This window comes from Paenibacillus phocaeensis, assembly GCF_900021165.1.
In the GTDB taxonomy this organism is placed as follows: Bacteria; Bacillota; Bacilli; order Paenibacillales; family Paenibacillaceae; genus Fontibacillus; species Fontibacillus phocaensis.
In genome coordinates, this window is the sequence record NZ_FCOQ01000006.1 from 173,015 (window position 1) to 216,146 (window position 43,132).

Annotated in this window: 29 protein-coding genes, 1 pseudogene and 1 riboswitch (1 of these 31 only partly in view); of the genes and pseudogenes, 9 read left to right on the forward strand and 21 right to left on the reverse strand. The window is 58.5% G+C overall.

The window, feature by feature from the left end:
• The 3 genes from BN3795_RS01295 to BN3795_RS01305 all read left to right on the forward strand — a co-directional run.
• Nucleotides 1-97, forward strand: the 3' portion of a protein-coding gene (locus tag BN3795_RS01295; RefSeq protein ID WP_068782936.1) for a LacI family DNA-binding transcriptional regulator. The gene continues 941 nt to the left of window position 1, outside the view; the window shows 97 of its 1,038 coding nt (coding positions 942-1,038); its start codon lies beyond the left edge, outside the window; the stop codon is at nt 95-97.
• Between the two features lie 107 nt (nt 98-204).
• Nucleotides 205-864, forward strand: a complete 660-nt coding sequence (gene pgmB, locus BN3795_RS01300; protein ID WP_068782937.1) for a beta-phosphoglucomutase — start codon at nt 205-207, stop codon at nt 862-864.
• A 136-nt stretch (nt 865-1,000) separates the two neighbouring features.
• Nucleotides 1,001-3,325, forward strand: a complete 2,325-nt coding sequence (locus tag BN3795_RS01305) for a glycoside hydrolase family 65 protein (protein ID WP_068782938.1) — start codon at nt 1,001-1,003, stop codon at nt 3,323-3,325.
• A gap of 1,073 nt (nt 3,326-4,398) precedes the next feature.
• Here the strand turns inward: BN3795_RS01305 and pulA are convergent.
• The 4 genes from pulA to BN3795_RS01325 all read right to left on the reverse strand — a co-directional run bounded on the left by pulA (nt 4,399) and on the right by BN3795_RS01325 (nt 13,986).
• Entirely contained in the window at nt 4,399-6,387 is a 1,989-nt protein-coding gene (gene pulA / locus BN3795_RS01310) for a type I pullulanase (protein WP_456319959.1), read from the reverse strand.
• The gene (locus BN3795_RS01315; RefSeq protein WP_110944925.1) at nt 6,384-8,498 is read right to left on the reverse strand and encodes an amylo-alpha-1,6-glucosidase; all 2,115 of its coding nucleotides are present in this window, start codon (nt 8,496-8,498) and stop codon (nt 6,384-6,386) included. Before BN3795_RS01315 ends, pulA begins: the two co-directional genes overlap by 4 nt.
• Before the next feature lie 287 nt (nt 8,499-8,785).
• Nucleotides 8,786-12,361 carry a DUF6359 domain-containing protein gene (locus BN3795_RS01320; RefSeq protein WP_068782940.1) on the reverse strand — a complete coding sequence of 1,192 codons (3,576 nt, stop codon included), beginning with the start codon at nt 12,359-12,361 and terminating at the stop codon, nt 8,786-8,788.
• 185 nt (nt 12,362-12,546) lie between these two features.
• Nucleotides 12,547-13,986 (reverse strand): NAD(P)/FAD-dependent oxidoreductase, encoded by a 1,440-nt coding sequence (locus tag BN3795_RS01325; protein ID WP_068782941.1) that lies wholly within the window; start codon nt 13,984-13,986, stop codon nt 12,547-12,549.
• 65 nt (nt 13,987-14,051) lie between these two features.
• Nucleotides 14,052-14,151: riboswitch (purine riboswitch) on the reverse strand.
• Between the two features lie 262 nt (nt 14,152-14,413).
• On the opposite strand from BN3795_RS01325, the gene BN3795_RS01330 reads away from it, so the two are divergent.
• Nucleotides 14,414-15,718, forward strand: a complete 1,305-nt coding sequence (locus BN3795_RS01330) for a hemolysin family protein (protein WP_068782942.1) — start codon at nt 14,414-14,416, stop codon at nt 15,716-15,718.
• Between the two features lie 97 nt (nt 15,719-15,815).
• Here the strand turns inward: BN3795_RS01330 and BN3795_RS01335 are convergent, their stop codons facing one another.
• Nucleotides 15,816-17,363, reverse strand: a complete 1,548-nt coding sequence (locus BN3795_RS01335) for a DUF4129 domain-containing protein (RefSeq protein WP_068782943.1) — start codon at nt 17,361-17,363, stop codon at nt 15,816-15,818.
• A 188-nt stretch (nt 17,364-17,551) separates the two neighbouring features.
• A complete protein-coding gene (locus BN3795_RS01340; protein WP_068782944.1) occupies nt 17,552-18,520 on the reverse strand; it encodes an NAD-dependent epimerase/dehydratase family protein in 969 nt (322 codons plus the stop codon).
• Nucleotides 18,521-18,764: 244 nt separating this feature from the next.
• Here BN3795_RS01340 and BN3795_RS01345 point away from each other — a divergent pair, with 244 nt between their 5' ends.
• A complete protein-coding gene (locus tag BN3795_RS01345) occupies nt 18,765-19,847 on the forward strand; it encodes an LCP family protein (protein WP_232729816.1) in 1,083 nt (360 codons plus the stop codon).
• Nucleotides 19,840-21,135: a right-handed parallel beta-helix repeat-containing protein gene (locus tag BN3795_RS01350; protein ID WP_068782945.1), complete on the forward strand. Its 1,296-nt coding sequence runs from the start codon at nt 19,840-19,842 to the stop codon at nt 21,133-21,135. Before BN3795_RS01345 ends, BN3795_RS01350 begins: the two co-directional genes overlap by 8 nt.
• A gap of 587 nt (nt 21,136-21,722) precedes the next feature.
• Here the strand turns inward: BN3795_RS01350 and BN3795_RS01355 are convergent.
• The 14 genes from BN3795_RS01355 to BN3795_RS01420 form a co-directional block, all read right to left on the reverse strand.
• A complete protein-coding gene (locus BN3795_RS01355; RefSeq protein WP_068782946.1) occupies nt 21,723-23,303 on the reverse strand; it encodes a sugar transferase in 1,581 nt (526 codons plus the stop codon).
• Nucleotides 23,281-24,495, reverse strand: a complete 1,215-nt coding sequence (locus BN3795_RS01360; RefSeq protein ID WP_068782947.1) for a glycosyltransferase family 4 protein — start codon at nt 24,493-24,495, stop codon at nt 23,281-23,283. The genes BN3795_RS01355 and BN3795_RS01360 overlap by 23 nt, the downstream gene beginning before the upstream one ends.
• Nucleotides 24,492-25,778, reverse strand: a complete 1,287-nt coding sequence (locus tag BN3795_RS25780) for a glycosyltransferase (protein ID WP_232729817.1) — start codon at nt 25,776-25,778, stop codon at nt 24,492-24,494. The genes BN3795_RS01360 and BN3795_RS25780 overlap by 4 nt, the downstream gene beginning before the upstream one ends.
• Nucleotides 25,747-27,030, reverse strand: a complete 1,284-nt coding sequence (locus tag BN3795_RS01370) for an O-antigen ligase family protein (protein ID WP_068782948.1) — start codon at nt 27,028-27,030, stop codon at nt 25,747-25,749. The genes BN3795_RS25780 and BN3795_RS01370 overlap by 32 nt, the downstream gene beginning before the upstream one ends.
• The gene (locus tag BN3795_RS01375) at nt 27,030-28,301 is read right to left on the reverse strand and encodes a glycosyltransferase (RefSeq protein ID WP_068782949.1); all 1,272 of its coding nucleotides are present in this window, start codon (nt 28,299-28,301) and stop codon (nt 27,030-27,032) included. The genes BN3795_RS01370 and BN3795_RS01375 overlap by 1 nt, the downstream gene beginning before the upstream one ends.
• Nucleotides 28,298-29,767 (reverse strand): polysaccharide deacetylase family protein, encoded by a 1,470-nt coding sequence (locus BN3795_RS01380; protein WP_198524611.1) that lies wholly within the window; start codon nt 29,765-29,767, stop codon nt 28,298-28,300. The genes BN3795_RS01375 and BN3795_RS01380 overlap by 4 nt, the downstream gene beginning before the upstream one ends.
• Nucleotides 29,768-29,771: 4 nt before the next feature.
• Nucleotides 29,772-31,217 (reverse strand): lipopolysaccharide biosynthesis protein, encoded by a 1,446-nt coding sequence (locus tag BN3795_RS01385; RefSeq protein ID WP_068782951.1) that lies wholly within the window; start codon nt 31,215-31,217, stop codon nt 29,772-29,774.
• 31 nt (nt 31,218-31,248) lie between these two features.
• Nucleotides 31,249-32,352 (reverse strand): DegT/DnrJ/EryC1/StrS family aminotransferase, encoded by a 1,104-nt coding sequence (locus BN3795_RS01390; RefSeq protein ID WP_068782977.1) that lies wholly within the window; start codon nt 32,350-32,352, stop codon nt 31,249-31,251.
• Between the two features lie 96 nt (nt 32,353-32,448).
• The gene (locus BN3795_RS01395; protein ID WP_068782952.1) at nt 32,449-33,036 is read right to left on the reverse strand and encodes an N-acetyltransferase; all 588 of its coding nucleotides are present in this window, start codon (nt 33,034-33,036) and stop codon (nt 32,449-32,451) included.
• Nucleotides 33,037-34,328: 1,292 nt separating this feature from the next.
• On the reverse strand, nt 34,329-35,855 hold the full coding sequence (locus BN3795_RS01400; protein WP_232729818.1) for a nucleotide sugar dehydrogenase: 1,527 nt from the start codon (nt 35,853-35,855) through the stop codon (nt 34,329-34,331).
• A gap of 16 nt (nt 35,856-35,871) precedes the next feature.
• Nucleotides 35,872-36,891, reverse strand: a complete 1,020-nt coding sequence (locus tag BN3795_RS01405) for a Gfo/Idh/MocA family protein (RefSeq protein WP_068782953.1) — start codon at nt 36,889-36,891, stop codon at nt 35,872-35,874.
• The gene (locus tag BN3795_RS01410; RefSeq protein ID WP_068782954.1) at nt 36,888-37,580 is read right to left on the reverse strand and encodes a YveK family protein; all 693 of its coding nucleotides are present in this window, start codon (nt 37,578-37,580) and stop codon (nt 36,888-36,890) included. Before BN3795_RS01410 ends, BN3795_RS01405 begins: the two co-directional genes overlap by 4 nt.
• Nucleotides 37,581-37,591: 11 nt before the next feature.
• Nucleotides 37,592-38,668 (reverse strand): polysaccharide deacetylase family protein, encoded by a 1,077-nt coding sequence (locus BN3795_RS01415; protein ID WP_068782955.1) that lies wholly within the window; start codon nt 38,666-38,668, stop codon nt 37,592-37,594.
• A 121-nt stretch (nt 38,669-38,789) separates the two neighbouring features.
• Entirely contained in the window at nt 38,790-40,067 is a 1,278-nt protein-coding gene (locus BN3795_RS01420; protein WP_068782956.1) for a glycosyl hydrolase family 28-related protein, read from the reverse strand.
• Between the two features lie 173 nt (nt 40,068-40,240).
• On the opposite strand from BN3795_RS01420, the gene BN3795_RS01425 reads away from it, so the two are divergent.
• From BN3795_RS01425 to BN3795_RS01435, 3 genes are all read left to right on the forward strand, one after another.
• Nucleotides 40,241-41,164 carry a GNAT family N-acetyltransferase gene (locus tag BN3795_RS01425; protein ID WP_068782957.1) on the forward strand — a complete coding sequence of 308 codons (924 nt, stop codon included), beginning with the start codon at nt 40,241-40,243 and terminating at the stop codon, nt 41,162-41,164.
• Nucleotides 41,165-41,344: 180 nt separating this feature from the next.
• Entirely contained in the window at nt 41,345-42,223 is an 879-nt protein-coding gene (locus BN3795_RS01430) for a hypothetical protein (RefSeq protein WP_198524612.1), read from the forward strand.
• Nucleotides 42,224-42,226: 3 nt separating this feature from the next.
• Complete coding sequence (locus tag BN3795_RS01435; RefSeq protein WP_110944930.1) at nt 42,227-42,907, forward strand: sortase; 681 nt, start codon at nt 42,227-42,229, stop codon at nt 42,905-42,907.
• Nucleotides 42,908-42,933: 26 nt separating this feature from the next.
• On the opposite strand, the pseudogene BN3795_RS01440 reads toward BN3795_RS01435, so the two are convergent.
• A pseudogene (locus BN3795_RS01440) lies at nt 42,934-43,132 on the reverse strand (DUF58 domain-containing protein); the annotation flags it as partial.

Genomic DNA, 43,132 nt, shown 5'->3' on the forward strand with positions numbered 1-43,132 from the left:
AAGCAGCGGGGACAAGGTCTATCCGAAGCGGCAGATTATTCCGCATCGCCTGATCGTCCGCGATTCGTCGATGTATTCCGTCCCTAAGAAATCATAAGGGACGCATAGGCGGGTTAGGAAAATAAACGGAAGCTGAAGCTTCCTTTATTTTTCACCGTTTGTTCAAACGTTTGCGCTAATTTGGGTCATAACAGGAGGTTAATTATGAATCCGATTCAAGCTTGTTTATTCGATCTCGACGGCGTGCTTGTCGATACCGCGAAGTACCATTATCTGGCCTGGAAGCGCTTGGCCGAGGAACTGGGCTTCGCCTTCACCGAACGGGATAATGAGAAGCTGAAAGGCGTAAGCCGCATGGCTTCGCTCGATATTTTGCTCTCTGTAGGCGGTCTTCAGCTGGAAGACAACGTCAAGCTGGAACTGGCTGAACGCAAAAACAATTGGTACGTCGAATACATCTCCCGAATGGATGCATCGGAAATTCTGCCGGGAGCGCTGGAGTTCCTCCAGCAATGCCGCGAGAACGGGCTGAAGACGGCGCTGGGCTCGGCCAGCAAGAACGCGCCGATCATTTTACAGAACACCGGGCTGACGCCCTACTTCGATGCGATCATCGACGGCACCCGCACCTCCAGCGCCAAGCCGGACCCTGAAGTGTTCCTGCTCGGCGCCGCGGAAGTAGGCGTTGCCCCGGAGGCGTGCGTCGTGTTCGAGGACGCGGAAGCCGGGATCGAGGCTGCCCGCCGGGCCGGCATGCGCTGCATCGGCATCGGTTCGCCGGATACCCTTGGCGAAGCCGACCGGGTCGTCTCTTCGCTGGGCGATGTCTCCGTCGCTCTGCTGCAACAACTGGCCGCGGAATAAACGCGGGAAGCCCGGGGCAGCTTCGCATGGCGCGGTTCGCCATTCCTCGAAATTCAGGCGAGCCGACGGCGGCGAATAGCTCTCGTTCTTTTATTGCATAAATAATCTAGTAGAAAAGACTAAAGGAGCGGTTAGCGTGAAACAGTATTTAAAGGTGGATCCTTGGTCCATCCTGGAGGAATCCTTTGATCCGACGAATCATGAAATTTCCGAGAGCATTTTCAGTATCGGCAACGGATATATGGGCCAACGCGCGAATTTCGAGGAACAGTATAGCGGTCCTTCCCTGCAAGGCAGCTATATGGCCGGCGTCTATTACCCGGACAAAACGCGGGTGGGCTGGTGGAAGAACGGCTATCCCGAATACTTCGCCAAAGTATTGAACAGCACCAACTGGATCGGTATTAACGTGTTCGTAGACGGCGTGGCGCTGGATTTGGCCGAGTGCGAGGTGAAGGACTTCATCCGCGAACTGAATATGAAGGAAGGTTACCTCTCCCGCCGTTTTACTGCCGTCATGAAGGACGGCAAGGAGCTGGCGGTGGAAGCGGTACGGTTCGTCAGCATCGTGCGCCATGAGATCGGGGCGATCCGCTATGCGGTAACGCCGCTGAATTTCAGCGGAGAGCTGCGTTTTGCGCCTTACCTCGACAGCGATGTGAAGAACAAGGACTCCAACTATGAGGAGAAATTCTGGCTGGAGGTTGAGAAAGCCGCCGGTGCGGAGATCTCCTACTTGACCGTGAAGACGAAGAAGCTCGACTTCCACGTCACGTCGGTGATGGCCTTTGATGTGGAGCAAGGCGGGAAACGTCTGGAGCTGACGCCTGCGTTCCATGAGCAGGAGAAATTCGTTTCCGCCGAAGTTGCGGTTAACGCGTCTGCGAACGAAACGGTTACGTTGTTCAAATACGTAGCGAATGTGACCTCCCGCGATCACGGGTTAGGCGATCTGGTGAAAGCCGGAACGGAAGCGCTGCGCTCCGCGAAGCAAGCCGGATTCGATGCGCTGCGGCGCGAGCAGGCTGAAGCCTGGGCGAAGAAATGGGAAATGAGCGATATCATCATCGACGGCGACGTGTCGGCGCAGCAGGCGATCCGCTTTAATATTTTCCAATTGAATCAAACCTACAGCGGCGAGGACGACCGTCTGAATATCGGACCTAAGGGCTTCACCGGGGAAAAATACGGCGGCAGCACCTACTGGGATACGGAAGCGTATTGCCTGCCGTTCTATCTGAGCACCGCGGAATCCGATATCGCTCGCAACTTGCTGATCTACCGTTATAAGCATTTGGAGAAAGCGAAGGAGAACGCCCGCAAGCTGGGCTTCACGAAAGGCGCGCTGTATCCGATGGTGACGATGAACGGCGAGGAATGCCATAACGAATGGGAAATCACGTTCGAGGAGATCCATCGGAACGGGGCGATCGCTTACGCGATTTTTAACTATGTAAATTATACAGGCGATAAATCATACCTAGGCGAATACGGCCTCGAGGTCCTCGTGGAAATTTCCCGCTTCTGGGAGCAGCGCGTCAACTTCTCGCAGGCGAAGAACAAATACGTGATGCTGGGCGTCACCGGACCGAACGAATACGAGAACAACGTCAACAACAACTGGTACACCAACCGGATCGCGGTCTGGACGTTGGAGTACACGCTGGAAGTGCTGGGCGAACTCAAAGCGCAGGATGCCGCGCACTATGCGGAACTGGTAGAGAAGCTGGGCCTTGAAGAGACGGAAACGAAGCAATGGCAGCACATCATCGACAACATGTACTACCCGTACGATGAAGAGCGCGGCGTGTTCCTGCAGCAGGACGGCTTCCTCGACAAAGAGCTGATGGCCGTCAAGGACCTGGATCCGAAGCATCTGCCGATCAACCAAAACTGGTCGTGGGACCGCATCCTGCGTTCGTGCTTCATCAAGCAGGCCGATGTGCTGCAAGGTTTGTTCTTCCTCGGCGACCGGTATGACCTGGACACGAAGAAACGCAACTTCGACTTCTACGAGCCGATGACCGTTCACGAGTCCTCCCTCTCCCCTTGCGTGCACGCGATCCTCGCTTGCGAGCTCGGGTATCAGGAGAAGGCGTACGAGATGTACCTGCGCACCGCGCGTCTGGATCTCGACAACTACAACAATGACACCGAGGACGGCTGTCATACGACCAGCATGGCCGGCACGTGGATGGCCATCGTGCAGGGCTTCGGCGGCCTGCGCGTCCGCGAAGGCGAGCTGGTGCTGCGTCCGTTCATCCCGTCCCACTGGACGTCGTTCTCGTTCAAGGTGATGTTCCGCGGCACCCTGCTGCAAGTGAACGCCACCGCGAACAGCATTATCGTGACGAACGAATCCGATACGCCGGCGGCCATCCGCATCTACGACCAAAGCTACACGGTCGGCGCAAAAAGCCAGGTGCAAGCCCAACGCTCGGAGCCTTCCGCGCTGAGCTAAGCGCAAGGGCGGCGCTCGGGGGCGTGAGTGCAAGAGCTGCGCTTGGGCCTTCACGCTGTGCTAAGCGCAAGGGGCACACCGGGCCCGTGGGCCCTGTGCCAAAGGCAAGAGCAGCGTTCGGGGGCGTGGGCCCCTGAACCAGGTGCAAGCCCCAGCGCTCGAAGCCTTCCGCGCTGAGCTAAGCGCAAGGGCGGCGCTCGGGGGCGTGAGTGCAAGAGCTGCGCTTGGGCTTTCGCGCTGTGCTAAGCGCAAGGGGCACACCGGGCCCGTGGGCTCTGTGCCAAAGGCAAGAGCAGCGTTCGGGGGCGTGGGCCCTGTGCCAGGTGCAAGCCCCAGCGCTCGAAGCCTTCCGCGCTGAGCTAAGCGCAAGGGGCACACCGGGCCCGTGGGCCCTGTGCCAAGGGCAAGGGCAGCTCTTGGCCCACGCCCTGAGCCAAGTGTATAAAGGCAGACAACGGCATAAACGCAAGTAGAACCAGCCCTCCCCGCTTAGCGGCGGGGGGCTGGTTTTTTGATGTGCCGCGTTGTGTGCGGTGAGGCGGTAACCGCGGGGCCTGGGCGGCGAGACCTGGCGCGGGGTGGCAGGCGGAGCGCGAGCCGAGGTATTTGTTGGGCGGAGCGCGAGCGTTGGCCTAAGCGTGCCACAGCGGAGGCGGCGAGAAGCGCGCTCTGGATGGGCGGGCCGCGCGGACGGCCCCGCCTCGGGGAAATAGCGGTAAAAAATCACCTTATTTCCGGTGATTTAGCGGTTTTTGAACAAATAGAGGTAAAAAATGGCCTTATTTCAGTCCGGCAGGAGCAAAGTCGCCCCATTTGGGGCTCCTGCGGAAAAATAAGGCCATAAAATACCGCTATTTTGTTCAAAAGGGGCTTTTTCGCGGAAATAAGGGTAAAAAATACCCTTATTTCTGCGAAAAAACCGCGGCCGGGCAGGGAGATGCCCGGAGCGCAAGCGCGCGCGGAGCAGGGGGCAGCCCACGCTGCCCGCAAGCCCGCGCGCTACCGCTCGGCCGGTGCCCCGGCCGGGCGCAAAACCAAGGGCCACGGGGCTCCCGCCCCTGGCCCTTGCGCGGTTACCGCGGGACGGCGAGAACTACGACGCCGACCCCGCGAACCTCCAGCCGTGCTCCGCCGGCTGGAGACGCGCCCGCTGCAGCAGGNTGCTCGCCGCCGAACCGGACCTCCCACGGTCCGAGGGCGGGCAGTTCCAGCGACAACGCGCCGGGCTGCGCGTTGTAGAGCACGTACAGGTGGCGGTCCGGGTCGCCACCGGCGTGGTCGCGCAGCGTGTACGCCACCGCGTGGGGCGGCGCTGCCTCAAAGCGCAAGTGCGCGCGGATCTCGTCCGCCGTCCGCAGGCGGAACGCGGGATGCGCCCGGCGCAACGCGATCAGGCTGCGCAGGTAGGACACATCGTCCTGGTGCGCAGCGCAGCGCTCCCAATCGAGCCAGTTGATCTCGATCGGCGATTTGTAGCTGTTCTCCACGCCGCCCTTCGTGCGCATAAATTCCTGCCCGGCGTGGAGGAACGGAAGGCCTTGGCTCGTCAGCACGATCGCCGAGGCGAGCCGGTGCATAGCCCGGCGCTCTTCCTCCGAGGCGCCCGGCGTGGACAGCTCGATTTTATCCCATAACGTATGGTTATCATGGCATTCCACAAAGTTCACCGACTGGATCGGCTCTACGGAAAATTGCCGGAGCTCCGCCCCATCATAGTCAATCCCCCCGACTACGCCGCGCTTCACGCCGTCCTCAAAGCCGTCGCCGCCGCTGATGAAGCCTTTCTTTTCAAAAATAAAAATATCGCCTTTGACCGCATCCCGCAGCCCGTCATTGAACATGCCGATCCCCGGCAGCTTCCCGGCGTTGTCCTGGTTGGCGCGGCGCTCCTCGGGAAGCACCGTCTCCATCCTCCAGCCTTCGCCAATCATCAGGATCGAAGGGTCAATCTCGTCCAGACGGCGGCGGATTTCATTCATCGTCTCGAGATCGATCAGGCCCATTAAGTCGAAGCGGAACCCGTCAATATGGTATTCCCGCACCCAATGGAGGATCGACTCCACGATATATTTCGTCATCATCGGCCGTTCCGTAGCGCACTCATTCCCGCAGAACGCCCCGTCCGAAAGCGTCCCGTCCGCGGTGTACCGCAAATAATATCCCGGCACCAGCCTGGTGAAATGGATCAGATACCCGTCGTACACATGGTTATATACCACGTCCATAATGACCCGGAGCCCGCGGGCATGCAGCGTCTGGACAAGGCGTTTCAGCTCGGCGATCCGTGCGGCCGGATCATACGGGTTCGTGGCGTAGGAGCCTTCCGGCACGTTATAGTTCTGCGGATCGTATCCCCAATTGTAATGGGGTTCATCCAGGCAGCTTTCATCCACGCTCTCCCGGGAGTAATCAAACACCGGCAGCAGCTGCACATGCGTCACGCCCAGCCCGGCGATATGATCAAGACCCGTCGGAATGCCGTCCGGCCCCCGGGTTCCTTCCTCTGCCAAGCCCAGGAACTTGCTCCTCTCCCGGATGCCGCTGCGAGGGTGAATCGACAGATCGCGGAGATGCAGCTCATAAATGACCGCGTCCACCGGCGATTCGAGCGGCGGCTTCACATCCTGCTCCCAGCCTTGCGGATCGGTGCTTCGTAAATCGAGGATCGCTGCCTTCTCCCCGTTAACGCCTACCGCTTTAGCGTAAGGATCCACCGCTTCATTCCACTGCTCGCCAACCTTAACCCGATACGTATAAAATACCCCCCGGCAATCTTCCTCTACCGTCAGCGTCCATGTTCCCTGTACATCCCGCTGCATCGGCAGCTCGTTGACCGCCGTGCCATCCCAAGTCTCATACATCACAACCTTCGCTTCGGAAGCGGTTGGCGCCCATAGGCGAAAGCGCGTGTGCTCCGGCGAATAAACCGCTCCCAAATCATCCCCCTCATAGACAAACCTCGCATCAAACGCAGGGTCAAACACCGAAATCCCGTCGGTGACCGCCAAATCTCCGTAATCGATGGTGCCTTGGTATTCTTTTTGTACGGACAACGTCCTCACTCCAATCCCGTCAAATTCGGCAGCACGTCCTCCGTATAAGCGCGAAGGATTTCGCCCACGCTCCAAGCCTGCGTGAAGCAACCCCGCCCGGTTAAGGCATGTTCCCCGTCAAAAATCTCGGCAATACCGCCAATACCGCCGTCATGCAGATGATCCTCAAACACGAGGCACATGTCCTTTGCCGTAAGTACAGCTTCCCGGCTGTAGCCATTCACTTTGCAATAAGCGGTGATGAACCCGCCAAGCGGAAAAGCCCACGTCGTTCCCATATGATAGGCGCCATCCCGGTCGATCAGCTTCCCGATGTAGCTCCGCTGGAAGCGGGGGTCCCGATTGGACAACGAACGAAGTCCGTAAGGCGTGTATAAATGCTGATACACCGTACCCACCACCGCCTTCTCCTGTTCCGGAGGCAGCATCGTAAACGGCAGCGATACCGCCCAAATCTGATTGGGCCGGATCGAAGGGTCATCCTCCAAGCCGCCGCCGTCTTGCGGCACATCCACCACATCGTACAGGCATTGATCCGCCCCATTCCAGAAGCGATTGCAGAATGATTCCCGCACTTTCTGTGCTAATTCATCATATGGTAGCTTTTCGTCAAAATGTTCCGCCAGCTGTGCCATGATCCGCAGCGCGTTGTACCACAGCGCATTGATCTCCACCGGTTTGCCGTGCCGCGGCGTGACGACCCATTCGCCAACCCGCACGTCCATCCAGGTGACTTGATCGAGGCCCCCGCCGGCACGGATCAGGCCGTCCTCATCCATCCCGATGGAGAAATCGGTGCCGCCTTGATAAGCGGCGATGATTTCCTTCAGCTTCGGATAAATTTTGTCGCGGATGAACCTGTAATCATCTTCCCCACCGGTATGTTTCAAATATTCATAGACCGCGTGTACATACCATAATGACGCATCTACCGTGTTGTACAGCGGCTCCTGTCCGTCGTCCGGGAACATATTGGGAATCAGTCCGCCCCGCACGTAATGGGCGAACGACTCCAAAATCTCCCGGGCCTCGGCAAACCGCTTGGTGGCCAGCGCCACCCCCTGGAATGCAATCATCGTATCCCGGCCCCAATCGGTGAACCAGGGGTATCCCGCCAGCACGGTTTTGAGTCCGGTAGACGCCCGATCCACGATAAAATGATCCGCAGCCTCCACCAGCCGGTCGGCCAGCCGATCGCCATATCCGGCCGTTTGCACAAGTTGGGCCATCCGATCGCGATATTCCCGCACGAGGGTAAAGCCGTCTTTGCTGTCCGGCGTCAACGCCTCGGTGGAGCACTTCAGATAGATTCGTTTGCGTTCGTAAGGCTCCACATGCACATGAATTTCGTAAGGGGTATAGTGATTATCGATGCCCAAAAAACCGTTCCGGTTCTCAAACGGATAATAATGCCCTTCTTCTATCAAATAGTTCGGCGTCGCCATCGTGACCGGCAGCGTGGAACGATCCTGGAATTCCCCTTCCGAAGCGAGGAATGAAATGGTAACTCCCGGCTCCCGTTCGGGTACCAGTTGCAGCAACCGCCCGTCCAGCCGCTTCTTGAACCGCAAATCCCCCTTCTCCGATACGTCTCCCGGCGAGCGGTAATTAAACAGGGGAACCAGCTTGATCCGCGCCGGCTCTTTGCCTCCGGTGATGTCATAACAAACCGCCACCGTATTATGGCCGTACTCCAGCGCAATCGTCTTGACGATCCGCACGTCTTCAACCTGGTAATCGTATTCCGGCACCGTGTCCAGCTTGAAGCGGCGCAGATAGTGTTGGCCGTTTTTTTGCCAATTGATATATTGTTGAGAAGTCAGATCATAACTGCGGCCGCCGATGTCCACCTGCTCCTGCGAGCGCGTAAAGACCAGCATCCGGTTCACCGGCGCCTTCGCGGAAGCCACCAAGTAGCCATGCGACATGCGGTAACCGCCGCCCGTTACGGAATGGTTGGCATACCCGCCGATGCCGTTGCCGATGAGCCACTCGCGTTCATTCCCTTCCTCTATCGTCCGCCAAGCGCTGCGTCCCAGCACGTAGGCCCGGTTGTTGGCGAGCGCTGTGCGCCCGGTATAATTCTCCGCATTTTCGTCTATCGTAAGCTTCGTATTCATAAGCCAAGCTCTCTCCTTCCACTTTTCTGGAGACGCGAGCAGCATTCAATGCAGCTAGGTCCTCTTTCTCCATAGTAAACGTTTACTTTCCCGTATGAGCAGGATTATATCACCGTTGCCAAGACTAGGTCAATCGTTTGCACAAAAAGGGAGGGGTACGCCCACTGAGACGTACCTGACCGCCTCGTATAGTTATTTTTACCGAGATTAGGACGATCCAGCACTGGCTCTTAATTAAAAAAAGTCGATCAGGTTCCCCTGACCGACTCCGCTTTTTCACCTGCGTATTACGCCGCCTTTCCCCCGATATACTCCAAATCCTCCATCATCAGCTTCGCGAAGCTCTCCTTGATGGTTAATCCGCTCTGGACATGGAGGGTGAGCTTCAACGCCTTCAGCTTGATCTCACGCTCCAGCTTGGTTTTCGCTTTTTGCAGGGAAGCCACATGGGCTTGCAGGCTGGTTGCCGTGCCTTTGGTTTTGAAATAGCCATGTGCCTTGCCCAAATCCACCAGCTCATCCAGATGCGCAATGTCGATCGTAACCTGGAACGTAAAATCCACCAACGCGGTATGTCCCGCAGCATCCGTTGCTTGAACCGTCAGCTTGTGCGTGCCGACCGCGAGCGAGAACGGAACGATCTCCGCAACCCCCGGGATCGCCCGGCCGTCAAGCCGGTACGCCGTGGATTTTGCCCCGCTGACCGCGTCGTTTACGGCGATGGCGAAGGGGACGCTGGAAGCGACTTGCAATACCTGGTTGTCTCCGGCGAACGTCACTTCCGGGGCCTGACGATCCACATTGATGTAGAGGATTTGGGAGGTTTCCTGATTTCCCGCCTGATCCACGGAGCGGTATTCGACCGAATATTTCCCGTCAGCCGCCAGCACCAGCGGTTCGGCATAGCGAACCCACTCCCCTCCGTTCACCCGGTATTCGGTCCGTTCCAGACCGCTGCCGCCTTCATCCTTTGCGTAAAAAGAGACCGTGACTTCCGTCTGATTATATACGTCCGCCCCTTCAACTCCGGCCACATCGCTTGATGTCACCGGAGCTGTCAAGTCCGCTTCCGCTTTACTGGGCACGACATGGGCCAGGGCGAGCGGCTTCAGTTGGAACGTTCCCCGGAATACCGAAGCGATTCCGCTGATATCCACGCGCGTCCCCGCCGGATACAACGCCGCAAAGGAATCCATCGTCACCCCGGTTCTGCCGTCGAAGCGGACCCGGGTCAAGCTGCCGTCATCACGGACGGCATAAAATTCAAAGGAACCGGCCGGTGTCGCGGCAACGACATCCCGTACCTCTACCTGGGTTAAGGTGATGAATTGCCCTTGGTTGGTGTCCGACACGGCATCCTGAACCTGCGGCTGCGGCAGCGGGGCCGTCCCCAGCTTCTCGATCAACACCGGATTCTCCAGCTCGACTTCCCCGTTATACAACGTTCGGGTTGCGCTGATGCGGATCAGATCGCCGACATGGTATCCCTCCGCCGTTTGAAAGACATAAATACCCGCTGTCTCGTCCTGCAAATAAAAGCCCTGGCCGCCGAAAATGCCCGGCTCGGAGGTGATGACCCCCTGGGTCGTAACGACCGCTCCTTCCGCCGCCCCGCGAACCTCGGCAATCGTGCTTGGCTGCGGCACCGGCGGGTGGTCGCCGGGCAACGGCTCGGCATCCACGTTTGCGATTTCCACCGGTTTCGTGATCTCATTGGCACTGCCCCGCTTCAAGCGCAAATTGGCGCTTGTTGCCGTTATCCCCGGCTTCAGCTGTACGGTCAGCTCCTTGGACGCATGCCCTTGCGTATCGCCCGTCAAGGAAAAAGCCGGGCTGTAATTATAATCCGACCAGTTGCCGTCCGTATTCAGGAACCGTGCAATCTGCTCGCCGCCGGCCAAATAGATGCCCACGCGTAAATCGGACACTGTCTGCCCCGGCGTCATGTCGTCCGCGGTCACGCGGATCTGGAATTCCTGCTGACTAGGCAACTGCGCTTGATGTACGAAGGCAAAGACCGGCTCCTTATCCGGCGCTTGCAACGAACCGTATGAACCCGGCTTGAAGGTTGCCGGATCATACCATTTATACCCGGGGGCCGGCTGCGACCACGGCTCCGGCTGCGGCTCGGTTGTAGCCGCCGGTTCCTCGTCCGCGCCCAGAAGAGTCGGCGCGTCCAGCGCAAGGCCCGGCACCTCGCTGAAGGAGGTGTAGTTCTCGTCGTGCGCCAGCCATTTCACCGTTTGCACCAGGAACAAACCATCGTCGACTTCCTGAAATCCGTCATAGGTCGTTTTCTTTTGCCCATTCTCCTCCCGCACGTATTGGGGTGTCGCATCCTCCACCGGCGAGGAATCGCCGATAAAGGCGGCTTTCCCGAGACCCCGCTTGGCGATAGCCGCATAAGGGCCCTCTGCCCGGCCACCGCCGTCATAGACGCCTTCATCAACCGCATTGCCCCACGCCGGTACGCCGGTCGGGACATAGACAAGTCCTTTGGCCTTCTGCGGATCGAGGATCGCCACCGTTGACCCGGCATGCATCGCGACCGCTTCCACCCCGGCGGTGATGCCAAACGACTGCGACGGATGGACAATATCCGTGGCGTTAACATCGCCCAGGGCATTGTAACGGAAACGAACGCCAAAGTTGTCGGCTAACCAGTCCGAGCTGCTCACCTCTTGCATCGCCGGGGAGCTTGCTTCTTCGGCCGACATGCCTTTAGCTGGGTTTTCATAAGCCCCGCGGCGATAGCCGTTAAATACCTCCGAGGCATCCCAGCGGTTTTTGTTGCGGTCGGCATTATAATGATCGGAGATGAAAAAGACCGCGCCGCCGTTTTCCACGTATTGCACCAGCGCTTCCTGCTCGGCGGCCTTAAACGGAATATTCGCCTCGGGGATGACAAAGACGTCATACGGCTGCAGCGCTCCATAGGTAATCGCCGTTTCCCCAAATGTGTACGGCAGCGGGCGGTCCAGCGACTCTACCGTAAAGCCGGCTGCTCGCAGCCCTGCGGCAAAATCGGAAAACGCGCCGTCGATAACCCAATCCGCTGCACCGGCCGTTTGACCATGGGCGTTGTCAAAGAGCACCTTCTTGCCGGTGCCGTCCGGGAGCTGCGGAACTTCGCCTGGATCCGGACCTTGACCGGGATCCCCGCCGGGATCCTCCCCGGGCTCCTCTCCCGGATCTTCCCCGGGTTCTTCCGGTTGGTTCTGCGATAAGGAAATGGCGGTTACGCTTTTTAACCCGGTAAAATTGTTGTACGCTGCCAGGGACCCCGCTACGACCACCGACTGCCCGATCAAATCCGGGTTGCTTTGCAGGCCAAACGCAGCTCTTAAGCCGGCAGGGACCTGCACGTCGATCAGCTTGGCCTTATCCCGTTCCCCGGCCGTATCGGCAATCAGAAAGTTGAAATCATTGCCGAAGGGAGCTTCGAAATCCGCGGTAAGCAATCCCGTCGCATGGCCAACGATGGTCCCCGTCACTTCTACCGTTTCCCCGTTGTTCCCCCTGGAGACCGCTTCAGCAACGCTGAGTGAAGCGGAAGCCGCCTGAAGGGATGACCCGTTGCTCGCCGGTCCTGCCGCAGGCTCCGCGGCTTCCCCCATCTGCGGGGCTTCCGCCTCCGGTGCGTAGGCCGGTACATCGATCCCTTGTACCGGCCCATCCGACATCAGCGGCGAATTCCCCGCATCCTCGACCGCATGATCGGATGCCTCTGCCGCCACCTGGGAATCCGCAGGCTGCGCTGCCGCCTGAGGTGCCCATCCCGGCAAACCGGTTACGACCAATGCACCGGCCAATAGCAGACCAAGCCATTTATTGCGCCAAGCGTTCGCGTTCCCCTTACTCATCAATCCTAGATACCTCCCCATGCGCTTTTTTGGACTACCTCCTCATCATATTTATTTTAAAATTGCAGATTATTTCCTCGTTGTAAAAATAATGTAAAATTATAATTTGCCCGTAATTTCTCTATCAACAAGTGCAAAAAAAGGCACGGCTCCTTCGACGAAGGTCCGTGCCTTTGGTGCATCTCTTATACAGCTCCCGCTTTCTCCATCATCCCGCGGGCGATCCATACGCCGGCCGCCCCGGCCTGAGCCAAGCCGCGCGTGATCCCCGCGCCGTCGCCGCCGCAGAACAGGCCGCCGATTTCAGTCTCCAGCGATTCGCTGAGCTTCGGCCGGGCCGAGTAGAACTTCGCCTCCACGCCGTAGAACAACGTATGCTCCGAGGCGATCCCCGGCGTCACCTTGTCGAGCGCCTCGACCATCTCGATCAGGCTTTTCATCGTATTGTACGGCAGCACCAGGCCAAGGTCACCCGGCACCGCTTCCTTGAGCGTAGGCTCCAGGAAGCCTTCGGCAATGCGAGCGGCCGTGGAACGGCGTCCGCGCAGGATGTCGCCATACTTTTGCACGATCACCCCGCCGCTCGACAGGTCGTTCGCCCGCTGGCAAATTTCGCGCGCATACTCATTGGGCTTGTCGAACGGTTCGGTGAACCGGTGCGAAACGAGCAGCGCGAAGTTCGTATTCTGCGAGCCCAGCGCCGGGTCCTTGTAGGAATGGCCGTTGGCCGCCATGACGCCGCTGTGGTTCTCCACCACTACATGTCCGGAAGGATTGCTGCAGAACGTACGGACTCGCGTGCCAACGGAAGTGTTATAAATAAATTTCCCTTCATACAAATGTTCGTTGATCTCCCGCATGACCACGTCGGAGGTTTCTACGCGGACCCCGACATCCACCTGATTGTTCGTCATCTTCAACCGGCGTTTCTTCAAGATGTCGGTCAGCCAAGCCGAGCCGTCCCGGCCCGGCGCGACCATCACCAGGTCGGCTTCATAGGTCTCGCCATTCTTGAGCGTGATGCCCCGTACCTGGTGGCTTCCATCTATTTTCTCCGTCAGGAGGTCTTCAACTTCGGCCTTGAACAGCATATCGATGCGGGTCTTCAAATATTCGTAAATGGACTTCAGGATCTCCAGATTCTGCTCGGTCCCCAAATGCCGAACCTGTGCCCGCAGCAGCTTGAGTCCCGCCGCATATCCGCGTTGTTCGATCTCCCGGACGGCATCGGTCATCGGGTCGGTGATGGCGGTTGTCGCTCCATGCTCCAAATTGATGGCATCAACGTATTGGATCAAGTCCAGCACCTTGGACGGCGCGATATAATCGCTCAGCCAGCCGCCAAATTCCGTTGTGATATTAAACTTCCCGTCGCTGTACGCCCCAGCCCCGCCAAACCCGGCGGTAATCGAGCAGGCCGGAAGGCAACCGGCGAATTCCTTACGCCCGGCCGCAGGCGGGCAAAGCGTAATCTTCTCCTCCAAAATCGGACAACGCCGGCGATAAATATCATGCCCCTTGTCCACCAGAAGCACCTTCCAATGCGGCGCTTTACGAGTAAGCTCATAACAGGCGAAAATCCCGGCAGGGCCCGCCCCCACCACAATGACATCGTATTTGCTCATCTGTATCCTCCTGAAGTTATATGAATTCGTGTAATCAACAAAAAAAATCCCGACCCCTCATAGGTATGCGAATGCACCCTATTCGTAGTCAGGAATTTATGGTTCCTTGTAGAGACCCTCAATCCATATTACTGAGGATATACGAATTTGATTGTTTGGCTGATGGATCAGTTATGATTTGAACAACCTGAGTATACGCGGAATAAACGGATAAGTCAATTCGAAATTTAAAAAATATTCGTATTTTAACCGATGGGAAAGATAAAAAAACAAAAATACGGGCATACATTGTGCAAAACACGAACATTCTAGCAAAAGATACAAGCGTTTTGCCTCCCGTGGAGATTCGCGTTTAGGAGAGGTTGTATTATATAATAGACCTAGCTTCATATCTTTATATTTAAAAATTGAGGAGTAGATGTATCGAATGGACAGTGACAGGCAATTGGTATTAAATTTATTTTTGGTCGTGATTCTGATCGCGCTCACGGCGTTTTTCGTAGCGGTAGAATTTGCGATCGTTCGCGTCCGGGGCAGCCGGGTTGATCAGTTGATTGCGGAGGGACGGAAAGGTGCCGTCGCCGTCAAACAGGTCACCTCTAATCTGGACGGATTTTTATCCGCGTGTCAGCTCGGGATCACGATCACCGCGCTGGGGCTTGGATGGCTTGGAGAACCTACGGTGGAGCGCATGCTGCATCCGTTGTTTCATAGCTTGGAGGTACCCGATGCGGTCGGCAGCGCACTTTCGTTTGTAATCGCGTTTGTGGTCATCACGTATTTCCACGTTGTTGTAGGCGAATTGGCCCCCAAGACGCTGGCCATCCGCAAAGCTGAGGACATCGCCATTCTTACGGCGAAACCGCTGATTCTATTTACGAAGGTCATGCGCCCTTTCATTTGGGCCTTGAACGGCTCGGCCAACCAACTGGTGCGCCTGTTCGGCGTGAAGCCAGCTTCCGAGCATGAAGAAGCCCACTCGGAGGAAGAGCTGCAGATTATCATTAACGAAAGCTTCGAGAGCGGCAAAATTAATCAAAGCGAATTCGGCTATGTGAACCGGATTTTCGCATTTGATAATTTGCTCGCCAAGGAAATTATGGTACCGCGCACTGACATGGTGTGTTTATATAAGGACAAGACGCGGCAGGAGAACCTAGAGATCATCCGGGAGCAGCAATATACCCGGTTTCCCGTGGTTGAAGGCAGCAAAGACAACGTCATCGGCATCGTGAATACGAAGCAATTTTTCCTGGCCTATGAAGGCAACCCGAACGTGGATTTCGCCGCTTTGCTGCAGCCGGCGATGACCGTGTCAGAGGTCACTCCGGTGAATGAGCTGCTGAAGAAAATGCAGCAGGAAGGCACCCATATGGCGATCCTGATCGACGAATACGGGGGAACGGCTGGCTTGGTGGCGCTTGAGGACATTCTTGAGGAACTCGTCGGGGAAATCCGCGACGAATTTGATAAGGAAGAGGAAGATCCGATCGTCCAGCTAGACGAGTCCCATGTGGTCGCCCTCGGTACGGTGACGGTGAACCAGATCAACGACGTGCTGTTGACCGAACTGAGTACGGAAGAAGTAGATACGATCGGCGGCTGGCTCTACGGGATGAACCCTTCGCTGGATGTCGGGGATACGCTGGAGCATGAGAATTTAACCTTCAAGCTGTTGGAGAAGGAGCCCCACCGTTTCAAGAAGCTCGAAATCGTCAAGCACGATGCTTAATGCTTAAGACAGGCAATAGGGAAAGCGCGAACGCAGAGGAAATCTCTGCGGCTCGCGCTTTTTTAGATTTTGGTCCTGGGGGTATGAGCAGGACGTTCTACATCGGCCAGCGCCGCCGCAGCTCCTTCACTTCCTCGTCTTGCGGCATCTCCTCGCCGTACCGCACCCGATAATACAGTCGAAGCAACGGGTTTATAGCGTCATCCGCGCCCTCTCGAACCCGGCTCTTCTCCCTTTCCGAAGTCTCCCCGCCAATAAGGAAGCGCCGTCTCCCGGATCTGGCTGCTTTGGTGATGTCAGCCTGCCGATCGCCGGTTGCCCGTCTCAGTTCATCTACCGTTTCCTGCGGCGTCAGATAGGGCTTTATCGAATACCCCTGCCCCTGCTTCTCCCGCAAAAACAAGCAGTATAAATAACGGACTCTTTCCCGGTTATCCTTCATTTCCTCCCAACGTTCCGGAGGTTTCCCGGCACGCCGCAAGCGGGAGCCGAACCGGCGCCACCCTTGCAGCGCGGACTCCCAAGTGAACAGGCTTGTCTCCTCATCGCGGAAGGCGGCTTCTTCTGGTGCGGCGCTTTCCCGACGCAGCAGGGACAGCAGGCGGTCGATCGCTTTGCGCCAGATTCCGCCGGCGTTCCTGTAGAGCCAATACAGGGCGAAACCCAGCAGTGCGGCAATGAGCAGGCCGCCGGAAATATAGAACGCATAATTTAAGATCCGCGCCAGCAAATCCGAATCCTGGGATTCCACCGACAGCATCGGTTCAGGCGGCAGAATTCCCGCTTCAGGCTCTTCTAACGGCGGAGGCGCGGGCTCCTGCGGGCGGGTTAACCAGCGCACGACCGCTTTGAGCATTCCCCACAGCAGGCCGCCGATCCAGCGGCCAACGCCGGCGGCAAGCAGCAGCGCGATCGCGATGATGACGCCGACGAACAGGCGGTTATGGCGGCGTAGCCCGGCGGGCAGTCGTTCGCCCGTTTCACCGGTTTGCGAGCTGTAGCGCAAATACTGGTGGTTGGTCACAAACAGCGCGGTGGCCAAGCAGAACACGCCGGCCCAGGTGATCAACGGAGCGCTCCTTTGGAGCTCCTCGATTCGCGGATACAGGATTCCCGCCAGGAAATAGAGGCCTAGCCCGGCCCAATACAGCCGGAAGCTGCCCTGGCGATTTTGGACCGTCATCCCCTGCAGCGAGCAGAACACACCGGCGGCCAGCAGCGCGGCGGTTTGCAGCAGTTGGACGACAGGGGCCGTTCCAGCGGTTGGCGCGCTCCCGAAGCCTAGCGCTCCCGCGCCCCCGGCCCAAGCGAAGGCGGCCGCGGCATAGGCCACGCCGAGCGTAAGGGCGGCCGCCCCGCGCTGCCACAGCTTGCGGAGACGCGTCCCGAGCAGGACGCCGGCCAGCGACAGCAGCGGGAGCAAAGCGAGCCCCGCTGCCGGGAATTCCGGCGGCCGAAGGAACACCGCGAACAAAATCCAAGCCGGCAGCAGCAGCACGTATTCCATAAGGCAAGTCAGCCAAAATCGCAGTATATGCACAAGGGAAGCGGATTCATTTTTACCGTCCCTTAGGGGTTCGTCGGCGTCTCCTCCCTTCCCCTGGAGCTTGAGGTTCTGATCCCTATATTCGCTCCTGTCGTCCATAACGTCATCCCTCCCGTGTTCCCTCCGCTTGCATCGGCCGTCTTCCGATCGTACGGAAGCTCTTCTATCACTAGCTTCATCATACCACAGAGGAGAGCCCTGCGGATGCGGCGCCGTGAGCTCCGGGCAACAACGCAAACCGAGAAACCCCGCTCTTCAAGCAAGAGACGGGGAGGATAGGAACCATTCTAGATCGCCGATGTTTCGCTGTAGCTGGTTCGCTGAACAAGCAGGGGTTTTTTTCGCGCTTCCGTTTCGAATTCCGTCATCTCCAGCAGCCCGTCGTACAGTGAATACCGGGGTTCCCACCAGAGAATGTCCCGAGCTTTGCCGTTATCCAGCACGCTTTGTTCGATATCTCCCGACTGGGCGGGCCGAAACTGCGGCTGCACATTGCGGCCGGTGATCTCTTTCAGCATCCCCAGCGCCTCCAGGAGTGAGATGCCGCGTCCACTGCTCACATTGAGGACTTGATTGCCCGCACATCGCAGCGCCTGCACGTTCGCCTCCGCAATATCTTTGACATACACGAAATCCCGTGTCTGAAGGCCGTCCCCGTACACCTCCAGGGGAAGTCCCGCGATCATCCGCTCCACGAACGCCGTCAGCACCCCGTCCTCACCGGAGCGCCGTTCCCGAATCCCGTACACATTGGCATATCGCAAAATGGCGTAACTGAGCCCGTAGCGGTCGCTGAACGATTGGATATACATCTCCGAGACCCGTTTGGATACGCCGTAAAAAGACAAAGGCTCTGTTCCGTCCGACTCCTGGATCGGCAGTTCGTCCGGATCCCCGTACACTGCTGCCGATGAAGCGAATACGATCCGCTGCACCCCGAAACGGACGCATTGCTTCAACACTTGGATCGTCCCCAGGATGTTCGTCTCTGCGTCAGCCGTAGGGTTCTGCAAGGACCGGCGTACGCTCGTTTGAGCCGCAAGGTGGATGACCGCATCCGGGCGTTCCTCGGCAAAAATCGCTTCCAGCTCCTCCGACACAATGTCCGCCGTATAGGAAGTGACCCGTTCGTCCTTTTTCTGCACATTCCCGATCGTTGCGATATCGACTACCACCACTTGCTCCCCCTCGTCCAACAGCCGCTTGACCGTGTGACGGCCGATAAACCCCGCTCCACCCGTGACCAGCACCTTCATCGTCTCGACTCCCCTATTCCCAAAAAATATCGGCGTTTGCCCCGTTTCAACCACCTTATGAAGGTCTAGTCCGGAATAGACTGAAAAAAATGCCGGCATTTCATCATGGTGGCACGTTTTCGCTCATTCGGGAGAAGGGCGGCGGTATCCCATTCCGCGTATAGAATCTCGATTCCCTTAATATACTGCTATGAATTCCTTTAACGAGATCTCGCCTAATTCGCTAGAGACGGAGTGGAAACGAATGAAAATAAAAATACGCAAAGCTGTAGCCATCCCTTTGATCCTTCTTCTGCTTCTGGCTGGCGGTCTGCTGACCGCTTATTTCAAATACGAGCCGTCCCGGCATTTCCGCAGCACGGACATCCCGGTATTGGCCACGCCGGAGTCGGCCGGTGAATCGGAGGCTTCGGATCGAACTGCGAAGGGATTCGGCAAGGAAACGAAAGGAGCCGGTCAACCCGGCGCTGACCGCACGGGCACGGCTGGAGAGGCTGCGGCGGCAGATCCTTCATCGGCCGAGGAGATCCGCGGAGCCCGGGGCAGCTTTAACCTGCTGCTGCTGGCCACCGATGCCCGGGCGGACGAAGCCTCACGCACGGACGTATTGATGCTGGCTCACGTCAATCCGGAGCAAAATACGGTCAGCCTCGTATCCATCCCCCGCGACACCCGGGTCCACCTTCCCGGCATCGGTTTGACCAAGATCAACCATGCTCACGCGATGGCGGAAGCAGGCGGTAAAGGCGGCCATGCCGGTACCCTCGCCGCGATCCAGGCTGTCAGCAATTTATGCCGCTGCTCCATTAACTATTACGTCAAAACCAACTTTGACGGATTCGAGCATTTCGTCGATACGATCGGCGGCTTGGACGTTAAGCTGGATGCTCCCGTCAAGCTGACCTATAATTATCGGACCTTGCCTGCCGGTGAACAGCATTGGAACGGCGAGACCACCCTCGATTTCGTGCGAGAGCGCAAATCGCTGGAAGACGGCGACAATGCCCGGCAGCGAAATCAGGCATTGGTCGTTCAGGCGATGGCCCGTAAGCTGCTCACCCCGGACAACCTCGCCCGGCTGCCTGAGCTGATCCGGCAAGTGAAGGAGGATATTTTGGATACGAACCTCACCGATGGCGATATGCTTAGTCTGGCTTGGATGGTCCGCGGGATCGACCCCGAGGAGATGTACTTTGTCCAGTTTCCGGGGAGCAGCGGCAAAGCCCATGACCCGCTCGTCGACGCCGAGCTCTATTACTGGCTCCCGGATATGATGGCCTGGTCCGAGCTATCCCGTCGCGTCCTGGGGGATGCGTCCGATGAGTAGATCGCTCCTGCCTCGTACGGCCGACCGGCTTCGCCCCGGCGGCGGGAAGCCTCGCCGGCCTCAGCTCCAGGGGCTGGTTGCCATTCTGCTTATTGTGGGATTGAGCTGGGGTTTGCTGCTGCGATGGGGGCCTTCCCCTCCTTTCCCTTCTCCCAGCTTCAATGTGAAAGATGCCGGTGCCAAGGGAGACGGGATCACGGACGATACCGCTGTCTTTATGCGCGTGCTTCGCCAAGCGGCAGCCACCGGCCGCAGCACAACCGTCATTGTTCCCCCCGGCACTTACTTGCTCAGCTTGGACGAGCCGCTGCCCGTTCGCAGCGGCGTAACTGTCCGCGGTCTGGGCCGTCCGATTTTGAAGTTCCGGGCAATCACCAGCGCCCGTTACGGGTTTGAGGCCGTTTCGGTCCAGGGGCGCAAGATCCGCATCGACGGCGTCGTGATAGACGGCGGCGCACGTCTGACCCGCGGCATCGGCATCCATAGCGGTTCAACAGACGTACAGATCGTAAACAGTACAATCCAGGATTTAAGCCAGCCGTTAGAGCCCAAGCACCCGTTGTCCGCCACGGTTGTTGCCGGCATTATGATCTACGGCGACACCAGGGACGTTCAGATCCTCGGCTGCACGCTCACCCGGATCTCCGCGCGAGAGGCTGCGCCGGTCGCCCGGGGAATTATGGCCTGGAGCGAACCCGGTCGGACGATCGCCCGCCGGGTCAATATCACGGGCAACCTCATTTCTTATATTTCACCGCGGGAGGATGCGGACGGTATCTATTTTGATCAGCCGCCGGATTCCTTGCCGCTATCGGATTCGGTCATCTCAGGCAACGTCATCCACCATGCCGCCAAACGCGGCATCAAAATCTCCGCTCCCGGCATCGTCGTGAAGAACAACCGGATCCTCAATTCCTTTTTCGGGAATAACCGCTATCTCGTTACGCCCAAAGACCCGCTGCCCCAGGACATGTACGCCGCCATATCCGTTTATGCCGGCGATGTGACCGTGTCCGGCAACATCGTCGGGGGGGCCGGCAGCTACTATGCCGCGATTGAAGCCGATGTCGGTGCCGCAGACGGCGTCGTCATCGAGCATAACGTCATCGAAAGCGGCGGGAGCCCGCCCTTTCCTAATTCGAGCGGGATCCGCCTCGGTCAAATTGGCGGCTTCCAAATTACCGGAAACACCATCGGCGGCGCCGAAACGCCGATCCGCTTGTCGGACGAAGCCCGGGCAGCGCTGGCCTCCGGAGCAGGGACACTGACGGACAATGCGGTGGAGTAAGGGATTGATTAGTTTTTGCAGCGTGCTTGTTCTAGGTTACTTTAGGGGGCGGGTTGGGGGTGATGCGTGCGTACTGTGTGTTGGGTTCGTGCTGGATGCGTGTTGGTGGATGTTGGGGCGAGCTGCGTGTGTGCCGTGTGTTTTGGGGTGTGCAACGGGGGCGAGTGGAGTGTGTATTTGGCGCATATTGTGTGTGTTGAGTGTGTGTTGAGTGTGTGTTGAGTGTGTGCTGGAGGTGTGTTGTGTTGGGGCGAGCTGCGTGCGTGAGAGGGGCGGGTGGAGGCGTGCCATATGCGAGTTGGGTGTAATTTGCCCTGGAGAAGGGACTGTTATAATAAACGATGGATGGGCACACCTTATTTTCAAAAATGTTGCATTTTCTACAACACTTCAGACACTATTCCGCTCAAAAACCCCGAAATGCTGCAATACCTGCAACATTTCGGGGCTTTTTGCCTACAGCACTCTAAATTTGTTGTACTTTTTGCAACATTTCGGTTAATCATCTCCTAAATGCAAGAAAATGCTGCCCAAAATGCAACATTTTCGGCTAAAGCGCGCGGCTAAGGTGCTGTTACCTGTTGCTGTTACTGCATTCCCGTTGCCGTTACCGTTGCTGATGCTGTTGTTACTGCTTCAGTTACTCTCTCTGTTGTTACTGCTTCTGTTACTTTCTCTGTTGCCGCTACAGACGTTGCTACATCTGTTGTCACTACTGGCGGCGCTGCTGCTGGTACCGCTACGGACGTCGCTGCAGCTGCGGTTGCCGCCATCCCCTCTGCCGCTACAGCAGTCAATCCCCCATTCGTCCCTCCGGCAACTTCGACACCTTTAGCTTGCTCGCGTTGAATCACGACCCGGATCGTCTGGAACAGGATTTTCAGGTCGAGGAGCAGGGAGTACCTTTTGATGTACATCAAGTCGTATCGGAGCTTGTCGGAGGGTGTGGTCGCATACCCGGCCATCACTTGAGCATACCCGGTTAACCCCGGCTTCACCATCAGCCGGTAGGTGTAATGCGGCAGCTCCTCCTTGAAGCGGTTAATAAAGAACGCTCGCTCCGGACGCGGCCCCACCAGGCTCATCTGTCCAAACAGCACGTTGAACAACTGCGGAAGCTCATCGATGCGGGTGGCGCGAATCCACTGCCCCAGCCGGGTCACCCGCACATCATTGCGTCCGGCCAGAACTGGCCCGGTCCCCGCTTCAGCTTCGTTCACCATACTGCGGAACTTGTACAGCGGGAACGGTTTTTCTTGCAAACCGATGCGTTCCTGGACGTACAATGCCTTCCCCCGGGACGTCAACGGGATCACGAGGAACATCGCCAACATCACAGGGGATGCCGCTAGCAGCAAAACCGAAGATACCGCAAGGTCAAAGAGACGCTTGAACAGGCGCTCCGGCAGCGTCAACTGCGGCGGCATAAGCGAGTAAACAAGCAAATCGCCAATTTGCTGCGGCTCGGCGTCGGCCAGATACAGCTCGTAAAAGTCAGGGACCATGACCACCTCGATATTCCTCCGCCCGGCGGCCCGGGCCCACTCCGCTTTCGTCCCGGGAGCTAGCCCCGGCCCGATGAGCAGCGTCTCCATCCCATCCCAGACCTGATCCGGCAACGTTTCGCCTGCCTGACAGCGGTCCACCCGTACAATTCGCTCGACGCGAAACCACGGCTGGCCTTGCTCCAGCAGGCTGTGCAGCGCTTCGTCGCCGGGCGCTTCACCGTTGATGACGGCTAACGTTCTTTTGCGGCTGAACCCCTTGCTCTGGATAAAAAACAACAATAGACGGAGTGCGAACGACAGCATCAGTTGGGCCGCAAAAGCAAGAAGCAGCAGCCTCGGGGTCAAGCTAAACTGCTTGCTTGCATAACCGAACACGATGAGCTCGGCTGCAACGAACAGCTGCGCCAGCAGCAAATTCCACAGAAATTGCGCCGGCTTCCGCCGTCCGGCCAAATCGTACAGGTTAAAAAAGTAATAGGTCATCACCGTAAACAGCCCCAGCCACGGAGCGCTGCGTAACGGAGCATCCCCCAGCAAGGCAGGCGAGCTCCAGCTCCCCTGCAGCAGCCCGGCTGCGAACCGGTAGCTGGTATAAATGATCAGCAGATCAAGCAGAAGAAGGACCGCCTTCATTCCGTTATTTCGGTACAGCTTGATCATAAGCTCCTCCCCCTTCCGCACCCTTCAGGTGCGGTTGATCCTTCCGAGCCTCCGTGCGCTCGAACAATCCCAAATCCGCGTAGATCGCCGACACATCACGGCGAATCCGGTCCAAATCGTACAGCCCCGCCAATTTGCGGCTGTATTCGCCCATGCGCTGCCGCAGCCCGGCGTCCTGGTGCAGGCGCTCTAGCGCGGCGGCGGCGGCCGGCACGTCCCCGACCGGAACGAGGTACCCGTTACGTCCGGGGACAACCAGGTCACGGCTGCCCCGCACCGCCGTAGCCAGCAGCGGCTTGCCGGCCGCCAGCCCCTCCAGCAGCGCCTTCGGCAAGCCCTCCCGCCGGGACAGGAGCGCCACGACGTCGACGGCCTGCAGCAGTTGCGGCACATCGCGGCGGTAACCGAGAAAGCGCACGGCCTGAGCTATTCCGTGCTCCGCGGCCAATTGCCGGCAACGCGTTTCCTCCGGCCCGGCCCCGGCCAGCAGCAGCACGGCAGGAACGCCCCGGCGGCGCAGCTCGCCGATTGCCCGTATCAGTTGCGCTTGATTTTTATTGCGGTTCAGCTCAGCGATGCAAAGCACGGCAAGGTCGTCCGGAGCCAAGCTCAGATCGCGGCGCAGTCGCTGGCATGCTACATCCTCGTGACCCGCATGCAAGGGCAGATCGACGCCAACCCCCGGGACATAAACCGATCGACCACGCCCCGGAAAAGCAGCCGCCCGCCGTTCATCCTCCCGGTTGATCGTGACAAGCACATCGGTCCACCGCGAAACCAGCCGCTCCAGCGGATAATACAACAACCAGTTAAGCCAAGGCGCTCCGGTGTAAAAATGGAACCCGTGCGCGGTATATACTACTTTAGGATACGGTCGACCCGCCAGTCGGGCAGCCAGCCGCGAGACTACGCTGGCATTCGGCGTATGGACATGAATCAGGTCATACCGCTCCCGCTTCAGCCAGCCGACCAGTTCCCGCAGGGCCCGAAGATTGCCCGGCGCCAGCGGATTGCGGCTAAACGGCAGGTCCCGGCATTCGAACCCGGCGGCGTCCACCTCCTCCCGGCCGCGATCCGGGGCGGCGTAGGCATGGACCGCAAACCCGGCGTCCCGCAGGTCGCTCATAAAGGGCAAATGGAACGCCGCTAAATGGGCATAGACGGTGGCGATATAGGCTGCTTTTCGCTTCATCCCTCATGCGCCTCCTTGATCAGCGCTCGTGCGGGCGGCAGCTTGCAGCCGGACGCCTGCTCGTAGAGCTCAATCCACTTCCCGGCAACGCGGGAAATGGCATAGTTCGCCGCGGCATGCTCCCGCCCGCACTGCCCCATGGCCCGTCGTTCCTCGGGCGGCAGGGCCATCACCCGCTCCATGGCGCGGGCCAGCGCGGCCGGTTCCTCTGCCGGCACGAGGTAACCATTCACGCCGTCCAGGACAACTTCGGCATTGCCGCCCACTGCGGTTGCGACGATCGGCAGCCGGCCGGCGCAGGCCTCGAGCAGCACGATCGGCAAACCTTCCCATTTTGAGGAGAGCACAAACCCGTCTGCAGCGTGAAGCAGTGCCGGCATATCCGTGCGGATGCCGAGGAAGCGTATGCTACCCGACAACCTCAGCTCTTCCGCTTGCCGCTCGATCTGCGACCGTTCCGGCCCGATGCCGGCGATCCACAACATGCTGTCCGGGAAGCTCTGCCGCGCTTCGGCAAAAGCGAGCAGCATGGCAGGGTAATCCTTCTCCGGGACGAAACGACCCGCAGCCAGCCAAACGAATGGCTCCTGCCTCGGAACCAACGCTTCTTTTGCCGCCGTCTTTGAACCCGTGCAGTGTTCCGTCTCCGCGTTGTGCCCTTCGCCTTCCACTTCGCCCCCGGCGTCGCATCCCTCTCGCTCGCTCCCGGCTCCTCCATCTCCTCCAGCTCCCAGTTCGGCCCGCAGCTGCCTGCGCCCCTGCCCATCTCCGCCAAAGCGGCCAAGATCTATTCCGTTCTCCATCAACCGGATTTTACGGGCAGGAGCAATCCTGCGCTCGGTATATCTGCGCACCGCTTCCCGGCTGACGTTGGTCAGCAGGTCTCCAAGCGGATCGGTTAGCCGGTACAGCATCTCTCGCCGCCAGCCTCCCTCGTTGACGTTGTGGGCGGTGCAGACCAAGTAGGGGATGCGCACAAACAACCGCGTGATGCGAGCCAAAATATTCGCATGCACCAGATGGCTGTGAACCACATCGGGCCGCATCCGCCGAATCAGGCCGGCCAGGCGAACAATCGCCCGGGGATCCGGCACGCCTTTTTTCATGCCAAGGCTAACCACGTCGACTCCCAGCTCCTTAAGCTCCTCCAAATAGGCAACAGGCGGGATCATCGTCGCCAAAGCGACCTCGCAGTTTCTCGCCCTCAGCTCGCGGCACAGCAGCAGAACCTGGTTTTCCGCCCCCGCGTAATCAAATCCGGTGATCAAAAACAAGAGCTTCACGTCGAATCTCCACTCCTTCCCGTTGCTTTACCGGCAGCAGCGCCAATGCGGTCATCGCCATCACCACATACTCATAGTTGTAGCCGAAGTCCCCGCTGACCAGGGCGTATCCGATCGACTGCACCAGCAGAATGGCCAGCACCGGTGTCCTCTGGTATGCGGCCCATAAGGAGAACAGCACGGCGAAGGACCATAACGTCAACCCTGCAAATCCTCCTTCCGCGGCAATCTCCAACACCAAATTATGCGGAAAATCCCGGGCCAAGGGCGGGGTGACGCTGCCTAGCCCGGCGCCGAGAAAGGGAGCGGATTCCAGCTTCTCCAGAGCCCTCGTCTGCAGGTCCAATCGACCGATGTAGTTATCGTCGCCCTGCAACTGGTTTCGGTCGAACAGGACCATGAACCGGCTGCTCTCCACCCATTCCGCCAGCCGCTCCGCATAAGCCGATACAACCCCGCCTGCAATAATCCCCAGGAACAGCAGGGGCACAGCCAGGCGCGACAGCCTCCCCAGCTTCCGCTCTCGGAATTTGCGGATCAACCAGATGCCGAAATAAAGCGCATTGGCGAGCAAAAAGGCCGCCAGCGGCCCGCGCGATTGCGTAGCCAAAGCCGAAGCCAGCGCGGCTCCCAGCGACAGAAGCCGAACCGGCAGCGGAATCCGCGGAGCCCATAGACAGATCGTTGCCGTAATCAGCGAGGTCCGGGCGTTAAAGATCGGGTTCCCGCCAGGCAGCGTCAACCGGCCCGGATATTCCTGGTTATACTCGCCCATCAACAGATGCAGCACCGCGTAGGCCAAGCCCGCCCAAGCTACTACGGTCCAGGAAAATCGGCCGTATTTTCGATAAACAAGGTAGACATAAAGCGCCGGAACAACTCCGTGGGCCAACAAAATCATTTCTTTCATGAGCCCGTTTGATTCGGCAGGGGCCCAGGTCAGCGAAATCAAGACATAAACGAGAAATGCCCCCCATAACCAGATTCCCTGGTCCCGCAGCGTCTCCAGAACGATCGACGGCTTAAGCAGCAAAGCAACGCCCACGGGCATCAGCGGCACACCGATTAACAGGATTAACGATTCACCGGGAACGACTAATTTATAGAAATAAGCAAAGAAATCGAAGTAGATGCAAAACGCAAACAGGTAGGCGGCATCCACCTTCATTTTGAAGGACCACAAGCATTGGAGCATAAAAAATATGACAGCCGCGGCGAGCAACGCCATCCACAGCAGGGAGATCTCCGCCATCATCCGTTCCCTCTATCCCGCAACCCGGCAACCTGCTGCATGTAAGCCACCCTCGCCGCCTCCTTAACGGTTACGTCCAAGTGACGGACCTGCTCCCGCTTCACCCGCCGCCCTCGCCACTCGCGGGCAAAACGCTCGATTGCGGAGAGATGGCGTACCGTGTTCCCAGGTTCAGGCGGAAGTTGGAGGAAGAACGGGACCGGCTCCGGAAAATCCGTCTCGCGGTAAGCGGCGATGACCGGCAAGCCGTTGGCCAAATACTCGCGCACCTTCAGCGGCGAAGCCTCTTCCATGCCCTTTCGATACAGCGCCAGCGTGCCGATGGCGATATCGGCCCGGTCGAGCAGCGGCTGATATCGATCACGCGTCAACTGGCCGTGAAAAGCCATGTTTGCCGGCGCTTGCAGTCCGAACGCCGCCAGCTCGCCGCGCTCCGGCCCGATGAGGTCAAACCGCCAATCCGGCTTCACCGCGGCCAGTCGGGCGATCTCATCGAGACCCTGCCAGGCCTGGCCCGGCGAGCTGATAAACACGAAGCGGACCGCCTCTTCGTCCCTAGGCGGAGCCATAGCGGCCAAAGCCGCCGAAACAGACGAAGCCTTCGCATCCCTAGCGACCGGCGGCGCTGTCGCTGATACGGACGCTGACGCTACCGAAGCTGAAGCCGAGGCTCCCCCCGGTTCGGCCCCCTCACGGGCCGCCGCCCCCTCTCTCCCTTCGTATCCCGCCACAAACTGATCCAACGGGATACCGTTGCCAATGACCACGCCGCTCTTGGCATACCGTCGGAAACTCTCCGCTTCCGCCAGTTCGCCGCTGACGAACACGTAACCTCCGGCAGCTTGCAGAACCCGGCGTCGCGTCAACAGGTGGTAAATGCGGCGAAGCCTGAGTCGCCCCCCTTCCAGAGCCAGCTCCGCCACGTCGTTTGTGTTGATCTCCAGCACGGACGGGTAATCGCGGAGCAGGCGGGGCAGGGAAGGATAATACAAATCGAAGCGGTGGTAAATGACGTCCGGCTCCCAAGCCCGCACCTGAGCAGTCAGCGCTTGAAAGCGGGGAGTCCGGCCCAACCGGCCGCGATACGTCTCACGGTAGACGGGCAGCCCGCCGGTTTCCGCCTCCGTCCATATGGCGGCAGTCCCGCGGCTGAACAGGAACAGGGCCGGCTCATGGCCCAACGCTTGCCAGGTTCGCGCTTGGCTGATGATTTTTTTGAACACACCGCTCTCCGGCCCTTCATTCCAGTGGATCAGATAGGCGATTTTCACACATTCTCCCCCTTCCGGCTGAGTGGTCCCAGCAGCTCCAGCACCAGCTTGCGGTATAAGGACCGGTCCGATGCTTTCACGAGCTGGCTGTTATGCCACAGCATCGTGAAGTCGCCGTGATGCTTCCGGCATTGCAGGTACAGCCGGCGGATCGTTTCGTAGGCTTGTTCGGGGCTGAGCCCCATATATTCCGGATGAAGGACCGTCTGGTCCATGACGATTAACGGACGCTCGCGCAGCTTCAGCTCCCGCCGGGTCTTCAGGTTAAACACCGGATATTCATAGCAAACGCCGCTGCGGAAGCCAGCCTGGTCCGCATAGCTGAGCGTACTGTCGTAATCCAGGCCGGCGTCCTCCCAGAATTGCCAAGTATCCGGCGCTCGCCAGCGTAAATAATGCTGCCGTCCGCCCCATACCGTCTGGCTAATCCCGTTGGCTTCGGCGACCTCCCGCAGCTTCTCGTATTGCCGGCGGATGCGCGCAGGGTTCAGAAACGTATGATAACCCGGGTGCAGCCCGATCTCATGCCCCCGCGCATGGATGTCCCGCAGAAGGCGCTGGATCGCGGGATCACCGATGGAATAATTGCCGTCCAAACCGGACTTCGCCCGCTGCTCCTCGGTAATGAAATAAAAAGCGCTGCGCAGCCCGGCTTGTTCGCTTAACTCCATCATCCAGGCAAACGTGTTGTACGGATCCCGATCCAGCGTGCGCCGGGATCGGAGGAGCATGCCTGCTTTTTGGCGGACGGATTCGAAATCGCGGCGACGAACGGCATCCATGAGAATATCGCGGACCATGCGCAGCCGGCTGCGGCCGTAAACGTAGAACGGATAATCCACATCATGGCTGAGGAAGACGCCCCCCTCCCGCTTTCTTCGCGTCAATTCCGGCCAGAGCTTGCGCAGCAGCTCCCATAACAGCTCCACATATTCATTGACGATCGGACGGTGCAGGAAGGACTCGCGCCAGGCCAGCGAACGGCGTCCCGGAAACCGGTCGTGCCGATCCCGCTCCCGGTGGGCCACCTCTTCATACCTTGTCAACATAAACAAGCAGCTGCCAAACACGTCTACTCCCAGGTAGAAGCCTTCCTCACCCGACTCGTTAAGCGTCTCGACGTAACGGCCGGCGCGGCCCTTTTGACCATAGATGACGGGCAGGGGTTCCTCCTCCGGCCCTCTCGCCGGCGGCACAAAACGATCTAACGGCAGCTTCGGCAGGGAAGCGCGGGTAAGCCACAACGAATCGGGCGTCTGCAGCAACACGTCCGGCATGCAGAGCCTGCGGGCCGGGGAACTCTCCCGCTCCTGGAGGGTCTCCGCTGCCGTTGCTAATGTTATTTCGACATGTTCTCCATCCCTGTATGTGATGGTGTAGTCCAACCCAAGGAACTCGCCTAGGATGACGCGGTAGATGTACTCTCGTTCGGCGGCCCTTGCTGGAGGTGAATAAATCTTCAACATCCCGTTATCCTCGCTCCTTGCCCAGTAGTGATCTCTCTGCGGAAGCTTCTGCAGAAGCGACTTCAGAGGTTTCCAGGGAGGCTTCGCCCTCGTTGACTGCCCCCTTGTACTTTCGCACGGAAAGCCACGACAGTCCGAGATGCAGCGCATACCCGACCGTGGACGCCGCGCTGAACAACCCGATGGCGACCTCCGCTGATTGCTGCGTATGCCAGGCGAAATACAGGGAGCCCAGAATGAGCACCGACCGAATGATCTCCCGGTACAGATGCAGGTCCTGGCGCTCCATCACATCGATCGTAGAACCCACGGAATTCGCCACAAACTGGCTCAGATACATGATCGACAAGATGCGGATGAAGCTGCCGGAGCGGGCCCACTCCTCGCCGAATAGGAAGGAGAACATGTAGGGACCCACCGCAACGATGGCAAAAATGACTAAAGCGCCGAACAGAAAAACGTTGCGAACCGTTTTGCAAAATAAGGGATACAGCCTGTGGGGTTGGTTGATCATGGAGTCGGCGGATTCCGCCAGGTAGACGTTGCGGACAGAGGTCATAATCAGCGTCATCGGAGATCCGAGTATCCGCTGGCAGAGTGCGAACCACCCCGCGACCTGCGGGCCGTAGAACGATGCGAGCAGGATGGTTGGCACGTACAGCACAACGCTGTTCAGCAGACCGGCAGCCATCGAGAGGAACGGAAAACGCCGATAGCGGTAGGCGCTCTCCTTCAAGTCAGCCCAATCCGAAGTGATGGCCTGGCTTTTGACGTCCCGGCGCCAAAGCCTCCACTGCGGCAGCAACCCGCCGAACCGGCCTATAATATCGCCGATAATCAGCCCCAAGGGGCCCAGGTTGAACAAGCTAAGCCCGATTTGCGAGGACACCTGGCTGAGACTTTGCGTATATTTCGTCCGGGCGAGCGGTTTGAAGTATTTTTTGCGAATAGACCAGTAGTTCAGGATTTGGTAGAACCCGGCACCGAACAAGCTGACGATAAAGAACAAGTAATAGTGCGTCAAATAAGACTCGTGCAGCCAAGCCGACAGCGGCTCCTCCAGGATATGAATCCCGATCCCGCTGGCAATGCTGACCCCAATGCAGATGCGAAGGGATAAGCTCAGCACGTTAGAGGCGGTGCGGTCATCCTCCGGCAGCGTGATGGCATTTTCATAGGAGAAGGAAATCACCATCAGCAAGATCCCGATAATCGACAGGTACATGGAATACGTCCCATATTCGGTTGGCGAGTAGAGACGCGTCAAAATTGGCAGCGTCGCCATCACGATCAACTGGCTGATCACCGTTCCGCTGGCCAACACGGCAACATTCCGCAGGAACCCGTCGTTCTTGAGCTTCCGCAGCAAATCGTGCAGGCTTCGGAGCCGCAGCAACTCCTTAAGTTGCCTGAGATCGCGGATCAATTGGGAGGAGAATTTTCTCATCATGTTTGGCATAATCGTCCTTTGAAAAAATAAATTAGCCCATCAGCCTGCGAACCTGCCCGGCGATGCGTTCCTGCACCTCTGCGCTGATCTGCGGCCAAATCGGCAGCGACAGCACCTCCTGCGACAGCCGCTCCGCCAGCGGGAAGATCAGGCCGCGTTCGGCATAGACCGGCAGCCGATGCACCGGCAGCGGGTAATACACGATGCTGCTGATGCCCGCTTCGGCGAGCCCCGCCTGGAGCGCGTCCCGCCGGCCGTTCAACACCCGCACCGTGTATTGGTGGAACACCTGCGTGTCGCCGGCCGGAACGTCGTCCGGCAGCTGCAGTCCGGGGATGTCTCGCAGCAGTTCGCGGTAGCGCGCCGCGGCCTGGCGGCGGGCTTCGTTCCAGCCGTCAATATAGGGCAGCTTCACCCGCAGAATCGCCGCTTGGATCTCATCGAGCCGGGAATTGAAGCCAATCCGCTCGTTATAGTATTTGCGCTTCGAGCCATGCGTCCGGAGCATCGCCGCCGCTTCGGCCAGCCCGGGATCGTCCGTGACCAGCAGGCCGCCATCTCCGTAGGCTCCCAAGTTCTTCGACGGGAAAAAGGAGTAACACCCCAGCTCCCCAATCGTGCCCGCCTTGCGTCCCCCCGCCTCGGCGCCGAAAGCCTGGGCCGCATCCTCAATAACGAGCAGTCCATGCCGGCTCGCCAGCTCCATCAGCCGTCCCATGTCCAGCGGACGGCCGAACAGATGCACCGGGAGGATCGCCTTTGTCCTTGGCGTGATCGCGGCCTCAAGGCTGTCCAGATCCAGGTTATACGTCAGCGGATCCACATCGGCGAATACCGGCTCCGCCCCCACGCGGCTGATCGCTTCCGCTGTGGCGAAGAACGTAAACGGGGTCGTGACCACCTCGTCCCCCGGTCCGATTCCGGCTGCCAGCAAAGCGATCACCAGCGCATCCGTACCCGAATTCAGCGCAATCGCATGTTTGGTTCCCAAATATTCGGCAGCTTCTTGCTCCAATCGCTTGACCTGGCTGCCCATTATAAACGCCGCTTCGTCCAGCACGCCTTCGATTGCCTGCATCAGCTGCGGCTTCAGCTCCGCAATCTCCCGCTTCAGATCCAGCAGCGGGATGGGCAGCTGTTGTCCAGCTACCGTCGCGGTTCCCGACTCCGGTGAATTCCCGGCTGCGCTGTGCGTTTGTTGTCCTCTAATCCGTAATGGCTCCATGCCCGCTCACCCTTCCTTAGTGATCACTACCGCGTCTTGTTCCAGCCGGTATTCCCGGCCGCAGTCGCCGCATCGTCCAGCCCCGCCGCTAAAGCCCAGCGTCTTTCCGCAGCGGCACACCCAGCCGATGCGCCGGCCGGGCACCCCGGCGATCAGCGCATAGGGCTGAGCATCGCGGGTTACGACCGCCCCTGCGGCGATCAAGGCCCACTCGCCAACCGTAACTCCGCAGACGATGGTGGCGTTCGCCCCAATCGAAGCGCCGCGCCCGACCCGCGTCTTGAGGTAATCCTCGCTGCGATTGCGCGGGAACGCTGCGCGCGGGGTCCGCACATTGGTGAAAACCATGCTTGGCCCGCAAAACACCTCGTCCTCCAAAATAACGCCCTCATAGACGGAGACGTTATTTTGGATTTTCACCCCGTTGCCGATGCGGACGCGATCCGCGACGTAGACGTTCTGCCCCAGGCTGCACCCGCTGCCGATGACTGCCCCGGACGAGACATGGGCGAAATGCCATATTTTCGTCCCCTCTCCGACCTGCGCCCCCGGATCAACAACCGCCGTTTCATGAATATATCCAGTTCCGTTCATGTTATTAACTCCTCATAAGGTTAATGGGTAATGACCTGTTATGTAGAGCGGGATGGAGGTGTGAGTGCGTATGTTGCATTGTTGGATTGTTGGATGAAGTACAGCATTTCCTCGCTGCCCCAGACTAACTTTGGGCTAAAATGTTGCAGGCAATGCCGGGCAATGCAACATTCGGGGCGTTCCCTCACCATTCGGACCATAAATGTTGCACAAATTACAACATTTCAGCTACTCTCCCGCCGCCGGGACCAAAATGTTGCACATCTTGCATCATTTCAGCGGTTTCCCCACCGCTCAGACCAGAAGTGTTGCACTAACTACAACATTTTGGCTACTATCCCCCCGTTTAGCGCGTAAATGTTGCAGATAATGCAACATTCGGGGCGTTCCCTCACCATTCGGACCATAAATGTTGCACAAATTACAACATTTCAGCTACTCTCCCGCCGCTGGGACCAAAATGTTGCACATCTTGCATCATTTCGGCGGTTTCCCCACCGCTCAGACCAGAAGTGTTGCACTAACTACAACATTTTGGCTACTATCCCCCCGTTTAGCGCGTAAATGTTGCAGAAATGCAACATTCGGGGCGTTCCCTCACCATTCGGACCATAAATGTTGCACAAATTACAACATTTCAGCTACTCTCCCGCCGCCGGGACCAAAATGTTGCACATCTTGCATCATTTCAGCGCCCCCCCTGCGGATTCCCCGGCCCAACTCACGGACCTACAACCGAACCGCTAGTTCGCCAACTCAACTCACAAACCAGCCGGCTCATCTCACTAATTCACGGACTTATCCACTCACCGACTATGGACTTACTCAGCCTCGGACTTAGCAACTCAACAATCGCTGCTCATGGACCTACTAAAGTTCGGACTTCCGCACTCACCGGTTCATGGACTTACTCAGCTTCGGTCTCAGCAACTCAACAACTCATCGGCTTATGAACCTACTTATCGCTTACCTACTTATCGCTTACCTACTTATCACGCCGCACTTGCTAAACACGTATTTACAAACTCATGACTTCCCCACTCGCAGGCTCACCGACCTGTCACCTCTCAACCACCCTCACTTGTCACCGCACCCACTTGTCGCTTCTCAACACTCTCTCACTCACCCACTCACCGACTCATCACCTCTTAACGCTCCTACTCGCCCACCCACCTACTCATTACCTCTCACCGCTCCCACTCGCCACCTCGCCCAATCAGCCGTCGCCTGGCTTGCTGCTCGCCATCCTGCCCTAGCTTGGTTGCTGCAGCACCGGCAAGCGGGGCCGGCTTCTACAGCAAGTGGTACCGCTCCGGCTTGAGCCGATCTTTCATGGCGTTGCGGGTGTCGAGCAGACAGCGACTGGCACGGCTAATCAGCTCGTAATCGAAGCCCGAATGGTCGGTCGTGATCACCGTAATGTCCGCCTCCCGCAACCGCTGCTCGGTCAATTCCTCGCAGGCATAGGTGCGGCCCCGATGCTTGAACTCCGCGATATGCGTGTCGCTGGTCCATACGGCAGCGCCCCGCTCCTCCAGCAGCCCGATCATTTTCAGCACCGGCGATTCCCGGTAATCGTCGATGTCCTTTTTGTACGCCACGCCCAGCAGATAGACGGTCGAGCCGTTTAGCGATTTGCGGTCGCCGTTCAAAATATCACCGATCCGGCGCACTACGAACTCGGGCATGGCATTGTTGATCTCCCCCGCCAACTCGATCAGCCGGGTGTGGTACCCGTACTCCCGAGCCTTCCAGGTCAAGTAAAACGGATCGACAGGAATGCAATGCCCGCCAAGCCCTGGCCCCGGATAAAAGGCCATAAAGCCGTAAGGCTTGGACTTCGCCGCTTCGATCACTTCCCACACATTGATCCCCATCCGACTGCAGAGAACCGCCATCTCATTAGCCAGAGCGATGTTGATATGGCGGAACGTATTCTCGTAAATCTTCTCCATCTCCGCCACGGCCGGACTGGATACGACGTGTACATCGCCGTTCAGCACTTCGCGATACAACGACTCAGCCACCTCCGAGCACGCCGGGGTGACGCCGCCGACGACTTTAGGCGTATTTTTCGTGTTGTAGGTTTTGTTGCCGGGGTCCACCCGTTCCGGAGAATACGCCAGAAAAAAATCAACGCCGCACCGCAGCCCCGTCGCCTCAAGGATCGGCCGCACCAGCTCCTCCGTCGTCCCCGGATATGTAGTGCTCTCCAGCACAACCAGCATCCCCGGGTGCAGGAACCGGGCGATTTCCCGCGTAGAATTCTCCACATAGCTCGTATCCGGCTGCTGATAAATATCGAGCGGCGTCGGAACGCAGATCGCCACAGCGTCCACCTCGCGCAAAAACGCGTACTCCGCGGTGGCCCGCAGCCGCCCGTCCCCCACTATTCCGCGCAAATCCTCATCCACCACGTCACCTATGTAATTGTGACCCCGGTTCAGCATTTCGATCTTGTGGCTCTGCACATCAAAGCCGATAACCCGGTAGCCGGCCTTCGCTTTCTCGACCGCCAACGGCAAGCCGACATATCCCAGCCCGATCACGCCGATGACCGCCGTCTTGTCCTTCAGCTTACGCAGCAGCTCCGCTTGCACCTGCCCGTTCCCAATCCCGTAACCGTACCCATGACCGTACCCAAAACCGTTCTCGATCTCGTTCCCGTCATCATTCTCGTTCACAATCAAGTTCCCATTCTCGATCTCAGCATCGTTCCCATTCCCAATCCCGCTCTCATTCTCGTTCCCGTCATCGCTCCCGTTGCTCCCGGGACTCCTCATGTCCTCCATCCATCTGCTAGGCACTCCGCTATGCATGACAATCGCCTCCTTCCTATCCGAGAGTATGGGCAGGTTCGCTGCTGCCCCCGCCGGTCATATCCAGCGCCAGCTTCACCGCACGAATGCCGTCCTCCACTGTGATTTCCGGTTCCCGGTCCTCTTGGACGGCCCGAACCAGATCGGCAATGATGCATTGGTGGCCCGGCACACCGTAAGGATCCTCGTCCACACCGCGGATCAACGCCTCCGTCGCTTCCCGCGACATGGAAGCGCACACCCAGTGCCGGATCCAATTGGCCGTCTGGCCCCCAATGACGGCGTATCCCTCTTCCCCGAACACGGAGATGCTCTCCTCAAGGTTATGCCCGTACACCGTGGTCGCCGCTTCGATCACGCCCAGCGCACCGCTGGCCAGCCGGATCGCCGCGATCGCTACATCCTCCGCTTCAATCTGCTTCAGCCGGGTTGCCGTCAGCGACTTGACCTCCGCAACCGGACCGAACAGCCATTGCAGCAAGTCCAGCCCGTGGATCGCCTGATTGAGCAGTACCCCGCCGTCCATCGCCTTCGTTCCCCGCCACGCCGCCTGGTCGTAATAGGCTTGGCTGCGGTTCCAGCGAAGGGTGATATTGACATGGCTCAGCTTGCCGAATCGCTGCTCCGCAAGCGCCGCTTGGAGGGCCCGCATGGCCGGACGGTACCGATTCGGGTGGACAACCGTCGCTTTGACGCCGCTAAAGCGAACGGCTTGCCGCAGTTGCTCCGCCTCTGCCAAGTCCAGCGTCACCGGCTTCTCCAGCACGAGATGTTTGCCCGCTCGGAGCGCCTCCATTGCCAATCTTGCATGCAGCCCGCTCGGAGCGCAGATGCACACCGCGTCAATATCGGGCTGCTGCGCCAACATTGTGCCGAGATCCGGATAGGAGGCGGCCGGTGTGATCGCCCGGAGTTCCGCCAACCGGTCCGGATTCGGATCGCATACGGCCACTAGGCGGGCGCCTTCCGTTTTTTCAATCGCATCGATATGCTTGTTGGCAATATGACCGCAGCCGGCGATAGCGAAATTCATCATTTGGCGGCCCTCCCTTTATATTTCTTCTCGATCCGAATCAAGGCGTCGCCAAGCTCCGAATAATCCTCCGGCAAGTGCCGGCGTGCCTGCCGGTTCTTCCTGCTGCGAAGCTGCCGGGCATCAAGGATCAAGGCAAGGCTCAGCCCGGCGAACAACCCCACGAAGCCGGCGAGCGCGAGATTCAGCGCTTTGCGCGGGCTGACCGGCGTTTGGGTCTCCTCCAAACTGGCGGAATCGAGAATTGAAACGTTGGCACCCGCCACGATCTCTTTGGACTTGGCGATGAAAGTTTCGGCAAAGGCGTTGGCGATGGCGACCGCTTGCTTCGGATCGTCTCCCGTGTAAGACAGCAAGATCACCAGCGTCCCCGGGTCCGTGCGGACCTTGATTTTCTTCAGCATTTTAACGACGGTATCGGGAGTGGATACCTTCTTCTTGACCTCGGCCGCGATATAACGGCTTTGGATCGTATCCTCATAGGTTTTGGTCAGCATCTGGCTGGCTAAAAACTCATTGTACGTGCTCGATTCCGGATTCGAGGCGATATTGGCCACCAGACTCACATTGGCCCGGTAGGAGGGGTTTACCACTTCGTTCAGAAGCACAGCCAGTCCGACACAAGCCGCCAGGACGAGCAAGAATGCGAGATAATGCCGCCGGACAGCGTTCCATACGGCCACCATGTCCATCGTCGTTCACCTCATTCGATTAATGCCTGCAAGCTTCGGTTCTCTGCATCATCCGCCGCAGATTCAGCCGCGATTTCCGCCTCCGCCTCCGCTTCCGATTCCCCGACTCCCGCCAGAATTCGCTCCCCCAATTCCTCCATATTCATGCTGACCATGCCATATTGCTCTGCTAAGAGGCGGAAGTGGCGGATTATGTTATCCAGGGATCGGAACGCCGCCTCATCGGCCGCATTATACGGGTGGAGCCAGAGATGATACACCTGCCCCTGCCGCGCAGCCTGGGTCATGCCGTTCTTGATCCTCTTGATCCGAAGTCGCTCCAGCCGCCTGAGCGGTTCGGGCGGGGACCGGAAGAAGAAGCTGGCCGGAAGATCGATCGGCAGACGGGGCGAAATGGAATCCACCGAATACGTATGATGCCCCGTCAGGTTGATATAGCTGTCGGCTAATCTCAGCGCTCGGCGCAGGAAGGGGTCGGAAGCGGAATAACCGCCGCGGTATAAAGCGTGACGGGGATTCCCCCGGTAGGTCTTGAAGCCGAGCTCCGGCAGTCTGCGCATATACTGGCGACGCAGCTGGTTCCGAGGGAGCACCAGGCTTTGCAGGGGGATCCCCCTTTTTTCCGCGGCGGCTACGGCCGCTTGCAAATCGCTGTAAAACTCGTCTACGGTTTGGCCCTTCTCCGTGCAATAAAAATGCGAGAACGTATGCGAGCCGATCGCTTGACCCGGGGTTTGGCGGATTTGCTCAATCAACGTTGGGGCGTAGAGATAAGGATCCTCCGCCTCCCCGTCTCCGACCGCTCCGGCTTCGATCTCGGCGTAAGGCGAAAGTCGGGGATCAGCGTAACCGGGTTTAAGCGCCGGCAGACCGGCCAGCATTTCCCGCCTGTCCGCAAAAAACAGCAGCCCCACCGTCGCCCAGGTTGCGTGAACGCCTGCCTCCTGAAACAACTCTAGTATTGCGGGAATCCATTCTCTCTCTCCCAACCATTTCGCACCGTACTCCGACTTGGTATAAAGATCCCGAACTCCCCAATACAGCTCGAAGTCGAGCGAAACGACCAGGATGCCCGCTTTTTCCCCCACTTTTCCTCACCTCACTTCGGGCCAAGCCGCAGCTTCTACCGTCTACCAAGTTGATTGCTATATAGTTTTATATTCAGTTGCCTGCTGATTTAGTAGTCTGAATTTGAAAAATTCATCCCGCTTATTGCCGAACCACGACGTTTAGGCTGGTCGCCGAGGAACTTTTTACTTTGTAAGCCGCCGCTGTGATTCGATTGCCGGTGCAGAGGATGTTTTTTTGCGCATACCCGCGCAGATAGGTCGTCAAGTCAATCCCGCCGCCCTTCGGCATTCGGATGACGTTGTTTTCGATTTGCCCCTTCTCGGCGTTCTGCCAGGTCCAGATCCCGCGTTCGCCGTTTTGCAGCTCATTGCCCCTAATGACGAACTCGCGGATATTTCCGAGACGGATCGCCGTCGTGCCCTTGATCTCGCTTTGGCTGCCCATGACAATGGAATTCCCTTGCAGGGTCACGTTTTCGACATAGGCCCCGGCCCCGACCTCGATCGCCGCATAGAAGCTGCCGCTACCGGCGATTTGGTTCCCTTCTACGACGCTATCCCCGCCATAAATGCTAATCGCCGCGTACATGTCCGGCGCCAGACGGCCCTTGTCCGCACCCATATAGAAGTTATTGCTCAGATACGGATTATTGACCGTATTCCCTTGAATCGTGACGCCTTTTGCAAACACCTTAATCGCCCGTTTGGCGCAATAATCGAAGCGGTTGCCGGCAATCAGACTGCCGACCCCCGTACCGCGGTTCTCCTCCATAGCCGGGTCTTCATAGTAAATGCCATCCCCGTCATCCGCCGGCCCGATATGGTGAATGGAACAGCCGGTGATGGATACCTTCTTCGCGGCACGTTCCCTGCTTCCCCAGGTCGTCGTTACGTAAATCCCCCGGGCGACAAGACCGGTCTCGCCCCCATTTCGAGCGATTACATCAGCGACCTCTGTCCCCTGGATGGCAATCGATTCCGTATTTCCAAGCACCACAATGCCGGACACGACCCCCGCGTAATATTCGCTGCGCTTGTCGCTGTGATGGGTAGCTCCTTGAACGAGCAGCCCTTGAACCGTCACCCGCGCACTTCCCCCGGCGATCGTCAGGACCCGGTTCACTCGCCGGTTGCCGTCAAGCACGAGGCCGTTCAACTGGACGTCGGACCCTGTCACCCGCATCAACTCCCAACCAAAGCGGCTGGAAGCCGCACGGAGGATCGAAGCCCGCCCTTCCCCTTGAACCGTGGTATTGCCGCCAACCCTCAGCGTTTGGGCCGGATTGACCAGATAAATTCCCTTAGGGAAATAAACGGTATCTCCCCTTGCCGCCGCCTGGTTGAACGCTTTCTGAATGGCTGCGGTGTCGTCCGTAACTCCATTGCCCTTCGCTCCGAAACTCGTTACCGATATCATTGGACTTCCCTCCTATGCGATGGTTGATTATATATAATGCCGAGTCTCCCCGGAGGGAGCGGCATTTGCCTTGGTTTCCAACAGACCCGCCCCGCTCGCATATTCGCATGGACAAGAACATAAGCTGGCAATAAGGCACGGCATGCCTTTAAAAAGAGACTCGAGGTAATCCTATGAACAATCGTGAATTATGGGAAAAATGGGCGGAATTCCACACTCGAAAATGGGGCTGCCAGGCACGCCTGATCCGTTGGCAAGCCCCTAATTCGGCGGCATGGGGGGAAGGGTTGTTTTTCTTCAACCGGAGAGGCCACTTGTATTTGCCGCCATTGAATCCTTATCACCCCTTCGTCTTCCACCCGACGCCGACGGATAAACCTTATAAGCTGACCCGGCAATGGCATGAGACGGCCCAAGCAATGATCCCGGATTTGCTGAAGTCCCAGCGCAGCGCAAGCTTCGTATTTCCGCCAGAAATCGCGGATATTCGTCCGTTGTTATGGAGCGGGTTGAAAGCGGAGGTGAAGTACACCTACGTCGTGAGTCTTCCCTACACCCTCGATCAGGCCAGCACGGAAATCCGCGCGAAAATAAAAAAGGCGGCAGCGGCCGGTTACCGCACGGCGATATCGCGGGATATGGCGGAAGTGCATCAATGCCTGCAGGGGACGGAGTCGCGGCAAGGCTTCAGCCACCAGCTTACGCTGCAGGATCTGGAGCTGGCTCAGGAGTTGCTCGGGGAACAAGCTTTTCGCGCCTATGTCTGTTACGCGCCCAGCGGCGAACCGGTCAGCGCCAGCGTCGTAGTAGCGTTGGATCGTCAGCGCGCCTTCGGGTGGATCGCTGCCAGCAAGACGGAACATCTCCCCCGCGGCGTGGTTCAGCAATCGCAAAGCTTCGCCCTGCAGGACTTATCGGACCTCGGCTTCGCCGAATTCGATTTCGCCGGAGCCAACCTCCCGACGGTCGCCTATTCCAAGACCAACTGGGGCGGCCGAGTCACCCCGTACTATCTCGTCCGGCCTCCTGGAATGAAGGAGATCCTTCGGGCGGGACGCGATTGGGTGCAATTTGTTCGGCATTCGCGGCACTCTTGATCGCCTACCGTTCGCCTGATTTTCCCCCCTTCCCATTTAGTAAAAATTAGATATAATAGATCTAAGCATTAGTTCGTTATAACGAACATTCTAGCGAATGTCGCTGCCCTCCGGAAGAGAATGATCACCTACAGCAGCCAGAGTGGGCCGAATCGCAAGGAAGGGAAAGGATGGAGACGATTGAGTAGAGTGAGGAATCGGGGCTACCGCAAATACGCCGCGGCGGTGTACGCCGCTTCAATCCTGGCAGGTGTCGTATGGCATGCAGGACAGGCCAGCGCCGCAGACCCGATCAAGCTGCGGATCGGGACGGAGTTCAGCAGCGAGCTGCCGATGAGCAATTTAAAACCCGGAGACCGGGTAGAACGGACGTTTACCGTTGCGAATGACAGCACCGTTGCTGTTGATTACAAGGTGCGGACGCGCTTTGTCGCAGGGGACACCGAGTTCTACGACGTCCTGCAATTGACGGTGAAGGACGGGGACACCGTCATCTATGACGGAGCGTTGCATTTGGAACAGCAGGACATCGCTTTGGGACGCCTTGCGGCGGGCGGGGAGAATGAGCTGGATTTAAGCGTGGTATTTCCCGAGGAAGCCGGCAACGAGTATCAAGGCAAAACGGCGACGATCGCGTTCGCCTTCACCGCCTCCGCCGAGGAGCCTTCAAACGGCGGCGGCGGTGGCTCCAATCCGCCGGGCAATGGACCTTCCCAGCCGAATGATCCGACTCCGACTCCGGTGAATGGCGGCCATCCACCGGGGAACCCCGGAACGGGACCGGGCCAGCCGGGCGGGCAACCTCCGGGCAACCCTTCCGGGGAGGAGCCTGATTCCTCTGCACCGGAACAACCGGAGGAGCCCGCTCTTCCGCCGCAACAGGGACAACCGCAGCCGGCGGATCCGGGACCCGGGCCAGGACCCGGCCCGGGCATCGGCGGATCCGGGATGATGGAGGAGCTGCCGCAAACGGCGAATCCGTGGTTTAACTTGATTCTGATCAGCCTGCTTGCCACGGTGGGAACCGGCATGTTCCTCCGCAAATCCGGGCGGGAATAAACGATGAGGCGGAAACGTTCGTTACTGCGAATGGCGGCATGGGTGGTGTTTTCCAGCTCCCTGGTTGTGTTGGCCTTCTCCACTTTCCAGGCGATCCGCGCTCCGCTGAAGGCGCAGCAAGCCCTGCGGCAATGGGATGAGCTGAAGCGGGAAGCGGAAGGCGACCGCGCAGCACGGGCAGCAGACGAAAGTCCACTGTCCCCGGCGTTAGCCGGAAAGCTTCGGCTGACGGGCGGCGACGACCGTTCGGCTTCGCCTGCTCGAACGGCGGCGAATGGCGAGCTTCTCGGCGAGATCGCCTTCCCTTCCCTCGATCAGCGCTATGCGATCGTAGAGGGGACCGGGAACGGCCCCCTGAAATTAGGGGCCGGGCATTATGCCGGCAGCCCGCTTCCAGGCGAAGACGGCAACAGCGTGCTCGCCGGACACCGGGACACCGTCTTCCGCAGCCTTGGCCAGCTGAAGGCAGGCGATCGGATTGAGGTGGAGACGGCTTCAGGGCGCTTCACTTATGAGGTGACGGGCCGGAGAATCGTTGACGAGGACGACGCCGATGCCGTCCAGGCCTCCGCCGAGCCGCTGCTGACGTTGATTACCTGCTACCCTTTCACCTATGTCGGTCCCGCCCCGGAACGATTGCTGCTAACAGCCAAATTAATCGATGAAGAAGCGCCGGACTCTTGACCGGCGCTTCTTCAATGTCTGGCGATTTAAACCGCAGGAATCTCCATCCATTCCACGCCGTTGCCCTTCTGCCGCAGCAGCTCTGCGGTTTCCGCCAACTTCTCGCCCCGGTGGCAGGAAATGATCAGGTAGTCGGTATCGGTTGTCCCCGCCTCCAGCTCGAGCTCCAGCAAACGAATCATAGAGGCGGTTTTTTTCAGCAACACTCGAGCCAGGGGCTCCAGC

Bases quoted from the DNA above. Each gene is read 5' to 3' on its own strand.
- BN3795_RS01370 (WP_068782948.1), bottom strand. From the start codon at position 27,030: ATGGCGGAGATCTCCCTGCTGTGGATGGCGTTGCTCGCCGCGGCTGTC.
- BN3795_RS01410 (WP_068782954.1), bottom strand. From the start codon at position 37,580: ATGGACATGGTGGCCGTATGGAACGCTGTCCGGCGGCATTATCTCGCA.
- BN3795_RS01345 (WP_232729816.1), top strand. From the start codon at position 18,765: ATGAAAATAAAAATACGCAAAGCTGTAGCCATCCCTTTGATCCTTCTT.
- BN3795_RS01420 (WP_068782956.1), bottom strand. From the start codon at position 40,067: ATGATATCGGTAACGAGTTTCGGAGCGAAGGGCAATGGAGTTACGGAC.
- BN3795_RS01435 (WP_110944930.1), top strand. From the start codon at position 42,227: ATGAGGCGGAAACGTTCGTTACTGCGAATGGCGGCATGGGTGGTGTTT.
- BN3795_RS01315 (WP_110944925.1), bottom strand. From the start codon at position 8,498: ATGAATACGAAGCTTACGATAGACGAAAATGCGGAGAATTATACCGGG.
- BN3795_RS01355 (WP_068782946.1), bottom strand. From the start codon at position 23,303: ATGATCAAGCTGTACCGAAATAACGGAATGAAGGCGGTCCTTCTTCTG.
- BN3795_RS01340 (WP_068782944.1), bottom strand. From the start codon at position 18,520: ATGAAGGTGCTGGTCACGGGTGGAGCGGGGTTTATCGGCCGTCACACG.
- BN3795_RS01405 (WP_068782953.1), bottom strand. From the start codon at position 36,891: ATGATGAATTTCGCTATCGCCGGCTGCGGTCATATTGCCAACAAGCAT.
- BN3795_RS01385 (WP_068782951.1), bottom strand. From the start codon at position 31,217: ATGATGAGAAAATTCTCCTCCCAATTGATCCGCGATCTCAGGCAACTT.
- BN3795_RS01320 (WP_068782940.1), bottom strand. From the start codon at position 12,361: ATGAGTAAGGGGAACGCGAACGCTTGGCGCAATAAATGGCTTGGTCTG.
- BN3795_RS01330 (WP_068782942.1), top strand. From the start codon at position 14,414: ATGGACAGTGACAGGCAATTGGTATTAAATTTATTTTTGGTCGTGATT.
- pgmB (WP_068782937.1), top strand. From the start codon at position 205: ATGAATCCGATTCAAGCTTGTTTATTCGATCTCGACGGCGTGCTTGTC.
- BN3795_RS01395 (WP_068782952.1), bottom strand. From the start codon at position 33,036: ATGAACGGAACTGGATATATTCATGAAACGGCGGTTGTTGATCCGGGG.
- BN3795_RS01350 (WP_068782945.1), top strand. From the start codon at position 19,840: ATGAGTAGATCGCTCCTGCCTCGTACGGCCGACCGGCTTCGCCCCGGC.
- BN3795_RS01335 (WP_068782943.1), bottom strand. From the start codon at position 17,363: ATGGACGACAGGAGCGAATATAGGGATCAGAACCTCAAGCTCCAGGGG.
- BN3795_RS01325 (WP_068782941.1), bottom strand. From the start codon at position 13,986: ATGAGCAAATACGATGTCATTGTGGTGGGGGCGGGCCCTGCCGGGATT.
- BN3795_RS01360 (WP_068782947.1), bottom strand. From the start codon at position 24,495: ATGAAGCGAAAAGCAGCCTATATCGCCACCGTCTATGCCCATTTAGCG.
- BN3795_RS01400 (WP_232729818.1), bottom strand. From the start codon at position 35,855: ATGCATAGCGGAGTGCCTAGCAGATGGATGGAGGACATGAGGAGTCCC.
- BN3795_RS01425 (WP_068782957.1), top strand. From the start codon at position 40,241: ATGAACAATCGTGAATTATGGGAAAAATGGGCGGAATTCCACACTCGA.
- BN3795_RS01380 (WP_198524611.1), bottom strand. From the start codon at position 29,767: ATGTTGAAGATTTATTCACCTCCAGCAAGGGCCGCCGAACGAGAGTAC.